Source organism: Tabrizicola sp. YIM 78059 (genome assembly GCF_004959785.1).
Classification (GTDB): domain Bacteria; phylum Pseudomonadota; class Alphaproteobacteria; order Rhodobacterales; family Rhodobacteraceae; genus Tabrizicola; species Tabrizicola caldifontis.
This window is the reverse complement of the sequence record NZ_SJZH01000008.1, coordinates 110,988-159,998: the sequence shown is the minus strand read 5'-3', so window position 1 is coordinate 159,998 and position 49,011 is coordinate 110,988. Positions and strand designations below refer to the sequence as shown.

Genomic DNA, 49,011 nt, shown 5'->3' with positions numbered 1-49,011 from the left:
CAAGAGTTGGAGCCTCCGGAAAACCCGGCGCAGTTCAGACAGTCTCGTGAGGGCACCGTAAGCAAGAACTTATTTCTGCGATCTGATCGTCCCACGTGGTGAACGGGTTCTGGCAGGCAGCCCGAAAATTTCTATTCTATCCCACCGTGGAAGTGTCCTAGACAGGGCACCAGTCTTACATGTCGCGGCCGGGCTCGCAGTCATCATGAAAACGTCGATCGTCGTGCCGTGCCGGAACGAGGCCAGCAACATCGTGCCGCTGATCGACGGGATCGTCGAAAGCATGCAGGGCATCGGCCCTTTCGAGATCATCGTGGTTGACGATGCCTCCGATGACGGGATGGCCCTGCTGCTCGACAAGGCGCTGCCGGAACGGCCGATGCTGCGCGTTCTGCGGCACGACCGGCAAGGGGGGCAGTCGGCGGCGATTCATTCGGGGGTTGTCGCTGCGCGTGGCCGGCTGATCTGTACGCTGGACGGCGACGGGCAGAACCCGCCGGAAGAGCTGCCCCGTCTGATCGCCCCGTTCCTGGACGCTGGTTCGGAAGGCCTGGGGTTGGTCGCGGGCCAGCGCGTCGGGCGCAAGGACGGATTCGGTCGCCGCCTGGCCTCACGCCTTGCAAATGGGCTGCGGTCGCGTGTCCTGCGGGATGGTACACGCGATACCGGCTGCGGGCTGAAATGCTTTCGGCGCGAGGCATTCCTTGCGCTGCCCTATTTCGATCACATGCACCGCTATCTGCCGGCGCTGTTCGCCCGCGACGGCTGGCAGATCGTGCACGTGGATGTGGGGCACCGCGCACGCCTGGGCGGGCGGTCGCACTATTCGAACCTTCAGCGTGCCGTCGTAGGCATCTTTGACCTGATGGGCGTCGCCTGGCTGATACGCCGGCGCAAGAAGGCCAGGGCCATTGAAATCGGGCGGATCCAGACACCTGAAGCGGAGCGGCAGACATGACGTGGCTGATGGCAACCCTTCACGTCAACAGCGGGACCGAGCTTGCCTGGGTGATCTTCGGTCTGTGCGCCCAGCTGATGTTCACTGCCCGCTTTCTGGTGCAGTGGATTGCGTCGGAGAGGGCACGATCCTCGGTAATGCCGGTGGCTTTCTGGTATTTCTCGCTGACCGGCGGTGTGATGCTGCTGGCCTACGCCATCTATCGCAAGGATCCGGTCTTCGTGCTGGGGCAGACGCTTGGCGTGGTGATCTATTCCCGCAATCTCTGGCTGATCCATGCAAACCGGAAGGCATGACGCTTTCCCTCGCGAATGCGGGCGGCGGTTGGCGGCTCTGGCCGTCCTGACGGCAGGCCTTGCAATCGCATTCCGGCTTTGGCCGTGGCCAGATCTGCTGATCTCGGCGCTTTTTCACGACCCGGCGAAAGGTTTCGCGTTTGCCGGGCGGGTGGTCTGGGATGGTGTGCTTCTGGCCAACAAGGCGGCCTCTGTCACCCTGGTAGCCGTTGGGCTGGTGATGGTACCGGTCGGTCTCTGGCGGCGCAGGGCCGAAGGCAGTTCAGCCGCGCGCTACTGGGGCATGGTCCTCCTGCTTTACCTGATCGGACCCGGCCTTCTGGTGAACGGCTTGCTCAAGCATGTCTTCGGGCGCGCGCGCCCCGAGCAGATCGTGGACTTCGGCGGGCAAGCCCCATTCACCGCGGCCTGGGAAATCTCGGGCTACTGTCGGTCGGCCTGTTCCTTTGTCTCGGCCGAAATGGCGGCCGGAACCGCGCTGACGACGGCACTGGCGATCGGTGCGCTCTGGTTCGACGGTAGGCCTGCCGCCGGCCGCTTCAGGGGGCTGGCGCTTCTGTCGCTGGGACTTCTGCTGCTGACGGCGGTGCAGCGCATCGGCAGCGGGCGGCACTTTTTGTCGGATCTGGTATTCGCCGCGCTTCTGATGACGATGCTCGCCTTCGGTCTGGCTTGTCTGCTCTGGCCGCGCACGGCAAGATCATGCACGGTCCAGCCAAGGTTGAACGCACCATGACGCCTCGCAATTCCGGCCTGCGCGGCCGACGCAATCTGTCCAGCCGCGCCGTCGGAGGGCTGGCGTTGACGCTGGCTGTCGCCTTCGCCGTCGCCTTGCCGCTGATGCGTCCCGTTCTGCCGGTGGATGAGACGCGCTATCTTTCGGTCGCCTGGGAGATGCACCGGGACGGATCCTACATCGTCCCGCATCTGAACGGCGAGATCTATGCCCACAAGCCGCCGCTGCTGTTCTGGCTGATCAATCTGGTCTGGTCCCTGACCGGCGTCAGCGAGGTTGCGGCGCGGCTGGTCGCTCCTGCCTTCGGCGTAGTCTCGGTGGCGCTGACCTGGAGGCTGGGGGACCGCCTGTTCCCTGAAAGGCCCGAACTCGGCGCGATGGCGGCCCTGATCCTGGCCTCGACCGGGCTCTTTGCGCTCTACGGGTCGCTGACGATGTTCGACACCATGCTGACCACGGCCACACTGCTGGGGGTTCTGGCGCTGCTGTCGATGGATACGGGCGGAGGCCGCCTTGCCACGCTGGGCCTTGCTGCGGCGCTTGCCTTCGGCGTGCTGGCGAAAGGCCCGGTCATCCTGGTCCACCTCATGCCGCTAGCCCTGACACGCCCGCTGTGGACGATGGCAGAGGATCCGGGGCCTCCGGCATCCTGGTATGCGCGCGTGGCTGCAGCCATCGGCGCAGCGGCGGTGATCCTTGCGGTGTGGCTGGTACCCGCGCTTTGGCTTGGCGGGCCGGAGTACAGGGCCGAGGTGCTCTGGCGGCAGAGCGCGGGGCGGATGGTAAATGCGTTCGATCATGCACGGCCGGTCTGGTTCTTTGTCGCGGTCCTTCCGATCGTGCTCTGGCCCTGGGCGTGGCGACCATCCGCCCTGCGCGGATTGGCATCCGCAACGTTGCGCAGCGACCGGCGCGCGCGCTTTCTCGCGATCTGGGGCCTGTCCACGCTGGTCTTGTTCTCGCTGATTTCGGGCAAGCAGGTGCATTACCTGCTGCCAGTGCTGCCTGCGGCGGCACTGGCGCTGGCCGCCGCGCCGCCGCCGCGACACGCATGGACGGCGGTTGTCGCGTGCCTGGCCGTCATAGCCCCGGTTCTGGCCTGGGCGGCACTGCTTGCGACCGGCCGGGCAAGGATTGACGGCGTGGCGGTCGAGTCGCTGGGATTGGACACAGTGGCTCTGGCTGCCGCCATCGCGGGGGCCGGCCTGTTGGCCATCGCTTTCGCGGGACGCCATCTGCCTGCCCTGGCCTGGGTGCTTGTCGCCCCGGTGGCGCTGATAGTGGCACATGTCGGGCTGCGCCCCGCGCTCTTCGAGCATTTCGATACCGGACGGTTTGCGGCCGAACTCGGGCGGGCACCGGCGGCCGGTGTGGCGATCCACGGCTATCCCTATCAGGGAGAATTCGGTTTCACGGCGCGCCTGACGTCTGCTGTAGAAGTGCTATCCACCGATGAAGTGGACCCCTGGGTTGCCAGCCACCCTGGTGGCCTCATCCTGACCACCGGCGAGCGATCCTTCCCGGTTCCAGCGATCGGCGAGGCCTGGCTGGCTGGCAAACGGCTCCTCCTGTACCGCCTGCCCTGAACAGTAAGACATCTGCAGCTGATCGCGCGATCAAGCTACCTAAGCCAGCCCCAGGAGCTGGAGCAGATGTTGCTTGCCGCCCGCGAGTTCGACGTGGCTGGGCGGAACGAGCGTAACCGGGCCTTGGGGCGCGCGGGCGCGGAGCGCGTGCCGGCCCATGAGCGGGTGACCTTGCGGAGGGCGGGCAGGTCACCTGTAGCCCAAGTTCTGGGCAAAACGGATCACTTGCTGGTTTTCGAGGGCGAAGATGCACGATGGGCCTTGACCGCAGATCCGGCTGGCATATCGTCGCAGGCGAACATCGTCATGACGACACTAGGCACTCGGGCCTCGCGCGCAGACCGTCCTTGCGGCTGCGACGGGGCCTTTCGGCTTTTCGGGGGGTCGGTTGAAGCGGCGGATCGAACTGGGGCTTCTTTTCTCGCGCTCCGGCAGCTACTCGCTGATCGCGGAAGCCTGCCGATCCGGCGCGCTGGGCGCGATCGCCAAGATCAACGCGGATCCCGCACTGGATGTCAGCTTCGTGCCGGTCGAGCGCGACCCGGCAGGCAATATCGATGCCTACGGCCCGCTTTGCGAAGAGATCCTGCGGGACACCGGGGCGCGGCATGTGGTGGGCTGCATCACCAGCTGGAGCCGCAAGGAAGTGATCCCGACGGTCGAGAAGTTCGGTGGCACGCTATGGTATGCGGTGCCATACGAGGGGTTCGAGGCCTCTGATCATGTGGTCTACACCCATGCCTGCCCAAACCAGCACCTGCTGCCCCTGCTCGACTGGGTGATGCCTGCGCATGGGCGTCGGGCATGGCTGGCGGGGTCGAACTACATCTGGGGCTGGGAGATGAACCGCCTTGCGCGTGAACGCGTGACCGCGGCGGGCGGCGAGGTTCTGGGCGAACGCTATCTGCCCATCGGCTCGCGCGAGGTCGGACGGATGATCGACGAGCTGCGCTATGCCCGCCCCGACTTCATCCTGAACTCGCTGATCGGACCGTCGTCCTACGAATTCATGGCGGCCTACCGGGCGCTCGGGCAGGAGGATCCGGCCTTCCGTCCCGACCGCTGCCCGGTTCTGTCCTGCAACATGACCGAATGTGAACTGCCGGCGCTGGGGCCGGCGGCCGAGGGCCTAGTCGCGGCGGGCCCCTATTTCCGCGGGGTGCCGGGTTGGCCGGGCGAAGGCAACTTCGGTTCCTCCCACGAGGCCGCGGCCTATTCCGCGGTGATGGAGCTGGCGCGTCTCCTGAACGGGCGGCCGGGGGCCGAAAACTGGCCCTTGTCCCGGCTTCTGGCAGGCGAGCGGAGCCGCGGGATCGTCGATCCCGATACGCATCACACCGTTCTGCCGGTGATCATCGCACGGGTCGAGGGCGGCGCCTTCCGCGTGCTGAAAAGGATGGAGGCCGTGCCGGGCGATCCCTACCTGACGCGCAGCCGGCAGGCGCCGGTGGCGCCGGTCCTGAAGGTGGTGTCATGAAGCGCCGGCCGATCCGCATCCCCAACCTTGGCGGCGCGCAGGCGATCATCCTGCACCGCCCCCATGCCACGGTGCAGGCCCTGGCGCGGCAGCTGACAGCGATCGGGTTGCAGGTCACGCAGTCCTGGCCGGACCTCGGCCCCGAGGCGCTGGCGGCGGATTACATCTTCTTCGACGCCGACATGGGCCATGACGGCATGTTCCCCTGGGAGCCGGGCCAGCCGCCGATCCCGATGATCGCGCTGATCGGCTCCGAGGCGCCGGGCCGGATCGAGTGGTCGCTGAAGGCGGGCGCGCATGCGCAGCTTCTGAAGCCCGTGGGCGACAGCGGGGCCTATTCGGCGCTGCTTATCGCGCGGGATGCCTTCGATGCGCAGAAGGCCCTGTCGGCCGAAATCGCCGACCTCCGGCGGCGGCTGGAGGACCGGCAGACGGTTGTTCGGGCCGTGACGCTTCTGGCCGCGCGGGGCAAGTCCGACGCCGAAGCCTATGCGCAACTGCGGCAGATGGCGATGGCCTGGCGGATCAGCTTCGAGGACGCGGCGGCGCGGATCGTCGCGGCGCAAGGGGGGCCGGATGACCGATCTGAGCGCGGCTGAACCGGTTCCCCAGGGCGCCCTTGCCCGGCTGATGCGGCGCAAGCTGGCGGTTCTGGGGCTGGTCATCATCGCCGTCGTGGTCGCGGGCGCGGTCCTTGCACCCTGGATCGCCCCCTTCGACCCCAACGACCAGATGTTCGACGGCCTGACCCTGGAGGGCGCGCCGATGCCGCCGGGTGGCAAGTTCCTGATGGGCACCGACCTTCTGGGCCGCGACCTTTTCAGCCGGCTGCTTTACGGCGCACAGACCTCGCTGGTGATCGGCGTGGTGGCCAACGGGCTGGCTCTGGTGATCGGGACGCTGGTCGGGATCACCGCCGGTTTCTTCCGCGGCTGGATCGGAGGCATCCTGATGCGCTTCACCGACCTGATGATGGCCTTCCCGGCGCTTCTTCTGGCGATCTGCCTGGCTGCGATCTTCCAGCCTTCGCTCTGGATCGTGGCGATGGTCATCGCGCTGGTGAACTGGGTGCAGACCGCACGGGTGATCTATACCGAGACCTCGTCGCTGGCCACGCGCGACTTCATCGCGGCCGAGCGGACGCTGGGGGCCAGCACCAGCCGCATCCTCTTCCGCCACATCCTGCCGCACCTTCTGCCCACGATCATCGTCTGGGGCACGCTGGGGATCTCGACCACCGTCCTTCTGGAGGCGACCCTGTCATTCCTCGGCATCGGTGTGCAGCCGCCGACCCCCAGCTGGGGCAACATCATCTTCGAGAACCAGACCTACTTCCAGTCCGCGCCCTGGCTGGTGTTCATCCCCGGTGCCGCAATCATTCTTCTGGCACTGGCCTTCAATCTGGTGGGCGACGCGCTGCGCGACGTGCTGGACCCCACGCAACGGGGACGCGACTGATGGCCGCCTATCTGATCCGCCGTCTGATCCAGGCTGCCCTGATCCTGCTTGGCGTAAGTTTCGTAACCTTCCTTCTGCTGTATGTCCTGCCCGCCGACCCGGTGCGCCAGATCGCCGGACGTTCGGCCACGGCAGAAACGGTCGAAAACATCCGCCAGCAGCTTGGCCTCGACAAGCCCTTTTTCGTGCAATACGCCCGCTACCTCGGCGCGCTGCTTCAGGGAGACATGGGGCGCAGCTATCTGCAGAAGACGGAAGTCGCCGAGCTGATCCTGTCACGTCTGCCGGCGACGCTGCTTCTGATGCTGGGAGCCATCATCTGCGAGCTGATACTGGGCTTGACAATGGGCATCGTTGCCGCGCTATGGCGCGGCAGGGCGCTGGACCAGACGCTCATGGTGACTTCTTTCGTCACCGTCTCGGCCCCGCAGTTCGTGGTCAGCCTGCTCTTGCTTTATGTGTTTGCGGTCAAGCTGGGCTGGTTCCCGATCGGTGGCTACGGCACCTTCGCCCATCTGGTGCTGCCGGCAGTGACCCTGGGGATACTGGGGTCGGGCTGGTACAGCCGCATGATGCGGTCCTCGATGATCGACGTCTTGCGCGCCGACTACATTCGCACGGCGCGTGCCAAGGGACTGACGCGGGCGCGGATTGTCCTGCGCCATGCCTTGCCGAACGCGATCCTGCCGGTGATCGCGATGATCGGCATCGACATCGGCATATTCATGGGCGGGATCGTGGTGGTGGAGTCGGTTTTCGGCTGGCCCGGCATCGGGCAACTGGCCTGGCAGGCGATCCAGCGCGTGGACATCCCGATCATCATGGGCGTCACGCTGGTCTCGGCCTGCGCGATTGTGCTGGGCAACCTGCTGGCCGACCTGATCGCCCCCCTGATCGACCCCCGGATCAAACTTCGCTGAAACCCCAACAGGAGAGAGAGAGACAATGAAAAGACTGCTCGCCTCGACCGCCGTGATGCTGGCGCTTGTGCTGCCCGCGGCCGCCCAGGACTATATCCCCGATCCGGCCGCCAAGCCCGGCGGAACCATCACCATCACCTACAAGGACGATGTGGCGACGCTCGATCCCGCCATCGGCTACGACTGGCAGAACTGGTCGATGATCAAGTCGCTGTTCGACGGGCTGATGGATTATGTCCCCGGCACGACCGAGCTGCGCCCGGGTCTGGCGGAAAGCTACGAGATTTCCGAGGACGGCCTGACCTACACCTTCAAGCTGCGCGCCGGGGTCAAGTTCCACAACGGGCGCGAGATGACGGCCGAGGACGTGAAATACTCGCTGGACCGCGTGACCAACCCCGAAACCCAATCCCCGGGCGCGGGCTTCTTCGGCGCCATCGCCGGGTTCGAGAACGCCGGGCCGGGCGGGCTGTCGGGGGTCGAGGTCGTGGACCCGCTGACCGTGAAGATCACGCTGTCGCGGCCGGATGCGACCTTTCTGCACGTCATGGCGCTGAACTTCGCCAGTGTGGTGCCGAAAGAAGCAGTTGAGGAAGCCGGCGCTGATTTCGGCAAGAAACCGGTCGGCACAGGGGCTTTCAAGCTGGCGGAATGGACGCTGGGCCAGCGGCTGGTGTTCGAGAAGAACGCCGACTACTGGCGCCCGGGTGTGCCCTTCCTCGACTCCATCGTGTTCGAGGTCGGGCAAGAGCCTGTCGTGGCGCTTCTGCGGTTGCAGAAGGGCGAGGTTGACGTGCCCGGCGATGGCATCCCGCCCGCGAAGTTCACCGAGGTGATGGGCGACCCGGCCCAGGCCGCGCGGGTGGTCGTCGGCGGACAGCTGCACACCGGCTACATCACCCTGAACGTGACGACCCCGCCCCTCGACAAGCTCGAGGTGCGCAAGGCCATCAACATGGCAATCAACAAGGAGCGGATCACCCAGATCATCAACGGCCGCGCGATCCCCGCGACCCAGCCGCTGCCGCCCTCGATGCCCGGTTATACCGAAGGCTATGCGGGCTATCCCTACGACCCCGAGGGCGCCAAGGCGTTGCTGGCCGAAGCAGGGCTGGCCGACGGCTTCGAGACCGAGCTTTACGTCATGAACACCGACCCGAACCCGCGGATCGCGCAAGCCATCCAGCAGGACCTCGCGGCCATCGGGATCAAGGCCAACATCCAGAACCTCGCCCAGGCCAACGTGATCGAGGCCGGCGGCGCGGGCACCGCGCCGATGATCTGGTCGGGCGGCATGGCCTGGATCGCCGACTTCCCCGACCCGTCGAACTTCTACGGGCCGATCCTCGGCTGCGCGGGCGCCGGCGAGGGCGGCTGGAACTGGTCCAAGTTCTGCGACCCCGCCCTTGATGCGAAGGCGGTCGAGGCCGACAGCATGTTCGACCCGGCCAAGTCGGCGGACCGGCTGAAGCTCTGGTCCGACGTCTACATGGGCGTGATGGAACAAGCCCCATGGGTCCCGGTCTTCAACGAGGAACGCTACACGATGAAATCGGAACGGATGGGCGGCGAGGACGCGCTCTACGTTGATCCGGTCTCGATCCCGGTCAACTACGACTACGTGTGGGTCAAGCAGTAATGTGCAAGGCCTGCGACTACACGATCCACGGCGCGCAGCACCATTTCGGCTGGGACAATTCCCTGCCGCCGGCGCTGCGCGTCGCGCCGGGATCGACCATCGAGTTCCACTGCCATGATTCCTCGGCGGGCCAGCTTGGCCCGTCGTCCACCCTGCAAAGCGTGATCGACCTCGACTTCGGCAAGATCAACCCGGTCTCGGGGCCGATCCATGTTGACGGGGCGAAACCGGGCGACGTGCTGAAGGTGACGCTGGAGGGCTTCGCCCCGAAGGTGTTCGACGGCAAGGGCTTCGGCTGGACGGCGAACATCCCCGGCTTCGGGCTTCTGGCCGACCAGTTCACCGACCCTGCGCTGTGCCTGTGGTCCTATGACCCGGCCAGCATGGAACCGGCGATGTGGGGCAAATCCGCGCGTGTGCCGTTGAAGCCGTTCAGCGGCACCATCGGCTGCGCGCCTGCCGAGGCCGGGTTGCACTCGGTCGTCCCGCCCCGGCGGGTGGGCGGCAACCTCGACATCCGCGACCTGACGGCGGGCGTCACGCTCTACCTGCCGGTCGAGGTCGAGGGGGCGCTGTTCAGCGTCGGCGATACCCATGCCGCGCAGGGCGATGGCGAGGTCTGCGGCACGGCGATCGAAAGCCCGATGAACGTGGTTCTGACGCTGGACCTGGTGAAGGACCAGCCGCTGAAGTTCCCGCGCTTCACCACGCCGGGGCCGGTGACGCGACATCTGGACGCCAAGGGCTACGAGGCGACGACGGGCGTCGGGCCGGACCTGATGACGGCGGCCCGCGACGCGGTGTCGGGGATGATCGACCTTCTGACCCGGCAACAGGGCATCTCGGCGGTGGACGCCTACATGCTCTGTTCCGTCTGCGGCGACCTGCGCATCTCGGAAATTGTGGACATGCCGAACTGGGTCGTCAGCTTCTACTTCCCCCGGGTCGTCTTCGAATGACCCTTGCGGAAGCCATGCCACCGACCGGGGCGGCCACCGCCCCGGACATCGTGCTGCGGGTCGAGGGGCTGTGCGTCTCTGCCCGCACCGAAGCGGGGTTGAAACCCTTGGTGCAGGACCTGTCCTTCGACCTGAGGAAGGGCGAGACGCTGGCCATCGCCGGGGAAAGCGGATCGGGCAAGTCGATCACGTCGCTCGCCATCATGGGCCTTCTGCCGCAACCCGCCGTCCGCGTAACCGGCGGCAGCATCCGCTTTGGCGGGCAGGACCTGACGCGTCTGTCCGAGCCCGCCCTGCGCGCCGTGCGCGGCGACCGGATCGCGATGATCTTCCAGGAACCGATGACGTCGCTTAACCCGGTGATGACCGTGGGGGCGCAGCTGGCCGAGGCGATCCGCGCGCATGAGGTGGTCAGCCGGGCCGAGGCCGCCAGACGCGCGGTCGCCGCCTTGCGGGCGGTGCGCCTGTCCGAGCCCGAGCGGCGGATGCAGCAGTATCCGCACGAACTTTCCGGCGGCATGCGCCAGCGGGTGATGATCGCGATGGCGCTGGCCCTGCGTCCCGAGGTGCTGATCGCGGACGAGCCGACCACGGCGCTGGACGTGACCGTGCAACGCGAGGTGCTGGACCTCCTCCGCGACCTCCAGCGCGATCTGGGCACGGCGATCATCCTCATCACCCATGACATGGGCGTGGTGGCGGAAATGGCCGACCGGGTGATCGTGATGCGGCAGGGGCGACAGGTAGAGACCGCCGCCACAGCCGATCTTTTCGTGCGTCCACAGGCGGACTATACCCGCGCGCTGCTAGCCGCCGTGCCGCGGATGGGGCAGGGGGCGCCACGTCCGCCCGTGACCTCGGAACCGATCGCGCGGCTCAGCGATGTCGTCGTCCGTTATCCGCTGCGTGGCGGGCTGCTGGGACGGGTGACGCAGAACGTGCATGCCGTCGAACATGTCAGCTTCGACATCCGCAAGGGCGAGACCTTTGCGCTGGTCGGCGAGTCCGGCTGCGGCAAGTCCACCATCGCGAAGGCTCTGGTCGGCCTGACCCCGCATCAGGGTCGGATCGAGATTGCCGGCCAGGTGATGGAGGGGCTGGACAAGGCAGGTCTGAAGGCCATGCGGCGGCGGGTGCAGATGGTGTTCCAGGACCCGATGGCCGCGCTGAACCCGCGGATGCGGGTGGGCGAGCTGATCGCCGAGCCGCTGTTGATCCACGGCATCGGCGACGCGGCGCAGCGGCGCGATCGGGCCGCCGACCTGATGACCCGCGTCGGGCTGGAGACAGCCCAGCTTGACCGCTACCCGCACGAATTTTCCGGCGGCCAGCGCCAGCGCATCTGCATCGCCCGCGCTCTGGCGTTGCAACCGGACCTCATCATCGCGGACGAAAGCGTCAGCGCGCTCGATGTTTCTGTGCAGGCGCGCGTGCTGGAACTGCTCAAGGCTTTGCAGGCCGATTTCGGCATCTCCTACCTGTTCATCAGCCACGACATGGCTGTGGTCGACAACATCTCGGACCGGGTGGCAGTGATGTATCTGGGCCAGATCGTCGAGATGGGGACGCATCACCAGGTATTCGGCAATCCCCAGCATCCCTATACCCGCCGCCTGATCGACGCGGTGCCGGTTCCTGATCCTGCGCACCGGCGCAAGCCGAGTCCGCGCCTTTCCGCCGAAACCCCAAGCCCGCTGCACCTTCCAGGCCGTGAACCGCCGCGCGTCGTCCTGAAGGACATCGGCGGGGGGCATCTGGTCGGCGATCTGGCACAGGCTGAGGACAGGAACACGATTGCGCGCCTTTAATGACGCCTTTCTACACTGTTGCACCGATCGGCTGACCGAAAATCCGCGCATCGCTGGTTGATGCCGGCTTCGGCACCAATTCCGGCTGTTCCACGCCTCCGCTGCGTGCTGGTTCGGCTCCGTGACAGTTCGTGCTTTCGCATGTTGCGAGGGTGGGGTACCGGCCCTTTGCCGCCGAAAAGGGCGGGGAAGCGATGACCGTGGGGCAGGGGGCCTGGGCGGCCTTCGGGCTATTGCGGCTGGTATCCCGCAATCAGCTGGCGCAGTCCGACCATTGCACCTGCAGCGATTGCGGCCAAGGTCACCGGACCCGACCACGCCAAGGTGGCAAAGCCGGTCACGCCCTGACCGACAGAGCAGCCCATCGCAACGACCCCGCCGATACCCATCAGGGCCGCGCCTCCCACCTGGCGGCCAAGTTCGCGCGGGTCTTCGCAGGCTTCCCAGCGAAAAAGGCCACGCAGCATCGAGCCGATCAGCGATCCTGCCATCACGCCCACGACCGAGCCGACCGAGAAGTTGATCCCCCCCGCGGTCGAAGTCATCAGGAAGATCAGCGTCCGGCCTACGGGCGCGGTGTAGGACGGACCCTCGACTGCCACCTCGCCCAGGCTTTCGGCGGCCAGCCACGAGGTTGCAATGAAGCACCAGGCTACCGCCAGCCCTGCGGCGACGCCCCAGGCAATCTGGCGCGGGGACTGGCGCAGTCCGGTATGCGAAAGTCCCCAGATCAGGAATGCGCCGGCGATTGCCACGATCACGACAGCGGGTGGAAGCCCCAGCTGGCCGAGATCATGGATGATCCCCTGCGGTTCCGTTGCATCCGGTTGGGGAAACAGCATTACCCGCAGCGGCGCAAGCGGGCCGGACAGGGCAACGAAGCCGAAGATACCCATCACCACCACCACGACCAGCGACCGCAGGTCGCCGCCGCCGAACCTGACCAGGGCGCCGAAGCCGCAGTTGCCCGCCAGCGCCATGCCATAGCCGAACACCAGCCCGCCGATGATGGAGCCGACCGCATTCCACTCGATGGCGTGATAGAAGGTGGCCTGAAGATCGACGAGACCCGCCATCGCGCCGAACTGCGTCGTCAGGATGGCGACGGCCAGCACCACCCCCCACAGCCGCAGACGGGTCTGGTCGCGGCCATAGACGGCCGATTCCAGCGCCCCGAGGGTGCAGAAATCGCCTAGCCGCGCGGCAAGGCCCAGCACGATCCCGCCGACAAGCCCGACAAGCGCCGCCAGCAATCCGATCGGGACCAAATCCAGCATCCGTGCCTCCCTCTGCCTCTCAGTCGCGTCCTGGTCCGAACAGTCGAGCGAGGACTTCAAGCACCTCGGCAACCCTTGGGTCGAGGAGCGAATAGAAGATCGCCTGCCCTTCGCGCCGGGCGCTGACCAGACCTTCCAGTCGCAGTCGTGCCAGTTGTTGACTGACGATAGCCTGACGCGCGGACAGAAGGTTTTCAAGTTCGGTGACGCTTTTCGGCCCGGTGCGCAGATGGCACAGGATCGTGAGCCGCCCGTCATGCCCCATGGCCTTCAGCAGCGTCGCGGCCTTTTCGGCGCGGTCGATCAGCCCGGTGAGGTCGGGGACCACCGGGGCGGAAGCGGCGAGGTCCGAAGCCGCGTCCACCTGCCATCTGCCCGGTTGAAGATCGTCATCCGCCACAGCGTCTGCCCTGGTGCCTTTCCCGACCCGTTCATGCGCGCTGCCTGGCCAAACGGCAACCCGTCTTGCGCGCCACAACCGCAATTCCCTGGGCAGCGCGGCATCCCTGCCTCAGTCGGCCGCGGACCCTGCGATCAACCCGGCCAGAAGCGGCCAGAAGAAGTCTGCACCCGGATAGCCTTCGATGCGTCCCGCCTCGATACCGTCCTCGACCAGGACGAAGGTCGGCGTGAAGACCGGCGGCGCAACCAGCGAAAGGCCATCCGGCAGGGGTTCGCGCAGTTGCAGGCGCATGAGCGGTGCTGCCTTGCCCTCGTCCGTCAGCGGATATTGGGGCGCGATCTCTGCATTCCATTGCGCGCAATAGATGCAGCCCGCCTGCTCGAACATCAGAAGCTGAAGTTCGCCCGCCGAGGCCGCGCCCGCCGAGACCGCGAGAAGGGCAGATGCCAGAAGGGCGGGGACAGCCACGTTGACAGCCTCATAGAAACATAGAACTATTGTAATCTACGTTTGCCTCTCCGGCAAGGCAGCACTTCCCCGGGAGGAGGGGCGATGCTCGACATATCATTCGGTGGCGCGGCGCTTGCGGGGCTTCTGTCCTTCCTGTCGCCCTGCATCCTGCCGATGGTGCCCTTCTACCTGTCCTACATGGCAGGTCTTTCGGTGAAGGAACTGCGCGACGGCGGAACGGTGGCGCCCGGCGCACGGGTGCGGCTTGTGGTGCAGGCATTGGCCTTTGCCATAGGGGTCACGACGATCTTTGTCCTGCTCGGGCTGGGCGCGACTGCACTGGGCCGCAGCTTCGCCCAATGGAAGGAGCCCCTGTCTTATGTTGCCGCTGCAGTGCTGATCCTGTTCGGCCTCCACTTTCTGGGCATCTTCCGTATCGGCTTTCTCTATCGTGAGGCGCGGGTCGAATCGACCGCCAATCCGCGCACGCTGGCTGGCTCGTATGTGATGGGCCTGGCCTTCGGCTTCGGCTGGACGCCCTGCGTCGGCCCGGCGCTTGCTGCGATCCTGATGGTCGCCAGCGGCATGGGCGACCTGTGGCGAGGGGGCGCGCTGCTGCTGGTCTATGGCCTGTCGATGACGCTGCCCTTCGTGCTGGCCGCTTTCTTCGCCGGGCCGTTCCTGGCATGGGTTGCCCGGCACCGTGCCCTGATGGGGCATGTCGAAAAGGTGATGGGCATCATGTTGATCATCTTCGGCATCCTGATCGCCACCAACACCGTGAACCTGATCGCCGACTGGATGATCCGGCATTTCGACTGGTCCGCGACCCTGATCTGAAAGGAGCCACCATGCTGCGCCGTCTTGCCCTTGCCGCAGGCCTTGCCCTGTCCAGCCCGGCACTTGCCGTCGAACTGGGGGATGACGGGCTGCACAAGCCCACCTGGCTGCGCGAGACCTTCAAGGATCTGCGCGAGGATCTGGCCGAGGCCAACGCCGAGGGCAAGCGGCTGATGCTGATCTACGAGCAGCGCGGCTGCATCTACTGCACTGAAATGCACGAGAAGGTGTTTACCGACTCCGCGATCGAGAAGCTGATCCGCGACCACTATTTCGTCGTGCAGCTGAACCTGTTCGGCGACGTCGAGGTGACCGATTTCGACGGCACGACGCTTTCGGAAAAGCAGATGGCGTTGCGCTGGGGGGTGATGTTCACGCCGACCCTGATCTTCCTGCCTGAGGAAGTGCCCCAAGGCGTGTCGGCGCCGGATGCCGCCGTGGCGATGATGCCGGGATCCTTCGGGAAGGGAATGACCGAAGCGTTGCTGATCTGGGTGCGCGACCATGGTTACGATTCGGGCGAGAACTTCCAGAAATTCGTTGCGGAACGCATGGCTACGGGGAACTGATCATTCCGGGGAAACCTGAAAACATAGGCATATAGGTTTCCTGCTATATTTCGCTTGCCCGAATCCTGATCTCCCAGCATAGTGGTATACGGAGGAATACTGGGAGGATGAGGATGAAACGCCAGCTCTGTCTGGTGGCGGCGGTCACGCTGTCGCATGCAACACCAGCCTTGCCCGAGGTCGCGCCGACCGAGGTCGTCTTCGTCGATGGCCGGATCGAAACGTCCCTGTCCGGCACGCCCGGCGACCCGGCGAACGGCATCAAGGTGATGACCACGAACGCGCTTGGCAACTGCGTGGCCTGCCACACGATCTCGGCTCTGCCGGACGTGCAGTTCCCGGGCAATATCGCTCCGCCGCTTGACGGCGTGGCCGACCGCTGGAGCGAAGCCGAACTGCGCGGGATCGTCGCAAACGCCAAGATGACCTTCGAGGGCAGCTTCATGCCTGCATTCTACAAGACCGAAGGCTTCATCCGCCCCGGCAACGGCTATACCGGCAAAGCACCCGAGGGTGACCTTCCGCCGATCCTGACGGCCCAGCAGATCGAGGATGTGGTGGCCTTCCTTCTCACTCTCAAGGAATGACGGGCGCGACGCCCCAGACAGACAGGAGAAACCCCGTGACACTCAACAGACGCAAGGCACTTTCCCTTGGCCTCGGCGGCATCGCCTTTGCCTCCATCCCAGGCCTTTCTGCCGCAGCGACCATTGAAGAGCTGACGAACGCCTTCACCGGTGGTGTTGCGCCCGGAACGGGCGGCATCACCCTGACCACCCCCGAGATCGCCGAGAACGGCAATACGGTTCCGGTGTCGGTCGATGCGCCTGGCGCGGTGGCGATCATGCTGCTGGCCTCGGGCAACCCCGAGCCTGCCGTTGCCACCTTCACCTTCGGCCCGGCCGCCGGCCGGCAGTTCGCCGCAACCCGGATCCGCCTGGCAAAGACCCAGGACGTCATCGCAATGGCCAAGATGGCGGATGGTTCCGTCGTGCAGACCCAGGCCACCGTGAAAGTCACAATCGGCGGCTGCGGCGGCTGAAGTCAGAGACAGGAGAATACCATGGTCGAAGAAGTCAAACCCCGGGTCAAGACCCCCAAGACCGCCGCCGTCGGCGAGGTCGTGACGATCAAGGCCCTGATCTCGCACAGCATGGAGTCCGGGCAGCGCAAGGGCCCGGACGGCAACCTGATCCCGCGCAAGATCATCAACCGTTTCACCTGCGACCTGAACGGGGTGAACGTGATCGATGTCGCCATCGAGCCGGCAGTGTCCACCAACCCTTATTTCGAATTCGATGCCAGGGTTGATGCGGCGGGCGAATTCAAGTTCACCTGGTACGATGATGACGGCTCGGTCTACGAGGACGTGAAGCCGATAGAGATCGGCTAGCGGTCGGGCAATAGGGAGGAGAAAGCCATGCACCGCAAAGCCATGCTGTTCGCGGCCTTCGGGCTTGCCTTCGCCGGCGCCGCTTCGGCCGATCCGGTCGAGGACACGCTGGTGATCGATACCGAGGATGGCCCCATCGAGATGGTGACCAAAGCCCCGGCGCCCGACCATCTGAAGGACGTGATGGACTGGGTATATTCCGGCTGGCACTACCGCGAGGACGAGACGCGCGATCTGGAACGCGATGATTTCGACAATCCGGGAATGGTTTATGTCGATCGGGGGCTTGACCTGTGGAATTCGGCGATCGGCAAGAACGGCGAAAGCTGCGCCGGCTGCCACCAGGGGCCCGAGTCGATGGCAGGCCTGCGCGCCGTCACCCCGCGGGTCGATGAAAAGACCGGCGTGCTGATGACGGTCGAAAACTACATCGACAAGTGTGTGACCGAACGCATGGGTCTGGAGTCCTGGAACTGGACGGGCAGCGAGATGAAGGACATGTTGGCGCTGATCTCGATGCAGTCGCGCGGCATGCCGGTGAATGTCGCCATCGACGGCCCCGCAGCCCCCTACTGGGAAAAGGGAAAGGAGATCTACTACACCCGTTTCGGGCAGCTGGAGATGTCCTGTGCGAACTGCCATGAGGACAATCAGGGTCGCTACATTCGCGCCGACCACCTGAGCCAGGGCCAGATCAACGGCTTCCCGGTCTACCGGCTGAAGGACGCGGGCATCCTGTCGGCGCAGCAGCGCTTTGTCGGTTGCGTGCGCGACACGAGGGCCGAAACCTTCAAGCCCAACTCGGACGAGTTCAAGGCACTCGAACTGTATGTCGCGTCGCGCGGCAACGGTCTTTCGGTCGAAGGCGTCTCGGTGCGCCACTAGACCCGGGGCGTGCGGCCGCCAACCTCCCTGGCGGCCGCCGCCTGGAAACGAACCGACGACCGGGACGACCAGGCCCCCGCGCACTTGCGGGTTCCGTTCTGGTATCCCTGACGACAAGGAGAACGGGATGATCACCCGGCGCGAATTCCTGCAAGCTTCGCTTGCCGCCTCGGCCGCCTACGGGGCATCGGGCTTTGGCAACTGGTCGCGGCTGGCCGCCCAGCAGGCGCTTAGCCAGGACCAGCTTCTGCAGTTTGACGATTTCGGCAACCTGACGCTGATCCACATCACCGACATCCACGCCCAGCTCAAGCCGGTCTGGTTCCGCGAGCCGGAATGGAACATCGGCGTGGGCGAGGCCAAGGGCCAGCCGCCGCATGTGGTGGGCAAGGCCTTCCTCGACATGTTCGGCATCCTGCCCGGCAGTCCCGAGGCCTATGCGCTCACTTACGAGGACTTCGCCGCGCTCGGCCGCGCCTATGGCCGGATGGGCGGCATGGACCGGGTGGCGACCGTGGTCAAGGCGATCCGCGCCGCGCGGCCCGACAGCCTGCTTCTGGATGGCGGCGACACCTGGCACGGTTCGATGACCAGCTACCTGACCAAGGGGCAGGATGTGGTCAACGTGATGAACGCGCTGGGCGTCGAGGCGATGACCAGCCACTGGGAATGGACCTTCGGCACCGCCCGGGTGCAGGAGATCGTGGAAAGCCTGCCCTTCCCCTTCCTCGGTGCGAACATCTTCGATGCCGAATGGGACGAACCCGCCTTCGAGCCCTACCGGATCTTCGACAAGGCGGGCCTGCGCGTCGCGGTGATCGGCCAGGCCTTCCCCTACATGCCGATTGCCAACCCGCGCTGGATGTTCCCCGAATACAGCTTCGGCATCCGCGAGGAGCGCATGCAGCAGGTAGTGGACGAGGTCCGCGCCGAGGGCGTGGATCTGGTCGTGGTGCTGTCGCACAACGGCTTCGACGTTGACAAGAAGATGGCGTCCCGCGTCCAGGGCATCGACGTGATCCTGACCGGCCACACCCACGACGCGATCCCCGAACCCGTGCTGGTGGGCCAGACGATCCTGATCGCCTCCGGCAGCCACGGCAAGTTCGTCTCCCGCGTCGATCTGGACGTGCGGGACGGCAAGATGATGGGCTTCCGCCACAAGCTGATCCCGATCTTCTCGGATGTCATCACCCCCGACCCGGAGATGGCCGCCCTGATCGAGACCGAGCGCGCGCCCTTCAAGGCCGATCTGGAAGAGGTCGTCGGCCAGACCGAAAGCCTGCTTTATCGGCGCGGCAATTTCCAGGGCACCTGGGACGACCTGATCTGCAACGCCGTCCGGGCCGAGCGCGACGTGCAGATCGCGCTGTCGCCCGGCGTGCGCTGGGGCGCCTCGCTTCTCCCGGGCGATGCGATCACCCGCGAGGACATCCACAACGTCACCAGCATGACCTACGGCCAGGTCTACCGGACCGAGATGACGGGCGAGATGCTCAAGACCGTGCTCGAGGACGTGGCCGACAACATCTTCAACCCCGATCCCTACTACCAGCAGGGCGGCGACATGGTGCGTGTGGGCGGCATGGGCTTTGCCTGCGACGTGTCGAAACCCATCGGCAGCCGGATCAGCGACATGGTGCTGCTGGACACGGGCGAGGCCATCGACCCCGCCAAGTCCTACACCGTGGGCGGCTGGGCCAGCGTCAACGAAGGCACCGAAGGGCCGCAGATCTGGGACGTGGTGGAAGCGCATATCCGCAAGCTTGGCACCGTCCGGCTTGAACCCAACCCATCGGTCACCGTGACCGGAATCTGAACAGGAGCGTTCGCCAGATGACCGACGAACCCGTAACCAGCCGCCGCGCCTTTCTGGCCGGCACCGCCGCCGCCGGGGCGGGGCTTGTGGCGACCGCCGCCACCGCCCAGACCGCACCCGACCCGCTGATCACCGAGGTCCAGCCATGGGCCTCGGCCTTCGGCGATCCGGTGGACGCCACGCCCTATGGCATGCCGATCCACTTCGAAAGCCATGTGGTGCGGCGCAACGTGGAATGGCTGACCGAAAGCCCGGTCAGCTCGATCAACTTCACGCCGATCCATGCGCTGGAAGGCACGATCACGCCGCAGGGCTGCGCCTTCGAGCGGCACCATTCCGGCGCGATCGAGCTGTCGAAGCAGGACTACCGGCTGATGATCAACGGGCTGGTCGATCGTGAACTGGTGTTCACCTACGACGACCTGATGCGCTTCCCGCGCCACATCGCCATCGCCTTCTGCGAATGCGCGGCGAACGGCGGCATGGAATGGGGGGGCGCGCAGCTTGAAGGCTGCCAGTTCACCCAGGGCATGATCCACAACATGGAATACACCGGGGTGATGCTGCGCGACCTTCTTGCCGAGGCGGGCGTCAAGCCCGAGGGCAAGTGGGTCTATGTCGAAGGCGCCGACGCCTCGTCCAACGGCCGCTCGATCCCGATGGAAAAGGCGCTGGACGACGTGATGGTCGCCTTCTTCGCCAATGGCGAGGCGCTGCGCAAGGAACACGGCTATCCCGTCCGGCTGGTGGTGCCCGGCTGGGAAGGCAACATGTGGGTCAAGTGGCTGCGCCGGATCGGGGTCTATGACCAGGCGGTGGAAAGCCGCGAGGAGACCTCGAAATACACCGACCTGATGCCGGACGGCCGGGCGCGGAAATGGACCTGGGTGATGGATGCGAAATCGGTCATCACCTCGCCCTCGCCGCAGGCGCCGATCCGGCATGGCAAGGGGCCGCTGGTCATCACCGGGCTGGCCTGGTCGGGGCATGGCAAGATCGCACGGGTCGATGTCTCGGTGGACGGCGGCAATACCTGGGTGCCGGCCCGCATCTCGGGCGAGGTGCGGCCCAAGGCACTGACGCGCTTCCACTACGACATGAACTGGGACGGGCAGGAGATGTTCATCATGTCCCGCGCCATCGACGAGACGGGCTATGTCCAGCCCACCAAGCAGGCCCTGCGCGAGATCCGCGGCCTGAACAATGTCTATCACAACAATGGCATCCAGGTCTGGTGGGTGCGCGCCGACGGAGAGGTCGAGAATGTCGAAATCGCCTGAATTCCCGACGATCCTTCTGGTCACCGGCTGGGCCACGGCAGCGACAGTTGCCGCCTTCGTATTCGCCTCGACCGGCCCCAAGGTGCAAGAGGCCGCCCCGGCCCCAGCACCAGCCGTGACAGCAACCCCCGCACCTGAACCGGCAGCAGCGCCCGCCGCAGAACCGGCGCCGACCCAGGTGGCCGAGGCCGCTCCCCCCTCACCGGTGGAGGCCGCGGAACCGGCCCCCGCAGTTGTGACCCCGGCCCTGGCCACCCCGCTTGGTCTTGGCCGTCCGGCCCTTCCCGAAGAGATTGAGGCATGGGATGTGGCCGTTCTGCCTGATGGCACTGGTCTGCCTGTGGGGTCGGGCGATGTGGAAACGGGCGACGCGATCTTCGGTGAACACTGTGCCGCCTGCCACGGCGACTTTGCCGAAGGGCTGGACGCCTGGCCGGTGCTGGCCGGCGGTGCGGGCAGCCTCAGGGATCCGCGTCCTGTCAAGACGATCGGCAGCTACTGGCCTTATCTGTCCACCGTCTTCGATTACGTCCACCGCTCGATGCCTTTCGGCAACGCACAGACGCTTTCGGTTGACGACACCTACGCGATCACGGCGTTCCTTCTCTACTCGAACGGCATCGTCGAGGATGACTTCGTGCTGTCGAACGAGAACTTCACCTCGATCGTGATGCCCAATGCCGAGGGCTTCTATGTGGACGATCGGGCAACCACGGAATACCCGCTGTTCTCGACCGAACCTTGCATGGAAAACTGCCGCGAAAGCGCGCCCCAGGTCACCAAGCGCGCTGTGGAACTGAACGTGACGCCGACAGATCCGGACGGCAAGCCTGCCGGAACCCTGCCGGTGATCACCGTGGCTTCGACCGGCGAGGCCGCCGCACCGGCCGCCGAGGCGACAGCAGGGATGACGGAGGCTCCGGTCGAGACGGCCGAGGCGGCGGCGACCGAGGTCGAGGCAGAGCCCGCGCCGGCTGGCGCCGACCCGGCCCTGATTGCCGCAGGAGAGACGGTGTTCAAGAAATGCGCCGCCTGCCACAAGGTTGGCGAGGGCGCAAAGAACGGGGTCGGTCCGGCGCTGAACGGTATCGTCGGTGCCGGAATGGGGCAGGTCGAAGGGTTCAAGTATTCCGACGGGCTGGCCTCGATGGGCGCGGAAGGCAGAGTGTGGGATGCCGAAGCACTGCACGCCTTCCTGGAAGACCCCAGGGGCTTTGTGAAGGGCACCAAGATGTCCTTCGCCGGTCTGAAGAAGGCCGAGGAGCGTGACGCCGTCATCGCGTATCTGGCCACGTTCGAGTAGCCATGAACTGCCGTCTTGCCCTTGTCGCCCTGTGTCTCGTCCTCGGCCCCGTGCCGGGGACAGCCGAGCAGATCGGCGATGCCGAACAGGGGGCCACGATCTTCGCCAGTCAGTGCAAGGCATGCCATCAGATCGGCGAAGGCGCGAAGAACCGGGTCGGGCCGCAGCTCAACCGGATCTTCGGCCGCCGCGCTGGCAGTGTGCCGGAGTTCAACTATTCCAAATCCATGGAGCGGATGGGTTCTGACGGGCTGACCTGGACGCTGACCACGCTGGACGCCTATATCGCCAATCCCAAGGCGCTGGTTTCCGGCACGAGGATGAACTATCGCGGCCTGCCCGACCCGGCGGAGCGCTCTGCCTTGCTGGCTTTCCTGCGCGAGTGGTCCGACCGGCCGCAGGACATTCCGGAATCGGAACCGACGGCCCTGAAGACCGATCCTGACCTTTCGCCCGAGATACTGGCCATCAAGGGCGACCCCGACTACGGCGAATATCTCGCGTCGGAATGCCAGACCTGCCACCAGGCCGACGGGTCCGACCAGGGCATCCCGTCGATCACCGGCTGGCCAGCCGAGGATTTCGTGGTCGCCATGCATGCCTACAAGCAGAAACTGCGCCCGCATCCCGTCATGCAGATGATGGCGGGCCGCCTGAACGAAGAGGAGATCGCGGCGCTTGCCGCCTATTTCGCGACACTCGAATGAAAATGAAGAAGCACGGGAAAGCCGGGCCGGGACGACGCAACCCACTAGGAGGAACCCAATGCTGAACAGACGCCACTTCATCGGAACCGGTATTGTCGCCGGCACCCTTCTTACTGCCCCAAGCGTCTGGGGCCAGGCCAAGCCCAAGGTTGTGGTGATCGGCGGCGGCGCCGGGGGGGCGACGGCTGCGCGCTATCTGGCGAAGGATAGCGGCGGCGCGATCGAGGTGACGCTGGTCGAGGCCAATCCGATCTACACCACCTGCTTCTTCTCCAACCTCTATCTCGGCGGCTTCCGCGACTTCGAAAGCCTGCAGCACAACTACGACAAGCTGGCCGTGGGGGGCGTGACAGTCATCAACGATACGGCGACCGGCGTCGATGCGGCTGCCAGGACAGTGACGTTGGCCGGCGGGCAGGTGTTGCCCTATGACCGGCTGGTGCTGTCGCCCGGGATCGACTTCCGCGATGGGTCGGTGCCTGGCTGGTCGCTGGAGCAGCACGCCGAGATCATGCCGCACGCCTACAAGGCCGGCCCGCAGACCCAGCTTCTGAAAAAGATGGTCGAAGAGATGCCGGAAGGCGGTGTCTTCGCCATGATCGCGCCGCCGAATCCCTACCGTTGCCCGCCCGGTCCCTACGAACGGATCAGCATGGTCGCCCATGTGCTGAAACAGAAGAACCCGACGGCCAAGATCTTGGTCGCAGACCCGAAGGACAAGTTCTCGAAACAGGCGCTGTTCGAGGAAGGTTGGCAGAAGCACTATCCCGGAATGGTCGAATGGATCGGGTCGGAATTCGGCGGCGGCAATGTCGAGGTGCGGCCCGAGGCGATGGAAGTGGTCATCGACGGCGAGGTGACGAAGGTCGCCTGCTGCAACGTGATTCCGGGCCAGATGGCCGGCAAGATCGCTGCCATTGCCGGGGTGACCGATGACAAGGGCTGGGCGCCTGTCGATCCCTTCAGCATGAAATCGAAGGCCGACCCGAACATCTGGGTTCTGGGCGATGCCTCTGCCCAGGGCGACATGCCGAAATCGGGTTTCTCGGCCAACAGCCAGGCCAAGGTGGCGGCGATGATGATTCGGGGCGAGCTGACCGGATCGAAGACCTTCCCCGCCCGATATTCCAATACCTGCTGGTCGCTTCTGGATACCGACGATGGGGTGAAGATCGGCGCGTCCTACGAGCCGACCGAAGAGAAGATTGCCAGCGTCGAAAGCTTCGTCTCGCAAACCGGCGAGGATGCGGCACTGCGCAAGGCGACATACGAGGAATCGCTCGGCTGGTATGCCGGGATCACGGCCGACATGTTCGGCTGACCTTTCCTCCCGACCTGCGGGCCCTCCGTTCGGGGGGCCTGCTCTTTGCAAGGATCTGCCCATGCTGACACGCCGCCACCTGCTGACTGCCACCGCCGCCGCACTGGCCGCACCGTTCGCCCCGCGCCGGGTCTGGGCGGCCAGCACGCTAGAGCTGGGGGATCTGCGGATCGACACCCTGTCCGACGGCAACCTGGTGCTGCCCGGCGACTTCATCCTGGGCGGCATGCCGCAAGAAGAGATGCAGGCCATCGTCAGCAAATACGGCCTGCCGACCGACCAGCTTACCCCGCCCTGCAACGTGACACTGCTGCGTGACGGGACGAACACGGTGCTGTTCGACGTGGGATCGGGGCCCGACTTCCAGCCCTCTGCCGGCAAGCTGATGGAGGCGTTCGATGTTTTGGGTCTGGGCGTCGAGGACATCACCCATGTCCTGCTCACCCATGGTCACCCGGATCATCTCTGGGGCCTTCTGGACGAATTCGATGAACCCGTGTTCCCGAATGCCGAATACATGATCGGTCAGGCAGAATTCGATTATTGGATGGATCCTGAAACCGTGACCACCATCGGCGAGGCGCGGGCGACCTTTGCCGTTGGCGCATCGCGCCGGCTGGGCGCGATTGCCGAGACGGTCCGGCTGTTGTCCGACGGGGAAGAACCGCTTCCGGGCATCGCCGCGCGACTGACCCCCGGACATACACCTGGCCATATGGCCTATGAGATCGCCGGCTCGACCCCGGTCATGGTGCTGGGCGACTGCATCGGCAACCACCACGTCGCCTTCGAGCGGCCGGACTGGGCCAGCGGTTCGGACCAGGACGGCGCGCGTGCCGCCGCGACGCGGGTCGGGCTGCTCGATCGGCTGGCGGCAGAGGGCCACGCGATCATCGGCTACCACCTGCCCGAGGGCGGCATCGGCCGTGTCGAGCGGGCGGAAAAAGGCTATCGTTACATCGCCGGGGTCTGATCCCGGCCCGTGCAGAGAGGTGCCGCCATGACCAGACTTGCCGCAACTGTCCTTACCCTTGCCCTTGGCGCGCAGGCCGCGCTGGCGCAGCAGGCGACGACCTATCCCTTCGACGGCAGTTTCGAGGATGCCACCTTTGCCGTGGAATCGGCCATCGTGGACCGGGGACTGGTGATCGACTATCGCAGCCATGTGGGCCAGATGCTGAACCGCACCGGCGCCGATGTCGGCAGCGAGGTGAAGATCTACGACAATGCCGACGTGTTCCTTTTCTGCTCGGCCGTCCTTTCGCGTAGGGTGATGGAGGCAGACCCGATGAACATCGCGCATTGCCCCTATGGCATCTTCGTCACCGACCACGAGGGGCAGGTCGCCATCGGCTACCGTCATCTGCCAGAGGGGCCGATGCAGGAGGTCCAGGCCCTGCTGGACGAGATTGCCAGGGAAGCAAGCGGACAGTAGCGCCCGCGCGCTCGGTCATCGTCTGTCAGTCATTGTCTGACAGCCCGGGCGGAACCGGCCCGCCGTCGGTTCCATGCGTTGCGATCTCAGGCGATGGCCCGCCGGACGGACGGCTGATCAACCAGCCAGTCCGTCACCCCCGCCCCGATCCACATGCACAGAAGGGCCAGCCAGGCCGTTGCCACGAAGATCGACCCGCCGGTAACGCCCGCCCCGATTGCACAGCCACCGGCCAGCATGGCCCCGAACCCCATCAGGGCGGCCCCGGTCATCGACCGGCGCATCTGTCCCTCGCCCTCGAACCCCTGGAAGCGGAATTCCCCCTTCAGCGTCGCAGAGAGGAATGCCCCAAGGAAGACGCCCGGAACCAGGCCGATGTTGAAATCCAGCACAGGGTTTTCGGTCAGGAAGAACATCAGCGTATCAGCAGATGGCCCTGAGAACGTTGCCGATGTCACCGGCATCGGCTCGAAGGCCACTTGGGCCAGGCTGTAGGTCAGAACCCAGCCCAAGGCGACAGAGAAGCCTACACCCGAGGCAAAGGCCACCGCGGCGAAACCAACCTTGTTCCGGCGCACCAGAACGAAGGCCAGGGCGGCAATGGCCACCCCCAGCATAATGCCCGCAATCCTCGGCAGTCCCAAGGCGGCAAGAAGATCGACATTTGCTCCGCCGGGCGTGATCCACTGTCCCGCAAGCCAGGCGCGCATCGGCGACAGCAGGCCGTGCAGCGACATCTGGGCCACCACCGCGAAGATCAGGCCCGAGACGACGGCCCTGAGGTTTCCCGTTGCCGCCAGAACAAGCAGCCGACCGGAACATCCTCGCGCCAGCACCATGCCCGCGCCGAACATCAGCCCGCCCAGGATTGCGCCTGACCAAGACCCGGCAACAGCCATCATGCGCGCCTCGCTTGACCGGAAAAGACCCAGCAGCTCTGCCCCCTGGACCCAGATCACCGCCGTGGAAAAGGCCAGAAGCCAGACCGCGACCTTTGGGCCAAGCATTCCCCGGGAAAACTCGACCGTCGCGGCGCGCAGGCAGAATGCGGAACGCTGCGCCGCCACACCGAACACCGCCCCGGTCAAAAGGCCGAGCAAGGCTGCCAACGTGCCTTCTTCGACGTGATCCAGAAGCCAGACCAGATCCATGTCCACCTCCATCCTGTCTTCACCTAGAGCTTTCCGAAAATCGCGCCTTGATCCAGGTCATCCTGCAACCCGGTCCGGCGGTGTGGCCCATGCCTTATCATGCAGCCGCTTGCCACCGGCAGGGCCTTGCCGGAATCGTCGCTTCCTTCTTGGCGCGCGGGGCAGTGACCCCTAGATTGCCGCAAATGTGGCGAAGACTTCTTCTTGGCGGGGTGGTCCTGGCGGTTGGCGGGCCGGTGGTCGCTCATCCGCATGTCTGGATCGATACCAGGATCGAGGTGATCCTGAACGACCGGAACGAGGCGACGGGGCTGCGCATCGGCTGGACCTATGACGAACTCTATTCTCTTTCCGTCGTGGGGGACATGGGGCTCGATCCCGACTGGGACGGCAACCTCACGCCCGAAGAAACGGCGCGCCTGTCCGGCTTCGACATGAACTGGGATCCGGACTTTCCGGGCGACACCTACGCCTTGCTCGGCGAGACGCCGCTTGAACTCTCCCGACCGCAGGACTGGACGGCAGGCTACGCGGACGGAAAAATTACCACGACCCATCTGCGCACCTTTGCCGAGCCGGTCCCCCTGGGCGCGCTGCCGCTGGTCGTGCAGGCCTATGATCCGGGCTATTACGTCGCTTATGCCATCCCCTTTCCGCCCGTGGTCTCCGGCGGGCTAGGCTGCACCGCGCGAACCTTCGTTCCTGACTTGGACGAGGCGCAGCAACAGCTGCTGGCCGCGCTGTCGGAATATGCGCCCGATGTGGACCTGCAGGCAGAGTTTCCAGCCGTGGGCGCCAAGTTTGCCGAAGAAGTGCGGGTAACATGCACCGCGCCGTGATGCTTGCGGGCCTCGGGCTGGTGCTTGTCATCGGTACCTTGTGGCTGACAGGGGCACTTGCGGGGATCGAGGCCGCGCTTTCGGCGGCGCAGCGGGCGGTTCAGGATCGTCTGGCCGGGGCGATCCGGGCCTTGCGGGCCGGCGAGGCAGGGGCGCTTGCGGCCTTCTGGGCGATCTGTTTTGCCTATGGCGCCCTGCATGCGGCAGGGCCCGGGCATGGCAAGCTGGTGATCGGCGGCTATGGCGTGGCGCGCCGGGTGCCGGTCTGGCGGCTGGCGGGGCTGGCGCTTGCCTCAAGCCTTGCGCAGGCGGCGGTGGCGGTCGGGCTGGTCCATTTGCTGGTGGCAGTCCTTGGCCTGGCACGGGGCGAGGTGGACGAAACGGCCGAGCATTTGGTCACACCCATGGGCCATGCAATGATTGCGGGCCTGGGCCTTTGGCTGATGTGGCGCGGGATGCAGGGCTTGCGCGCCGCGGCCCGGAACAGACCGCACGATGATGATGTTCATCCCGGTTTCGGCGACGGACGCCACGATCATCACCACGGGTCGCACTGCGATCATGCCCACGGCCCCACGCTGGAACAGGCCCGGAAGGTCACCGGTTTCCGCGATGGCCTTGCGCTAGTTGCGGGCATAGCGATGCGGCCCTGTTCCGGTGCGCTTCTGGTGCTGATCCTGACCTGGCAACTTGGGATCCCGATGGCGGGAATTGCAGGGGCCTTCGTCATGGGGCTGGGCACGGCCTCGGTCACCGTGGGGGTGGCGCTGCTGGCTGTCTGGGCGCGCGAGGGGGTGCTGGCCGCGCTGCCGGGGCAGGGCGTGGCGCGGGTCATGCCGGTGCTGGAACTGGGGATCGGCGCGCTGATCGCCGCTGCTGCGCTGGGTCTGCTGATACAGTCTCCCTGACGCCGCGCTGCGGCGGAAACCCTACCTTGTGAACCCAGCGCGGCCCGCGTAAGCGGAAGCCATGACACCGCAGATATCCACATCCACCCACGCGAGGGAGACCCTTGCGCTGGGCCTTCCCCTTGCCGGGTCGTCCTTGGCGCAGATGGCGCTGCATGTGACCGATGTGGTGATGATGGGTTGGTACGGCGTAGTGCCTCTGGCCGCGGTGGTCTTGGGGGCGTCGAGCTTCTTCATCGTCTTCGTTCTGGGGTCGGGCTTCGCCAAGGCTGTCATGCCGATGGTTGCCTCGGCCTTGGCCCAGGGTGACGAGACCCAGGTACGACGCGACACGCGGATGGGGTTGTGGCTGTCGATCGCCTACGGACTTGCGGTCTTTCCGATATTCTGGGCAGCGGGGCCGATCCTGCTGGCGCTTGGCCAGAAGCCGGAGGTTGCAGCCATTGCCGAGGGCTACCTTTTCCTGGCAGGTTTTGGCATGGCGCCCGCACTATGCGTCACAGTTCTGCAAAGCTACCTGTCGGCGCTGGGACGGACACAGGTGGTTTTGTGGGTCACATTGGCGGCCGTGGGGCTGAACGTCGCTGTCAATTGGGCGCTGATCTTCGGAAACTGGGGATTTCCCGAACTGGGTGCGAACGGCGCGGCGGTCGCGACGCTGACCGTGCAGGCCGCTTCGCTGCTTGCCCTCGGGCTTTATGCCGGCCTCCTGCCAAGCCTGCGTAGGTTCCATCTGTTCCAGCGCTTCTGGCGGGCGGACTGGCCCGCACTGCGCCAGGTCTGGCGGCTTGGCGTGCCGATCGGTCTGACCGGGCTGGCCGAGGGCGGTCTGTTCCAGGCCTCGGCGCTGATGATGGGTTGGATCGGGGCAGTCGAACTGGCGGCCCACGGCATCGCACTGGAGGTGGCGGCCCTGACCTTCATGCTGCACGTCGGCCTTTCCAGCGCCGCCACGATCCGTGTCGCCCGCTTTGACGGCCGCGGCGACCGGGCCAACCTGCGAAGGGCGGCGCAGGTGGCGCTGCTGATCTCGCTGGCGGTGGCACTTGCCTCGGTCGCACTGTTCCTGGCCTTCCCCGAGCCGATCATCGCGCTGTTTCTGGACATGGAAAAGCCGGACAGCGCGGCGATCCTTGCCTATGGCTCGGTCCTGCTGATCGTGGCGGCGCTGTTCCAGCTGGCGGACGGCATGCAGGTGATGGCGCTGGGGCTTCTGCGCGGGATCCGGGATACGCGTGTGCCGATGGTCCTGGCCGCAGTCAGCTATTGGCTGATTGGTATCCCTTGCAGCTATGTGCTGGCCTTTCCGCTGGGCATGGGCGGGGTCGGGTTGTGGCTGGGGTTGGTCGTGGGGCTGGTCTGCGCTTCGGTCAGCCTGATGTGGCGGTTCTGGCGGCTGGTGCGCCAGGCGCCGGAGGACTAGCGCCAGAGCGGGGCAAGGCTTGCGAAGCGGCCCTGAAGCCTTGCAAGTAGCCGATGCAGCCGTCCGGGCAAGGGAATGGCACCAGCGGCCAGCCGGTCAAGCACGACCTCTGGCGGGCAGGGGCGGCGGCTGACCGGATCCCAGTAGCGGGGATAGGCGATCAGTGCGGCATGTGCCAGCGTTGCCAGGTCGGTCCTGCCGCGCCGGTCCGGCACCCGGCCGAGGTCGCGGGTCAGGCCCCAGCCGGCATAGAATGGTGTACCAAGACAGGTCACCGGCACGCCCCGGAGCAGCGCCTCGAAGCCCAGAAGCGAGGTCATGGTCCAGACTTCGTGCACCTGTGCCAGCAGCGCGATCGGGTCTGCCACGGGCAGCACCATATCGGCGAGGTTCCGAAGATCGGCTTCGGCAAGCGCCCCCGGCCGCAGACCCGCGACCACATCGGGATGCGGCTTGTAGATCAGGATGGCCCCCGGATTGGCCTGCCGCGCGGCCTTCAGCAGCCCGAGGTTCGTCCGCACCACGCCCGCGCCAAGCAGGATCGAGGCGTCGTCCTCTACCTGGCCGGGAACGAGGATGCGGTGGCCTGCGGGCAGCGGCGGCAGGGGCGGGGCGGCAAGGTTGTATTTCGAAAGCCCTTCCGCCCGCAGCCGCGCAAGCAGCCGTTCGGCCCGGTAGCGTCCGCCGGGGGGCAGCGGCGCCTTGATCAGCTCCTCAAGCCGCGAGGGCCGTGTCGGATCGTAGTAGATCCCGCGGTCGTCGGTGACCAGGCTGAGGGGTGGAACGAGGTTCGCCCCCAGCCCGCGGGATCGCAGGAACCCGTCCTCGACCCGCAGGCAGGCAGCCGTGGGACGGAAGTCGCGGGGTTCCTTGCCAGCCCAGACCAGAAGGCTGCGCCCCGTCATCTGCGCCAGCCTGTCAGCCGCCTGCGGGTCGCTGCGGAAGCGCACCGCCTTGTGGCCGCCGAAGATGGCCTGAATCCGGCCACGCTTCCACAGCCGCATCCCGGTGGCAACATGACCGCGCCGATCCTCGCGGAACGCCCGCACCTCGGCTTCCAGCTGGTCCAGCGCCTCTTCCAGAGGGCACAGCCGGTCTCGGCATGGATCATACCAGAGCGGCGCCACGATCATTGCCCCTGCAAACAGCTGTTCCGCTGTCAAACGGCGGGTGCGGCGGGGCAGGGGGGCTTCGTCCTGTGTCAGGCCCCAGCCGGCATAGAAGGGCTGGCCGAAAACCCTGGGGCGATGGCCATGAAGAATCGCCTCGAAACCCAGCTGGCTGGAAACCGTATAAACGGCGCTAGCCGCCGCCAGCAGCCGATGTGGCGACACTGGCGCGGTCAGCAGCGTCACCCGTCCGCCCGCATCGGCCGACCCGAAATGCCCCCTGCGCAGGCCGGCGGCGGTTTCTGGATGGGTGCGGATCACGATCCTTGCATCGGGGTTTTCGGTCAGGGCAGCAGTCAGCATCCGCCTGAATGTCGCTGCCGAGGCCCCGGAGTGGAGGATCGAGGCATCGCCACGCGTCTGGTCCGCCACCAGGATGAAGCCTGGATCGGGCACTGGCAGATCCGGGTCAAAATTGTTGTATTTCGACAAGCCATGATATGTTATCCGCGCTATCAGAGGCGCTGCACGATCCAGAATGTTCGAATCCTGCAAACCGTTCTGAAGGGTGTGCTCCAGCAGCGACGGGTTCCGGCTGTTGAAGTGTATGCCCAGCGGGTCGAAGATCAGGCCAAGTGGCGGCTCGCCCCTGGCCCGGCCAGGGTGGACCGAGCGCAGGAAGGCATCCTCGACCCTTACCAGCGGCAGGCCGTGACGCCGCGCCAGGATCTCGCCGCGCCATGCCGTCGGGCTGCAGCCCCAGACCAGAACCCCATCACCCGGTCGCGGCAGGCCGAAGCGCAATTCGTGCCCGGCCAGATCCAGAACCCTGTGCAGGCGCCGGTCGCGAAGAAAGGACAGGTTCTGGTGCCAGAGCCGCCGAGGAACCCCGCTCAGCAGCCCCTGCGCGCCCACGGCGGATCAGTTGCTGCGGTCGGCGGTGTTGGCAAGGTTCGTCGCCGCCCCCGTGGTTCCGGTGATCGCGCCGAGCACCTTCTGCCAGCGAACGAAGGGCGCTTCCGTCACATACAGCGTGTCGCCATCGCGGATCTGGAAATCGCGCGCCTCGAACAGACCGGTGGGTTCGGTCAGGTTCAGGACATAGACGATGCGCTGGTCGCCGATCAGGTCGTTTCGGCCCAGCACGGCCCGGGCGATGGCTTCGCTTTCGTCGCGCAGGACAAAGACGCCCTTCGGATCGGCCGCATTGGTTGAAAGGCCCCCGACCATGGCAATCGCCTCCAGCGCGGACAGCGTCTCGGATTCGAAATCGACCTTGCTCTGCCCGCCCGTCGCGCCAAGGGCGATGAAGCTGCGGCTGTCTTCCTCGACCACGATCTTGTCGCCCGGGCGCAGGGCGATGTCGTTGGCCGGATTGGCATAGAGATCCTTCAGCCATACCTTGCCGGAATGGTTCCCCCGGGTAAGCCGGATGATCGCGATGTCGGGGTCGATCGCCACGCCCCCCGACCTTGCCAGCATGGCCGCAAGGGTGCGTGTGGCGGCTTCGATCGGGTAGACACCCGGCCCGGCGGCGCGTCCCGCAACCGACACTGTGGCCCCTGCCCCCGCAGCCCGTGCGACGGTGACCTGTGGGTCCGGCGTCTGGCCTTCAAGTTGGCGCGTGATCGCCTGGCGTACGCCCTCTGGCGTCTGGCCGGCGGCTCGGATGCGCCCGGCATAGGGCAGGAAGATATAGCCCTGGCCATCTACCTGAACTTCGCTCAGCGGGGTGACGCGCTGGCCTGTGTTGCCAAGCAGGGGGTCGTCCTTCACATTCTCGAACACCGTGATGGACAGCACGTCGCCTGCGGCAATCGTATCCGACCCCATGAGACCGGCTTTGCGGAAGGCCTCGCTGAAACCGAAGGTCGGCTGCACCGCCGTCGCGCGCGAGACCTCCGGCGTCACCTCGACGACAAAGGCGTTTCCCTTCTTCTCGACCGATCCGGACAGGATCTCGCTCTTGGTCGGGCCGGAACGGGGCAGACCGCAAGATGCAACGACTGCGAACGCCGAAACCAGCCCGAGCGCCTTGATCGTTGAGGAACGGACTCGATTCACTCTGCCACCTCGCAGGATTCTTCGCTGCCTATGGCTGGAAATCTATTCAAGGCGTGATCCTCCCGCCAGATGGGCCTACGGTTTTCATCGCACAACGCGCAACTGTTGCCGGGGTGCCGCTTTTCCATGCAACAGGGCTTCGTAGGGATCGTCTTGCGCCAGCATCATGTCGACAACTTGCCGCAGCAGCGCCCGCCGGCCCCGGGCGGAATAGTAGCCGCCCACGACTTGCGACGTTTCCAGCAGAAATTGGCGATAGTCGCGGTAGGCGCGTGTGTCGGGGCGGTTCGGGGCGGCAAAGAACTCTGCCAGCGGCTGGTCGGAAACGAATTCGGGCTTGTCATAGACGGCAGCCCCGAAACTGCGCAACGGCACCCCGCGCCAAAGTGCCTGCTGCCCGGCGGTGGAATTCACCGTCACGGCGGATCGTGCGTCATTCAGCAATTCCGCCAGCTTGCCTCCACGCACGAAATGGACCCGGTCAGCGATTCCGTGCACGGCGGCAAGACGCCGGATCTCGGGCAACAGCGGTACGCGACCGTCCTCCAGCGGATGGGCCTTGAAGACCAGATGATGATGCCGGGGGGCGCCTGCCGCGAAGCCCCTGATCACCAGATCGATGAAGTCGGTCATGCTGGAAAAGGGCGAATGCGTGCGGAAGCTGGCGTCATGTTCCAGCTGCAGGATCGCGAGGTGATAGGGAAAGCCGCCGCGCCGGATACGGGCTGTCGCTATCCGTCGCTCGAGCCGGTGGAAGGGCATGAGCAGGAAGCGTTTGAGATAAAGCGCGAATTCCTGGCCGACCGTCAGGGCCCGGTGCGGGCGGAAATTGCGGTAGGCGCGGCCGCCCAGTGCGACGAAGCCATGATAGATCGCCCCCCAGAACATGTGTTGGCGCATGTCGCCCCATGTCGCGGGCATGTCGGGCAGGTCGGGATCAACGTTTGAAAGCGCGGCCCGCATCTCGGGCAGCGTCAGATCCATAAGCCGCGAATGTCCGTTCGATCCCCCGCGTTCGTAGGTGATCCAGTAGGGGCGCAGGTAGCCTTCCTCGAACACATGGACGGTCAGGCCCCGCATGCGGGCAATGCGTATCGCCTGGGCATGGACCGGTCTGGTGTCGCCATAAAGCACCAGGTCGGTGATCTGGTGACGGTCGATCAGGCGGGTGCAGGTTTCGGGCCAGGCGGTCTGATCGTCCTTGAAGGGAATGTAGCCTTTGCCAGGCCAGAACACCCTGTCACCAAAGTTGAACCCAACGCGCCAGACCTCTGCCCCTGCGGCGCGAAGGTGCTGGGAAAGGCTGTGGAACCAGGGGCCGTGCGGGCCTTGCAGCAGAAGGAAGCGGCGATTCAGGTTCACGGCGGCCCGGCGGTTAGCGCGATTGTGTCGATCCCTTTCCGCAAGAGCAGCAATCCGGCGCAAGTGCAAGGTTTCTTTGCGGCAAACGGGGCTGGACTTGGGGCATGGCGCAGGCTTAGGTCAGGCAGAAGCGAGGAGACCGGGATGTTCACGGGAATTATCACCGATGTGGGGCGGATCGTCGAGACGAAGGTGACCGGCGACCTGCGGGCGCGGATTGCGACTGGCTATGATGTCGAGGGAATCGACATCGGCGCCTCGATCGCCTGTGACGGGGTTTGCCTGACCGTCGTTGCGCTGGGGGCAGAGCCGGAGGGCTGGTTCGACGTGGAAATCTCGGCCGAAACGGTGTCGAAGACCAATCTTTCGGGCTGGGTGCCGGGCAAGCGGGTGAACCTGGAGCGGGCGCTGAAAGTCGGTGACGAGCTGGGTGGCCACATCGTGTCGGGCCATGTCGATGGGGTGGCCGAGGTGGTGGGCGTTACCCCAGAGGGCGGGTCGCTTCGTGTGCGCCTTCGCGCCCCTGCGGATCTGGCCAGGTTCATCGCGCCAAAAGGATCGGTGGCCCTGAATGGAACCTCGCTGACGGTGAACGAGGTCGAAGGGGCGGAATTCGGCGTGAACCTGATCCCGCACACGCAGGAAGTGACGACCTGGGGCGAGGTCAAGGTCGGGGATCGCGTGAACCTGGAAGTGGACACCATGGCCCGCTATGTGGCGCGCCTGCGCGAGTTCGACTGAGGCCGCCCCCGGGGCTTCGCGCCGACCGTGTCCTGTCGGACAGGCCGGTGTCGAGCTGCCTCATCAAGGGCACCCCGTTGCGACAGAGCGACAGTCCGCTACGCACGATCTGGCTTTCGGCAAACGAAAACGGCGGCCAGCCAAGGCCGCCGTTTTGCAGTGTGGTGAAACGATCAGGCCGCGCGGCCAAGAAGGACGCTGTCCACCTGCTTGGCCGCACCCGCCTCATCCACGCCGGAGACTGCGGCGACTTCGCGGGTAAGCCGTTCCAGGGCGGCCTCGTAAAGCTGACGTTCCGAATAGGACTGTTCGCGCTGGTCATCGGCGCGGTGCAGGTCACGCACGACCTCGGCGATGGACAGCAGGTCGCCCGAATTGATCTTCTGTTCGTACTCCTGCGCGCGGCGCGACCACATGGCGCGCTTGACCTTCGCCTTGCCCTTCAGCGTGTCCAGCGCCTTGGAGACCACATCGGGCGCCGACAGCGGACGCATGCCGATTTCCGCCGCCTTGTGGGTGGGGACGCGCAGCGTCATCTTGTCCTTCTCGAAGGAGATGACGAATAGTTCCAGCTGAATCCCGGCGATCTGCTGTTCCTCGATCGAGATGATCTTGCCCACGCCATGCGCAGGATAGACGACGAAATCGTTGGGACGGAATTCAGGCTTCTTCGGTTTGGTCATTCGGCACATTCCCCAGATCGGAAACCCCTTCCGCAACAAACACCGCGCACCCGGGTACCCCAGCCCTGGTGTGTGGTGTCAGTTTGTCACAAAAGTAGCCGGCCTAGGCACAGTGCTCTAAGCCGTCAGACAGGCTTCCATGCTTGTTTGTAAAGGTTTCATAACACAAATCACGCCCGATTCCAACTGTCGCGGAATCAGGCACCCGCAGGCTAACATGCTGCGATTACTGGAATATCTCTCATCTCACCGATTCGTGGTCACATGGGGCCACGAATCGGACTCCGTTCAGCCGCCGGTGCCCGGAGCTTCCGAGAAATATTTCTCTCGTTTGTTCGGTTCGCCGTCTCGTTCTTCGTGACCCGGCAGCGGATCCTTCTTGGTAACGATCACCGGCCACATCTGCGCGTATTTTCGGTTGAAGGCGACCCATTCCTCCATGTCCGGCTCTGTATCCGGGCGGATCGCGTCGGCAGGGCATTCCGGTTCGCACACGCCGCAGTCGATGCATTCGTCGGGGTGGATGACGAGCATGTTCTCGCCTTCATAGAAACAGTCTACCGGGCAGACCTCGACGCAGTCGGTGTATTTGCAGGCGATGCAGTTGTCGATGACGACATAAGTCATGGGCCGGCCTCGAAGCGGATCGTTTGCATGGCAGTTAGAGCAGGCGCACAGATCATTCAAGCCGGTCCGGCGTCAAGGTCGATATACAGTGTCTGCGCTTCGCTTGCAGGGCCGCGTCGCAGGCCAAGCGCCACGATGCGGATCACCCGGATGCGCGACCCCTGAGGGAAGGTGAGGGTATCGCCTTCGGTCACGTCGCGCCCGGGTCGGGTGACCCGGATGCCGTTCACCCGCACGGCCCCTGCCTCGATCGCCTCGGCGGCCAAGCCGCGCGACCTGAAGAAGCGCGCCTGCCAAAGCCATTTGTCCAGCCGCAGTCTTGCGCTGGCGTCCGGGGTGGGCCTGCCCGAGGGCCCGGCCAATCAGACCTTGCCCTTCAGCGCCAGCAGCGCGGCAAAGGGGTTGTCGGGGTCGATGGGCTTTTCGTTCCGCGGCGGGCGCGCCTCGAAGCTTTTCTGCCGGTCTTCGCGCGGGGGCTTGCCACCCTTGGCTTGCGGGCGGTCACCCTTGGCATGATGCTTCGGACGGTCGCCTTGCGGGCGGTCGCCCTTTGGGCGATCCCCCCGCGGACGGTCGCCTTCCCTGCGTTCGGGTCTGGGGCCGCGTTCGCTGCGCTCGGGGCGCTGGTGGCGGGGCTTCGGTGCCCAGGTGAAGGTGTAGAACACCTCCATTTCCGGCGCGGCCTCGGGTTCCGGCGCGGGTTCGGGCGCCAGGATAGAGACCTCTTCTGGGATCGGGACGCCGGCGGCGATGGCGGCTGCGGCTTCCTCGGAGATCTCGGGCTCTTTCGGTGTTTCGGCGGCCTTGACCTTCGGGCGTTCACCCCTTTCGCCCTTGTAGCCAAGTCCCGCCATGAGGTCGGCGAACTGCTCGAGGGTCATGCCGGTGATCGACAGCATGTCGGGCGTCGCCTCGAAGCCCGCGCGGCTGTCCTTCTGGCGCAGGATGTCGGCCAGGCGTTCCAGCATGTCGATGCGGATCGCGCGGCTGCCTGCCGGGTGATAGCCGGCCAGCGTGTAATGGCTTTTCGGAACCTCGGCCACGTTCGGGATGGTGACAAGGCCCGGCGGTGGCGATTCGGGGAATTCCTGCAGCCCGTTCCACAATGACCAGAGCACCAGCCGCAGCCGGGTGGGCGCGGGTTTCAAAAGCGCGGGCAGGAAGATGGTGAACTGGCCGAAGCGCACCCCGTGCTTGCGCAGGCTGGCGCGGGCCTCCTGGTCCAGCTCCTTGACCTCGGCCGCGACCTGGTCGCGGGGCAGGACGCCCATAGCCTCGGTCAGGCGGAAGGCGAAGCCGCGGGCAAGGCCGGTCAGGCCCTCGTCGCGGGACATGGCGAGCAGCGGTTCGAACTGGGCGGCAACCTTGCGGTCGATGAAATGCTGCAGGCGACGGCGGACCTTCTCAGCGACCTCGGGGCCGGCTTCTTCGTCAACGAAGGCCTCGACGGCCGGTTTCAGCGGTTCGGCGCCCTTGACCAGCTTGCCCACCGCCGTCGTGCCCCACATGAGGCCCCCCTGTTCGGTGAAGTCCAGCTCGGTATCTGGGGCATTGTAGAAGCGGTCGGCGCGCAGGTGGAATTCTGGCTTCAACGCCTGAATTGCGGCCTGCGCCAGCGTGCGCGCTGCATCCGCTGTGGCGCTTGCATCCTGCCGGAAGCGAAAACCTTCCAGACGGCCCGCGTATTCGCCTTCGACCGTCACTTCGCCCTTGTCGTTCACCTCGGCCACGAGGATCTCCTTCTGCTTCAACCGGCGAAGGAGGACACTCGTCCGCCGGTCGACAAATCGTTGGGTCAGCGCCGCATGCAGGGCATCCGACAGGCGGTCTTCTACAGCGCGGGTTTCCTCGCGCCAATGGGTTTCGTCTTCGACCCAGTTTTTCCGCTGGGTGACGTAGGTCCACGTGCGGATATGGGCCAGCCGGCGCGACAGGGTCTCGATGTCGCCTTCTGTCTTGTCGATCCGCTGGATCGCCTTGGCCAGCCAATCCGACGGAATCCGGCCACCGCCAATCCCGCGGCCGACCAGAAACTCGAATATCCGCGCAAGCAGCGTGGTGTGCTCGGCGCCGGAAGAGGAGCGGAAGTCGGGAATCCGGCAAACGTCCCACAGAAGCCGAACGCGCTTGGGCTCGGTCAGCCTGTCCTGCACCTCGGGCAGTGCCGCCAGCGCCTTCAGCGCCAGAAGATCGTCGGCATCCCGCGCGCGGGTCAGCCATTCGTTCGAGGTGGGCTCCTCCAGGCTGCGGATCAGCCGCTCGGCACTGCCGAAGTCGAGCGATTCGTTGCGCCAGTGCAGTTTCCTGACCGGGGCAAAGCGGTGGGTCTCGATCGCCTCGACCAGATCTTCGTCGAACGGCCGCGCCTCGCCGGTGACGCCGAAGGTGCCGTCCTCGGTGTGCCGACCGGCGCGGCCGGCGATCTGGGCCAGTTCCTGCGGGTAAAGCGGGCGCATCCGGCGGCCGTCGAACTTCGACGTGGCGGCAAAGGCCGCGTGCTTGATGTCGAGGTTCAGCCCCATGCCGATGGCGTCGGTGGCAACCAGATAATCCACGTCGCCGTTCTGGTACATCGCCACCTGAGCGTTGCGTGTGCGCGGGGACAGCGCCCCCATCACCACAGCGCAACCGCCCTTCTGGCGCCGGATCAGCTCTGCGATGGCATAGACGTTCTCGACGGAAAAGCCGACGATGGCCGACCGCGCGGGCATCCGGCTGATCTTCTTCGACCCCGCATAGCGCAGGGTGGACATCCGTTCGCGCTTCAGGAACGTCACGTGCGGGACGAGGCCCGCAATAGCCCCCCGCATGGTGTCTGAACCGAGGAAAAGCGTCTCGTTCAGCCCCCGCGCGCGCAGAAGCCGGTCGGTGAAGACATGGCCGCGTTCGGGGTCGGCGCAAAGCTGGATCTCGTCCACTGCGACAAAATCGGCGCCGATGTCCAATGGCATCGCCTCGGTGGTGCATACCCAGTATTGCGTGCGGTCGGGCACGATACGTTCCTCGCCCGTGACCAGCGCCACCACCGAGGGGCCGACGCGGGCGACGATGCGATCATAGACCTCGCGTGCCAGGAGTCGCAGCGGCAGGCCGATGACACCGGTGCGGTGCGCCAGCATCCGTTCAATCGCGTGATGGGTCTTCCCGGTGTTCGTCGGCCCGAGGACCGCCGTCACCCGCCGCGGGGCGTCCATGGATCAAAGCTCCTGGCCCGTCTGCTGGGCTTCCAGCCGTTTAACGCCTTCTGCCGCGCCCGCAAGATGCGGATGGATGGCCAGGGCGGCCCTGTAGGCTGCAAGCGCCCGTTCGGGTTGTCCCGTTTCTTCCAGAATGGTCGCAAGCCCCGAGAGCGCCCCGAAATGCCGGGGGTTCAGCGCAAGGGTCCGGGCGATGTCGTAGAGGGCGGGTCCGAATTCGCCGGCCTGGTAGAAGGCCGTCGCCCGCGCATTCCAGCCTTCGGCAAAGCCGGGATCATGGTCGATGATTGCGGTGAAGTGTTCGATCGCCTGGGTGGTGTCGCCCATCGCCAGCGCGTCGCGGCCGCGCTGCAGCAGAAGGTCAAGCGCCGCCGAGCCCGATTTCGACCATTCGATGCGGATTTCCTTCTCGATCCGGCCCGCTGCCGCACCGTCGGCCGATTGAAGCCGGGCGAGCAGATCGTCCAGCCTCGACATGTCCTGCGACGCTGCAAGGGTGCAGGACAGGAAAAGCGGCACAAGTGCCGCAACGATACGATTGAGAAGTCTTGCCCGGACACCCATAACGGGAAGGTAATCGATCCGCGCCAGATTGCCAGTGGCGTCGGGGTCACGAAGGAGAGACTTGCATGAGCGAAATGATCGACGCGGCGGTGAAGGCCCTTTCCGCCAGGCTTGGGGGCCGGTTTGACGGGGTGGCAAAATTCGTGATCCCTGGCGAAGGTGCCATCATGCTGGACGCCAACGGCGTGCGCGCCGGAGATGAGGAGGCCGATGTGACCCTTACGGCTGATGCAGAGGTCTTCCGTTCGATTCTCGAAGGCAGCACCAATCCGACCATGGCCTTCATGACCGGCAAGCTGAAGGTCGATGGCAGCATGGGCATGGCGATGAAGCTTGGTTCGGTGCTGGGGTGACGCCCGCACCTTTTCATGCCGCGCTGGCCGAGGGACCACCCGGGCCCTCGGTCGTCTGGCTGATGTCGGGGGCCGTGCGCATCCGTGTGGCCTGGTGGAAGGCGGGCGACAAGGGAACGGTGCTATTGCTTCCAGGAAGGACCGAATGCATCGAGAAATACGGTCGCGCTGCGGGCGATCTGGTCGCGCGGGGCTTTTCCGTCATCACGCTTGACTGGCGCGGACAGGGTCTTGCCGACCGGGCGCTGCCCGACCGTATGGTGGGCCATGTCGACGACTTTGCCGAATATCAGCAGGATCTGGATGCGATGTTCGCCCAGGCCCGGGCTGCGGCCTTGCCCGAGCCCTACTACATGCTTTCCCATTCGATGGGGGGCTGCATTGGCCTGCGCGGGCTGATTCGGGGGCTTCCGGTCAAGGCTGCCGTCTTTTCGGCGCCGATGTGGGGCATCGCCATGGCCGCCTGGCTGCGCCCCATGGCTTCGGTCGTGGCGGCGGTGGCACGGCCGCTTGGTCTGGCACATCGCTATGCTCCGACCACGGGGGGGGAGTGCTACCTGTTGCAGGTGCCCTTCGAGGGCAATGTCCTGACCACTGACCGCGAAATGTGGAACTACATGCGCCGCCAGGTTGCCGAGGTGCACGATCTGGCGCTGGGCGGGCCATCGCTTGCGTGGCTGGGGGCGGCGCTGCGGGAATGCTCTGCGCTTGCCGCGCTGCCCGCGCCGAAAACGCCGGCGATCTGCGCGCTTGGCACGGCCGAGAAGGTGGTGGACGTGGCCCCGGTGCATGTGCGGATGGCCGGATGGCCGAACGGGCAGCTGGACCTTTACCCGGGGGCAGAACACGAAATCATGATGGAAGGCCCCGCAACCCGCGCCCGGTTCTTCGATCGTGCCGCCGCTCTGTTTCAGGCGCACCGCGAATAGGGACGCGGCTGATCGCTCTTGTTGCAACGGTCTTTGCAGGGGCGCAGCAAAGAGCGATCGAAGGAATGCGACGGCGGTGCCGGGATCTACCTTGCGTCGAGCTTTCGCTCGATCTCGGCCAGCCGCGCCAGCACCTTTTCCTCGAAGGCATGGGTTTCCTCGCGCGTTTCTTCCGACGCGGCTTCCTGCATCGAATTCACGATCAGACCGACGATCAGGTTCATCACTGCGAAGGTGGTCATCAGGATGAAGGGCACGAAGAAGGCCCAGGCATGAGGATAGACCTCCATCACCGGCCGCACGATCCCCATCGACCAGGACTCCAGCGTCATGATCTGGAACAGCGAATAGGCGCTGGCGCCCAGGCTGCCGAACCAGTCGGGGAAGCTGGCGGCGAAAAGCTTGGTCGCGATCACCGCAGCGATGTAGTAGATCAGAAGGATCAGCAGGAACACCGACCCCATCCCCGGCAGTGCGCGGCCAAGGCCATTGACCACGCGCCGCAACGAAGGAACAGCCGAGACCACCCGCAAAACCCGCAGGATGCGCAGGGCCCGCAGCACGGAAAAGCCGGCCCCCGCCGGCGCCAGCGATATGCCGACGATCACGAAGTCGAAAAGGTTCCAGCCAGAGCGGAAGAACCGCAGCCCCTGGGCGTAAAGCCGCGCGGCGAGTTCCGCCACGAAGATCGCAAGGCAGGCCTGATCGAGCCGGACCAGAAGCAGGCCCGCGCGGTCCATCACGGGCGGAAATGTCTCCAGCCCCAGGACGACGGCGTTCACCAGGATCACCCCGATGAGGAAACGGGTGACGTCGGGGCGGTCTAGAAACTGTCCGACAGCTGCGCGTGTGAACATCTGGGCCTTCCGGTCTGAAGTCTTGTCGCGCCGCATATGGAGTGCCCCTCGTGCGCCGTCCAGACCCCGCCCGACAGAGTCGTGGTTCAAAACGCGTCGGGCCTGGCCTCGCGCGCCATGTGGTCCAGCACGGCGTTCACGAACTTCGGCTCCCTGCCATCGGGGAAGAAGGCCTTGGCCACATCCACATATTCGGTAATCGCCACCTTGGGCGGGGTTGCCATGTCCACCAATTCCGCCCCTGCGGCGCGGAACAGCGCGCGCAGGACCGGGTCGATGCGGTCGATCGGCCAGGTCGCCACCAGGGCGCGGTCGGTCATCTGGTCGATCTTCGCTTGCCAGTTGACCGCCGATCCGACGACGGCGCGGAAATGATCCACGTCACCTTCGGCAAATTCGCCTTCCTCGTAGGTCGCGCCGAAACGATGCGTTTCGAACTCGCGCGTCACGGCCTCGACCGTCTGGCCGGAGGCTTCCATCTGGAACAGCGCCTGCACGGCATAAAGCCGGGCTGCGGATTTCATCTGGCGCTTGTCAGTATTCATGCGCGAAAGCCGATCCCCTTGGTCTTCCCGGCCCATTTGCGCGAAAGGGCGATCAGGTGCAAGGCCGCGGCGGCAGCACCGCCGCCCTTGTTCTGGCCGAAAGGGTCGGCACGCACTTCGGCCTGGGCACGGTTTTCCACCGTCAGGATCCCGTTGCCGATGCAGGCGCCCTGCAAGCCCAGAAGGCTGAGCGCACGGCTGCTGTCATTGCAGACCGTATCGTAATGCGTGGTCTCACCCCGGATCACGCAGCCAAGCGCGACATATCCGTCGTATTCGGCCAGCCGTTCTGCCATGGCGATGGCAGAAGGGATCTCAAGCGCGCCGGGCACCTCGACCTGATCGACCTCGGCCCCGCATTTTTCGGCGATGGCGCGGGCTCCCGTGACCAGGTTGTCGGCGATGTCCTTGTAATAGGGCGCCACGACGATCAAGAGCTTCACGGGCTTGTCGAAGGCAGGAAGCGGCAGGGTGTAATGGGTTTCGGCGGTGGCCATGGGCTATTCCTTGATCGGGCGGGTGCCCGCGATGGTCAGGTCATAGCCTTCCAGCCCGATCAGCTTCGGCGCCTTGGAATTGGTAACCAGGGTGATCTTCCGCAGCCCCAGCGAGGAAAGGATCTGCGCTCCGATCCCGTACTGCCGCAGCGTCTGGGGCGAATGTTCCCCTTCTTCGACCATCTTCATCGTCGTGTCGCGCAACAGGACAACTGCGCCGCGCCCCTCGGCCGCGATGATGCGCATTGCCGCGGGCAGGTCGCTGCCCTCGCCCAGGCCCAGCACGTCCTCAAGCGGGTTCAGCGCGTGGACGCGCACCAGCACGGGGTCGGGTGTGCTCAGATCGCCCTTGCTGAGCACCACATGGTCGGCGCCCTGCAATTCGTCGGTGAAGATGCGCATCAGCCAGTCGCCGCCGTGGATCGAACTGACCGACCGGACCGAACGTTCCTTGACCAGATTGTCGTGCTTGCGGCGGTAGGCGATCAAGTCGCTGATCGTGCCGATCTTCAGCCCGTGCTTCTGGCCGAACTGGATCAGGTCCGGCAGGCGCGCCATCGTGCCGTCGTCGTTCATCACCTCGCAGATCACGCCAGAGGGGTTCAGCCCCGCGAGCCGTGCCACGTCCACTGCGGCCTCGGTATGGCCCGCGCGCACCAGAACCCCGCCATCCCGTGCACGCAACGGGAAGATGTGGCCGGGGCTGGCGATGTCGGCCGGCCCCTTGGTCGGGTCGATTGCCACGCTGACCGTGCGCGCCCGGTCGGCGGCCGAGATGCCGGTGGCAATACCTTCCACCGCCTCGATCGATATGGTGAAGGCCGAGGAATGCCGGCTGGAATTCTTGCGGTCCATCAGCTCTAGGCCCAGCTGATCGACACGTTCGGAGGTCAGAGCCAGGCAGATCAGCCCGCGGCCATGTGTGGCCATGAAATTTATCGCCGACGGCGTGCACATCTGCGCCGGGATCACCAGGTCGCCCTCGTTTTCGCGGTCCTCGTGATCGACCAGGATGAACATGCGCCCGTTGCGGGCGTCCTCAATGATGTCCTCGATCGAGGAGATGGCGTCGGAGTATCTGGACATGGGCGGTGCCTCACAAGCTGGTTCTGCCCATCTATCGTGGCCCGGGCGCAAAGGCCAGAGGGTGCCCGGCTCAGATCCGTGCAGCCAGGACGGTCAGGCAGGCGGCTTCGGCCAGTTGCTGCGCGGCGCCAAGGATGTCGCCGGTCTGGCCGCCAATACGCGCCCTGGCGGAAAGCGCGAGCCAGAGACAGACCGCAGCAGCAGCGGCCAACATCGGCAGAGCGGAAAGCCCGGCAAGGATGAAGGCAATGCCCCCGCCCATGGCCAACCCTATCAGCGCCCCGCCCCAGGAGGGGCGACCCGTCGCATGGCTGAGGCCCTGGCCACGCGCATTGGGCAACCCCGCCATGATCGCCGCCATCGGCACCCGGCTCAGCGCGCCAACAGTCACCAGCGCGGACCAATGCTGCCCGTGCAGAAGAATCGCCGTCAGGGCCGACCAGCGGGCGAGGGTCACCAGCACAACCGCCAGCACACCGTAGCTGCCGACGCGGCTGTCCTTCATGATTTCCAGCCGCCGTTCGCGTGTCCAGCCGCCGAAAAGACCGTCGGCCGTGTCGGACAGGCCGTCCTCGTGCAATCCCCCGGTCAGCATAGCAGCGAAGGCAAGGACCATCGCCGCCGTTACCCCCGGCGTTACCCCCAGCCACATTGCCGCGTCCGCCAGTGCGGCCGCCAGCGCCCCCAGAACTGCACCGACAAGCGGCCAGGCCCAGGCGGACCGCGCCCCTGTGCCCCGGTGGTCTGGAAGCGGAAGGCGGGAGAGAAGGGCGAAGGCCGACAGAAGATCGGGCAGCAGACGTGCCGGAATGTCGCGAATGCTGGACAATTGGGCCCTTCCCGGCTGGCAATCACAAGGGCCATGGGGTAGCCCCATCCGCATCCTGGATCAACTGCCGAGATGACGATGACCTTCCAGACCCTTGCCGAACTGCGTGCCCTTCTGTCCGATCTGCCGATGCCCGATCCGGCGGCCATCGCAGCGGCCGAGGCGCGGAACGGACAGTTGACCAAGCCGCCGGGGGCGCTGGGTCGACTGGAGAAGCTTGCGGTGTGGATGGCAGGCTGGCAGGGGACCGAAAAACCCCGTGCTGACCGGCCGCAGATCGCGATATTTGCCGGAAATCATGGTGTTGCCGCCAAGGGTGTTTCCGCCTTTCCGGCCGAAGTCACCGTGCAGATGGTGGCCAACTTCACCCACGGTGGTGCGGCAATCAACCAGCTGGCCAAGGCTTTCGGGGCAAGGCTGGACGTCCATGCGCTTGACCTGGACCACCCGACCGGCGATTTCACCGAAGGCCCGGCGATGACCGAGGCCGAGGTCGTCGCTGCCCTGCGCAAGGGGTTCGAGGCGGTCGATCCGCAGGCCGATCTTTTCGTTGCTGGCGAGATGGGCATCGGCAACACCACCTCTGCCGCCGCAATCGCCACGGCTCTTTACGGCGGTACTGGCTGGGCTGGTCGCGGCACCGGGGTCGATGATGCGGGCCTGCGCCGGAAGGAGGCTGCCATAGCAGCAGGGGTGGAGCGGAACCGCGCGCTTCTGGGCGATCCGCTTCAGGTGCTGCGTGCCCTGGGAGGGCGGGAAATCGCGGCGATGGCCGGGGCGATCCTGGGTGCGCGCATGGCGCGGGTGCCGGTGATCCTGGACGGATTCATCGCCTGCGCGGCCGCGGCGGTTCTGGACCGGGCCGCGCCTGGGGCGCTCGACCATTGCATCGCCGGCCATCAGAGTGCAGAGGGCGCCCATGCCCGCCTGCTGGAAAAGCTGGGAAAGGAGCCGCTGCTGGCGCTCGGTTTGCGGCTGGGCGAAGGTTCCGGCGCGGCGCTGGCGATCGGTGTGGTCAAGGGGGCGGTTGCCTGCCATTCCGGCATGGCGACCTTTGCCGAGGCGGGCGTGGCTGGGGGGGGATGAGGACGCGCACGTCGGTGACTTCGTCACTCCTCGCCCGGCGTCCGAAGGATGGCGCCGCGAGGCGGCGAGGCCGTCTGTTCAGGTCTTGGGCATCTTCAGCGAAAGAAGCTTGCCGCCTTTCTGGTAGCGCACCTCGGTTTCAGTGATCGCCATGATCGTGCCACCATCAATCTTGTCGCCCACCTTCACCTTCTTGTAGCGCCCGTTCGACTGCCGGATCAGAGCTGTGCGGCGTGAGTCGGTGCCGTATGTCCCGATCAGGTTGAGTTTCGAAAGGTTGATCGCCTTGGTGTAGGTGGCCTGCTTTGCAACATTGGCCTTGGTCGGAATCTTCGGGGCAGCGACCACGATTTCGGGTTCGTCGACCTCCTCAAGTTCTTCGGGTTTCAGGGCGGGGGCGGGGGCTGCTGCCGCTGTAACGATGACCTCGGGTTCCGGCTGCAGTTGGGGCTCGCGGACGGCAGCTGCCACTGCGGCTTCGACTGCCCGGCTCAGGTCGCGGGGGCGGTCTTGCGGGCGCTTCGAGATCGCAACGATAGACGGGTTCTCTGCCTCCATCGCGGCAGCGGCGGCAAGCCGCGCTTCGGCTTGGGCTGCCAAAGAGGCGGCCTGAGCACCAAGATCGACCTCTGCCTCAGCTTCCTCTGGGCGGGCGGCAGAGCCAGCGGCCAGCACGGCATCAGGGCGGGGCAGGGGGCGCGTGCTTGCGAAGTCGCTTGCCGATTCGGTGACAAGTGCGGCGCCGTCGTCTGTCGCCGGCACAAGCCCCTCCGGCCGCGCGCGCGGGCGGAACCCGGCCAGTGACGGGTCGGAAGGCGCCGGTTCGACCGCCGGCTCTTCGACCGTTGCGACCAGCGACGCATCGGCTGGCGAAGTCGTGTCCTGCCCTTCGGTCGCAGCCACGGGTTCCGCAGCTGCGGCGGCAGCCGCCAGGGCAGCGGCAGCCGCGGCCTCGCTGCGGGGCGGCGGCACGCGCGGCGGCTTTCCGGCGATCAGCATCACGCCGTCAGGGCTGAGAATGCCTTCGGGCGTCGGTTTCAGCAGGCCGTCCGGGCCGAACTGGTAGACGGTGCCGAAGGCGGGTGGCGGCATGGGGCGGTCGGGCGCCGCGTCTGCCGTGACCGCCGGTGCCGGAAGCGCCAGCGCATCCAGGGCCGGGGGCGGCGCGTCCATGGCGGAAAGGAAGATCTCGTCCTGGTCTTCGGCAGGGGCCTGCGCGGCCGTAAGGTCGGTCGCGACTGCCGTGGTCGGTGCGGGTTCCGGGGCCGTTGCCGGTGCGGCCGCTGGGGCCACAGTGTCCGGTTCCGGCTCTGCGGCTGCCAGCGCTGCCTGTGCAGGTGAGGGGGCGACATCGGTTGCGACGGTGTCCTCAGGCAGATCGGCACCGGGGGCATCGGTCGGTTGCCCGTCCCCTGCAATGTTCACCGGCAGGGCTTCGGTCGCCGGTCCTGCGGTTGCAGCCGTGAGATTGGTCTGAGGATCGGTGCTGGTCTGGGAGGGGGCAAGCTCTGCCGGATCCTGGAGGTCGGCGAGCATCTCTTCATCAACGCCCGGCGTTGCATCAAGGCTGGCCAGGGCCGGATCACTTTCTGGCGCGTCGTTGCGCGCGAGGTAGAAGGACGACCACGCTGCTACAAGGGCGAGGAAGATCAGAAGCAGCGCCACCAGCACCATGAACACTACGCCCGACCGGCTCTTGGGCGGAGCGGCAGTGCCGAAGGTGCCGCCCGGTCGGGCAGGCGACTTGACCGTGGTCGGGCCAGACGTGGTGGCGATGGCTGCGGCATCGGGCATGCCGGCCTTCCCTTTCGGCCTCGCCCGCGTGCCCGGGATCGTGGGCGAGGTAACAGGTGCCGAAAGCCCCTTGATGCCAGCCGGCCTGGGGATCGGTTGGCCTAGCCTTGCGCCCGGCGCTGGCGGGCGAGCGGTTCCGGTTTCGTTGCGCGTGGCGGCGCCCACCGGTGCGGCTGCGCCGCTGCCACCCGCGCGGCGACTGGCGAAAGCCACCATCGCCACCGTGGACGATGCAGGGGGGATGTCGTCTTCCACGGGTTCTGCCCGGCCCGGTGCCGGCTTCAGGCCGGCCGGCATGGGTGGGATATCGTCGGCTTCCGGGAAGGCGGAGGTATCCGTCACATGGGCAAAGGGTGCCTCTTCCATCTCGGGCTGCGAGACGGGCGCGTCCGTTGCCGGGGGGATGGTGTCAGGCGTCGCAGTGCCGGTGGGCGGTTCTTCTCGCTCCAGTTCCCGCAGCAGAGACTCGGGCAGGGCGTCGTCATCGGCGGCCTCGGCGCCCTTGTCCACAGCATCCGGTGCCGGGCCGGCCTTTTCGGAAACTGCGGCTTCGGTCGCAGGCGGGCTCGCCGGGTGCGGTGTCGGAACCTCTGGCAAGTCGGCGTTCAGCGCCTCTTCCAGGCCCGGAAGCGGTTCTTCGTCAGGGTCCGCAGCGGTGGCGGCAACGGCGGGCGTGGCGGGTGGCTCTGCCAGCGTTTCCGGCGGCGTCTGTGACGCCGGTTCGGGCTCTTCCTCCGGGGGGGAGGCATCTGCCACGGGTTCCGTTACAGGCACCTCGCGTGAGGCAGAGAGCAGGTCGCGTTGCAGAATCGTTACCGGCTCTCGATCCCGATCGACGCTTTCGCCGG

At 65.9% G+C, this 49,011-nt stretch carries 49 protein-coding genes (1 of these 49 cut by a window edge); 31 read left to right on the top strand and 18 right to left on the bottom strand.

Going from position 1 to position 49,011, the window contains the following annotated elements; genetic code table 11:
• The first annotated feature begins 205 nt into the window (after window positions 1-205).
• The 11 genes from EZM81_RS12250 to EZM81_RS12200 all read left to right on the top strand — a co-directional run bounded on the left by EZM81_RS12250 (window position 206) and on the right by EZM81_RS12200 (window position 11,837).
• Window positions 206-958 carry a glycosyltransferase family 2 protein gene (locus EZM81_RS12250; RefSeq protein WP_136645912.1) on the top strand — a complete coding sequence of 251 codons (753 nt, stop codon included), beginning with the start codon at window positions 206-208 and terminating at the stop codon, window positions 956-958.
• Window positions 955-1,254 carry a lipid-A-disaccharide synthase N-terminal domain-containing protein gene (locus EZM81_RS12245; protein ID WP_136645911.1) on the top strand — a complete coding sequence of 100 codons (300 nt, stop codon included), beginning with the start codon at window positions 955-957 and terminating at the stop codon, window positions 1,252-1,254. The genes EZM81_RS12250 and EZM81_RS12245 overlap by 4 nt, the downstream gene beginning before the upstream one ends.
• 28 nt (window positions 1,255-1,282) lie before the next feature.
• Complete coding sequence (locus tag EZM81_RS12240; protein ID WP_211195409.1) at window positions 1,283-1,990, top strand: phosphatase PAP2 family protein; 708 nt, start codon at window positions 1,283-1,285, stop codon at window positions 1,988-1,990.
• Window positions 1,957-3,576 carry a glycosyltransferase family 39 protein gene (locus EZM81_RS12235; RefSeq protein WP_136645909.1) on the top strand — a complete coding sequence of 540 codons (1,620 nt, stop codon included), beginning with the start codon at window positions 1,957-1,959 and terminating at the stop codon, window positions 3,574-3,576. Before EZM81_RS12240 ends, EZM81_RS12235 begins: the two co-directional genes overlap by 34 nt.
• Before the next feature lie 388 nt (window positions 3,577-3,964).
• Window positions 3,965-5,053, top strand: coding sequence for a transporter substrate-binding protein (locus EZM81_RS12230; protein WP_136645908.1), 1,089 nt, complete (start codon window positions 3,965-3,967; stop codon window positions 5,051-5,053).
• Complete coding sequence (locus EZM81_RS12225; RefSeq protein WP_136645907.1) at window positions 5,050-5,652, top strand: ANTAR domain-containing response regulator; 603 nt, start codon at window positions 5,050-5,052, stop codon at window positions 5,650-5,652. Before EZM81_RS12230 ends, EZM81_RS12225 begins: the two co-directional genes overlap by 4 nt.
• Window positions 5,630-6,511 (top strand): ABC transporter permease, encoded by an 882-nt coding sequence (locus EZM81_RS12220; RefSeq protein ID WP_135449888.1) that lies wholly within the window; start codon window positions 5,630-5,632, stop codon window positions 6,509-6,511. Before EZM81_RS12225 ends, EZM81_RS12220 begins: the two co-directional genes overlap by 23 nt.
• Window positions 6,511-7,431: an ABC transporter permease gene (locus EZM81_RS12215; RefSeq protein ID WP_136645906.1), complete on the top strand. Its 921-nt coding sequence runs from the start codon at window positions 6,511-6,513 to the stop codon at window positions 7,429-7,431. Before EZM81_RS12220 ends, EZM81_RS12215 begins: the two co-directional genes overlap by 1 nt.
• Window positions 7,432-7,456: 25 nt before the next feature.
• Window positions 7,457-9,070, top strand: a complete 1,614-nt coding sequence (locus EZM81_RS12210; RefSeq protein ID WP_136645905.1) for an ABC transporter substrate-binding protein — start codon at window positions 7,457-7,459, stop codon at window positions 9,068-9,070.
• A complete protein-coding gene (locus tag EZM81_RS12205; protein ID WP_136645904.1) occupies window positions 9,070-10,029 on the top strand; it encodes an acetamidase/formamidase family protein in 960 nt (319 codons plus the stop codon). The genes EZM81_RS12210 and EZM81_RS12205 overlap by 1 nt, the downstream gene beginning before the upstream one ends.
• The gene (locus EZM81_RS12200) at window positions 10,026-11,837 is read left to right on the top strand and encodes an ABC transporter ATP-binding protein (protein WP_136645903.1); all 1,812 of its coding nucleotides are present in this window, start codon (window positions 10,026-10,028) and stop codon (window positions 11,835-11,837) included. The genes EZM81_RS12205 and EZM81_RS12200 overlap by 4 nt, the downstream gene beginning before the upstream one ends.
• Window positions 11,838-12,067: 230 nt before the next feature.
• Here the strand turns inward: EZM81_RS12200 and EZM81_RS12195 are convergent, their stop codons facing one another.
• The 3 genes from EZM81_RS12195 to EZM81_RS12185 all read right to left on the bottom strand — a co-directional run bounded on the left by EZM81_RS12195 (window position 12,068) and on the right by EZM81_RS12185 (window position 13,985).
• Window positions 12,068-13,114 carry a YeeE/YedE family protein gene (locus tag EZM81_RS12195; RefSeq protein WP_169052365.1) on the bottom strand — a complete coding sequence of 349 codons (1,047 nt, stop codon included), beginning with the start codon at window positions 13,112-13,114 and terminating at the stop codon, window positions 12,068-12,070.
• A gap of 19 nt (window positions 13,115-13,133) precedes the next feature.
• Complete coding sequence (locus EZM81_RS12190) at window positions 13,134-13,442, bottom strand: ArsR/SmtB family transcription factor (RefSeq protein WP_371685747.1); 309 nt, start codon at window positions 13,440-13,442, stop codon at window positions 13,134-13,136.
• 183 nt (window positions 13,443-13,625) lie between these two features.
• A complete protein-coding gene (locus EZM81_RS12185; RefSeq protein ID WP_136645902.1) occupies window positions 13,626-13,985 on the bottom strand; it encodes a thioredoxin family protein in 360 nt (119 codons plus the stop codon).
• An 84-nt stretch (window positions 13,986-14,069) separates the two neighbouring features.
• Here EZM81_RS12185 and EZM81_RS12180 point away from each other — a divergent pair, with 84 nt between their 5' ends.
• The 13 genes from EZM81_RS12180 to EZM81_RS12120 all read left to right on the top strand — a co-directional run bounded on the left by EZM81_RS12180 (window position 14,070) and on the right by EZM81_RS12120 (window position 25,519).
• Entirely contained in the window at window positions 14,070-14,807 is a 738-nt protein-coding gene (locus EZM81_RS12180) for a cytochrome c biogenesis CcdA family protein (protein ID WP_136645901.1), read from the top strand.
• Window positions 14,808-14,818: 11 nt separating this feature from the next.
• Window positions 14,819-15,376 carry a thioredoxin family protein gene (locus EZM81_RS12175; protein ID WP_211195408.1) on the top strand — a complete coding sequence of 186 codons (558 nt, stop codon included), beginning with the start codon at window positions 14,819-14,821 and terminating at the stop codon, window positions 15,374-15,376.
• Window positions 15,377-15,489: 113 nt separating this feature from the next.
• Window positions 15,490-15,963: a sulfur oxidation c-type cytochrome SoxX gene (soxX, locus tag EZM81_RS12170; protein ID WP_136645900.1), complete on the top strand. Its 474-nt coding sequence runs from the start codon at window positions 15,490-15,492 to the stop codon at window positions 15,961-15,963.
• A gap of 35 nt (window positions 15,964-15,998) precedes the next feature.
• Entirely contained in the window at window positions 15,999-16,418 is a 420-nt protein-coding gene (gene soxY / locus EZM81_RS12165; RefSeq protein WP_248298211.1) for a thiosulfate oxidation carrier protein SoxY, read from the top strand.
• 21 nt (window positions 16,419-16,439) lie between these two features.
• Window positions 16,440-16,769 (top strand): thiosulfate oxidation carrier complex protein SoxZ, encoded by a 330-nt coding sequence (gene soxZ, locus EZM81_RS12160; protein ID WP_135449897.1) that lies wholly within the window; start codon window positions 16,440-16,442, stop codon window positions 16,767-16,769.
• Window positions 16,770-16,796: 27 nt separating this feature from the next.
• Complete coding sequence (gene soxA, locus EZM81_RS12155; protein WP_135449898.1) at window positions 16,797-17,654, top strand: sulfur oxidation c-type cytochrome SoxA; 858 nt, start codon at window positions 16,797-16,799, stop codon at window positions 17,652-17,654.
• A 127-nt stretch (window positions 17,655-17,781) separates the two neighbouring features.
• The gene (gene soxB / locus EZM81_RS12150) at window positions 17,782-19,473 is read left to right on the top strand and encodes a thiosulfohydrolase SoxB (protein ID WP_136645898.1); all 1,692 of its coding nucleotides are present in this window, start codon (window positions 17,782-17,784) and stop codon (window positions 19,471-19,473) included.
• A gap of 17 nt (window positions 19,474-19,490) precedes the next feature.
• Complete coding sequence (gene soxC, locus EZM81_RS12145) at window positions 19,491-20,753, top strand: sulfite dehydrogenase (RefSeq protein ID WP_136645897.1); 1,263 nt, start codon at window positions 19,491-19,493, stop codon at window positions 20,751-20,753.
• Entirely contained in the window at window positions 20,737-22,056 is a 1,320-nt protein-coding gene (locus EZM81_RS12140; RefSeq protein WP_136645896.1) for a c-type cytochrome, read from the top strand. Before soxC ends, EZM81_RS12140 begins: the two co-directional genes overlap by 17 nt.
• A 2-nt stretch (window positions 22,057-22,058) precedes the next feature.
• Entirely contained in the window at window positions 22,059-22,763 is a 705-nt protein-coding gene (locus tag EZM81_RS12135) for a c-type cytochrome (protein WP_136645895.1), read from the top strand.
• A 58-nt stretch (window positions 22,764-22,821) separates the two neighbouring features.
• Window positions 22,822-24,084 carry an NAD(P)/FAD-dependent oxidoreductase gene (locus EZM81_RS12130; RefSeq protein WP_136645894.1) on the top strand — a complete coding sequence of 421 codons (1,263 nt, stop codon included), beginning with the start codon at window positions 22,822-22,824 and terminating at the stop codon, window positions 24,082-24,084.
• A gap of 61 nt (window positions 24,085-24,145) precedes the next feature.
• On the top strand, window positions 24,146-25,057 hold the full coding sequence (locus EZM81_RS12125; RefSeq protein WP_135449904.1) for an MBL fold metallo-hydrolase: 912 nt from the start codon (window positions 24,146-24,148) through the stop codon (window positions 25,055-25,057).
• A gap of 27 nt (window positions 25,058-25,084) precedes the next feature.
• Window positions 25,085-25,519 carry a DUF302 domain-containing protein gene (locus EZM81_RS12120; protein ID WP_135449905.1) on the top strand — a complete coding sequence of 145 codons (435 nt, stop codon included), beginning with the start codon at window positions 25,085-25,087 and terminating at the stop codon, window positions 25,517-25,519.
• Window positions 25,520-25,605: 86 nt separating this feature from the next.
• Here EZM81_RS12120 and EZM81_RS12115 read toward each other — a convergent pair whose 3' ends face one another.
• The gene (locus EZM81_RS12115; RefSeq protein WP_136645893.1) at window positions 25,606-26,670 is read right to left on the bottom strand and encodes a YeeE/YedE family protein; all 1,065 of its coding nucleotides are present in this window, start codon (window positions 26,668-26,670) and stop codon (window positions 25,606-25,608) included.
• Window positions 26,671-26,855: 185 nt separating this feature from the next.
• On the opposite strand from EZM81_RS12115, the gene EZM81_RS12110 reads away from it, so the two are divergent.
• The 3 genes from EZM81_RS12110 to EZM81_RS12100 all read left to right on the top strand — a co-directional run bounded on the left by EZM81_RS12110 (window position 26,856) and on the right by EZM81_RS12100 (window position 29,840).
• Entirely contained in the window at window positions 26,856-27,509 is a 654-nt protein-coding gene (locus EZM81_RS12110) for a DUF1007 family protein (RefSeq protein ID WP_169052364.1), read from the top strand.
• The gene (locus tag EZM81_RS12105) at window positions 27,509-28,417 is read left to right on the top strand and encodes a nickel/cobalt transporter (protein ID WP_248298210.1); all 909 of its coding nucleotides are present in this window, start codon (window positions 27,509-27,511) and stop codon (window positions 28,415-28,417) included. Before EZM81_RS12110 ends, EZM81_RS12105 begins: the two co-directional genes overlap by 1 nt.
• A 61-nt stretch (window positions 28,418-28,478) precedes the next feature.
• A complete protein-coding gene (locus EZM81_RS12100; protein ID WP_135449909.1) occupies window positions 28,479-29,840 on the top strand; it encodes an MATE family efflux transporter in 1,362 nt (453 codons plus the stop codon).
• On the opposite strand, the gene EZM81_RS12095 is transcribed toward EZM81_RS12100, so the two are convergent.
• From EZM81_RS12095 to EZM81_RS12085, 3 genes are all read right to left on the bottom strand, one after another.
• On the bottom strand, window positions 29,837-31,864 hold the full coding sequence (locus tag EZM81_RS12095) for a capsular polysaccharide biosynthesis protein (RefSeq protein ID WP_248298209.1): 2,028 nt from the start codon (window positions 31,862-31,864) through the stop codon (window positions 29,837-29,839). The two genes, EZM81_RS12100 and EZM81_RS12095, sit on opposite strands and share 4 nt — an antisense overlap.
• 6 nt (window positions 31,865-31,870) lie before the next feature.
• On the bottom strand, window positions 31,871-33,013 hold the full coding sequence (locus EZM81_RS12090; protein ID WP_248298208.1) for a polysaccharide biosynthesis/export family protein: 1,143 nt from the start codon (window positions 33,011-33,013) through the stop codon (window positions 31,871-31,873).
• 84 nt (window positions 33,014-33,097) lie between these two features.
• On the bottom strand, window positions 33,098-34,375 hold the full coding sequence (locus EZM81_RS12085; protein ID WP_136645891.1) for a capsule biosynthesis protein: 1,278 nt from the start codon (window positions 34,373-34,375) through the stop codon (window positions 33,098-33,100).
• Between the two features lie 144 nt (window positions 34,376-34,519).
• Here EZM81_RS12085 and EZM81_RS12080 point away from each other — a divergent pair, with 144 nt between their 5' ends.
• Window positions 34,520-35,116, top strand: a complete 597-nt coding sequence (locus tag EZM81_RS12080; RefSeq protein ID WP_135449911.1) for a riboflavin synthase — start codon at window positions 34,520-34,522, stop codon at window positions 35,114-35,116.
• Window positions 35,117-35,289: 173 nt separating this feature from the next.
• Here EZM81_RS12080 and EZM81_RS12075 read toward each other — a convergent pair whose 3' ends face one another.
• The 5 genes from EZM81_RS12075 to EZM81_RS12055 all read right to left on the bottom strand — a co-directional run bounded on the left by EZM81_RS12075 (window position 35,290) and on the right by EZM81_RS12055 (window position 40,100).
• Window positions 35,290-35,799 (bottom strand): CarD family transcriptional regulator, encoded by a 510-nt coding sequence (locus EZM81_RS12075; RefSeq protein WP_135449912.1) that lies wholly within the window; start codon window positions 35,797-35,799, stop codon window positions 35,290-35,292.
• A gap of 288 nt (window positions 35,800-36,087) precedes the next feature.
• Window positions 36,088-36,426, bottom strand: a complete 339-nt coding sequence (gene fdxA, locus EZM81_RS12070) for a ferredoxin FdxA (RefSeq protein WP_135449913.1) — start codon at window positions 36,424-36,426, stop codon at window positions 36,088-36,090.
• 56 nt (window positions 36,427-36,482) lie between these two features.
• Window positions 36,483-36,788, bottom strand: coding sequence for an RNA-binding S4 domain-containing protein (locus EZM81_RS12065; RefSeq protein ID WP_135449914.1), 306 nt, complete (start codon window positions 36,786-36,788; stop codon window positions 36,483-36,485).
• The gene (locus EZM81_RS12060) at window positions 36,789-39,620 is read right to left on the bottom strand and encodes a helicase-related protein (RefSeq protein ID WP_136645890.1); all 2,832 of its coding nucleotides are present in this window, start codon (window positions 39,618-39,620) and stop codon (window positions 36,789-36,791) included.
• Between the two features lie 3 nt (window positions 39,621-39,623).
• Complete coding sequence (locus tag EZM81_RS12055) at window positions 39,624-40,100, bottom strand: tetratricopeptide repeat protein (protein WP_167850981.1); 477 nt, start codon at window positions 40,098-40,100, stop codon at window positions 39,624-39,626.
• A 152-nt stretch (window positions 40,101-40,252) separates the two neighbouring features.
• Here EZM81_RS12055 and EZM81_RS12050 point away from each other — a divergent pair, with 152 nt between their 5' ends.
• Both EZM81_RS12050 and EZM81_RS12045 read left to right on the top strand, forming a co-directional pair.
• Complete coding sequence (locus EZM81_RS12050; RefSeq protein WP_135449917.1) at window positions 40,253-40,540, top strand: SCP2 sterol-binding domain-containing protein; 288 nt, start codon at window positions 40,253-40,255, stop codon at window positions 40,538-40,540.
• Window positions 40,537-41,469: an alpha/beta fold hydrolase gene (locus EZM81_RS12045; protein ID WP_205909972.1), complete on the top strand. Its 933-nt coding sequence runs from the start codon at window positions 40,537-40,539 to the stop codon at window positions 41,467-41,469. The genes EZM81_RS12050 and EZM81_RS12045 overlap by 4 nt, the downstream gene beginning before the upstream one ends.
• An 86-nt stretch (window positions 41,470-41,555) precedes the next feature.
• Here the strand turns inward: EZM81_RS12045 and EZM81_RS12040 are convergent, their stop codons facing one another.
• The 5 genes from EZM81_RS12040 to cobS all read right to left on the bottom strand — a co-directional run bounded on the left by EZM81_RS12040 (window position 41,556) and on the right by cobS (window position 45,274).
• Entirely contained in the window at window positions 41,556-42,326 is a 771-nt protein-coding gene (locus EZM81_RS12040; protein ID WP_136645888.1) for an ion transporter, read from the bottom strand.
• A gap of 86 nt (window positions 42,327-42,412) precedes the next feature.
• Window positions 42,413-42,850 (bottom strand): transcription antitermination factor NusB, encoded by a 438-nt coding sequence (gene nusB, locus EZM81_RS12035; RefSeq protein WP_135450027.1) that lies wholly within the window; start codon window positions 42,848-42,850, stop codon window positions 42,413-42,415.
• Window positions 42,851-42,867: 17 nt separating this feature from the next.
• Window positions 42,868-43,368 carry a 6,7-dimethyl-8-ribityllumazine synthase gene (locus tag EZM81_RS12030; RefSeq protein WP_135449919.1) on the bottom strand — a complete coding sequence of 167 codons (501 nt, stop codon included), beginning with the start codon at window positions 43,366-43,368 and terminating at the stop codon, window positions 42,868-42,870.
• Window positions 43,369-43,371: 3 nt separating this feature from the next.
• Window positions 43,372-44,454, bottom strand: a complete 1,083-nt coding sequence (ribB, locus tag EZM81_RS12025) for a 3,4-dihydroxy-2-butanone-4-phosphate synthase (RefSeq protein WP_135449920.1) — start codon at window positions 44,452-44,454, stop codon at window positions 43,372-43,374.
• Window positions 44,455-44,524: 70 nt separating this feature from the next.
• Window positions 44,525-45,274 (bottom strand): adenosylcobinamide-GDP ribazoletransferase, encoded by a 750-nt coding sequence (gene cobS / locus EZM81_RS12020; protein ID WP_136645916.1) that lies wholly within the window; start codon window positions 45,272-45,274, stop codon window positions 44,525-44,527.
• Between the two features lie 81 nt (window positions 45,275-45,355).
• On the opposite strand from cobS, the gene cobT reads away from it, so the two are divergent.
• Window positions 45,356-46,369, top strand: a complete 1,014-nt coding sequence (gene cobT / locus EZM81_RS12015; RefSeq protein WP_136645887.1) for a nicotinate-nucleotide--dimethylbenzimidazole phosphoribosyltransferase — start codon at window positions 45,356-45,358, stop codon at window positions 46,367-46,369.
• A 78-nt stretch (window positions 46,370-46,447) separates the two neighbouring features.
• Here the strand turns inward: cobT and EZM81_RS12010 are convergent, their stop codons facing one another.
• A protein-coding gene (locus EZM81_RS12010; protein WP_136645886.1) for a hypothetical protein crosses the window boundary here: on the bottom strand, window positions 46,448-49,011 show its 3' portion. Its footprint extends 496 nt past the window's final position; only the last 2,564 of its 3,060 coding nucleotides appear in the window; its start codon lies beyond the right edge, outside the window — the gene reads right to left on this strand; it ends in the stop codon at window positions 46,448-46,450.

Coding starts and splice junctions, on each gene's coding strand:
- EZM81_RS12220 (WP_135449888.1), top strand. CDS start 5,630: ATGACCGATCTGAGCGCGGCTGAACCGGTTCCCCAGGGCGCCCTTGCC.
- EZM81_RS12205 (WP_136645904.1), top strand. CDS start 9,070: ATGTGCAAGGCCTGCGACTACACGATCCACGGCGCGCAGCACCATTTC.
- EZM81_RS12080 (WP_135449911.1), top strand. CDS start 34,520: ATGTTCACGGGAATTATCACCGATGTGGGGCGGATCGTCGAGACGAAG.
- EZM81_RS12140 (WP_136645896.1), top strand. CDS start 20,737: ATGTCGAAATCGCCTGAATTCCCGACGATCCTTCTGGTCACCGGCTGG.
- EZM81_RS12075 (WP_135449912.1), bottom strand. CDS start 35,799: ATGACCAAACCGAAGAAGCCTGAATTCCGTCCCAACGATTTCGTCGTC.
- soxA (WP_135449898.1), top strand. CDS start 16,797: ATGCACCGCAAAGCCATGCTGTTCGCGGCCTTCGGGCTTGCCTTCGCC.
- EZM81_RS12050 (WP_135449917.1), top strand. CDS start 40,253: ATGAGCGAAATGATCGACGCGGCGGTGAAGGCCCTTTCCGCCAGGCTT.
- EZM81_RS12105 (WP_248298210.1), top strand. CDS start 27,509: ATGCTTGCGGGCCTCGGGCTGGTGCTTGTCATCGGTACCTTGTGGCTG.
- EZM81_RS12130 (WP_136645894.1), top strand. CDS start 22,822: ATGCTGAACAGACGCCACTTCATCGGAACCGGTATTGTCGCCGGCACC.
- EZM81_RS12195 (WP_169052365.1), bottom strand. CDS start 13,114: ATGCTGGATTTGGTCCCGATCGGATTGCTGGCGGCGCTTGTCGGGCTT.
- EZM81_RS12180 (WP_136645901.1), top strand. CDS start 14,070: ATGCTCGACATATCATTCGGTGGCGCGGCGCTTGCGGGGCTTCTGTCC.
- soxB (WP_136645898.1), top strand. CDS start 17,782: ATGATCACCCGGCGCGAATTCCTGCAAGCTTCGCTTGCCGCCTCGGCC.
- EZM81_RS12135 (WP_136645895.1), top strand. CDS start 22,059: ATGAACTGCCGTCTTGCCCTTGTCGCCCTGTGTCTCGTCCTCGGCCCC.
- EZM81_RS12120 (WP_135449905.1), top strand. CDS start 25,085: ATGACCAGACTTGCCGCAACTGTCCTTACCCTTGCCCTTGGCGCGCAG.
- EZM81_RS12210 (WP_136645905.1), top strand. CDS start 7,457: ATGAAAAGACTGCTCGCCTCGACCGCCGTGATGCTGGCGCTTGTGCTG.
- EZM81_RS12115 (WP_136645893.1), bottom strand. CDS start 26,670: ATGGATCTGGTCTGGCTTCTGGATCACGTCGAAGAAGGCACGTTGGCA.
- soxC (WP_136645897.1), top strand. CDS start 19,491: ATGACCGACGAACCCGTAACCAGCCGCCGCGCCTTTCTGGCCGGCACC.
- EZM81_RS12110 (WP_169052364.1), top strand. CDS start 26,856: ATGTGGCGAAGACTTCTTCTTGGCGGGGTGGTCCTGGCGGTTGGCGGG.
- nusB (WP_135450027.1), bottom strand. CDS start 42,850: ATGAAATCCGCAGCCCGGCTTTATGCCGTGCAGGCGCTGTTCCAGATG.
- EZM81_RS12245 (WP_136645911.1), top strand. CDS start 955: ATGACGTGGCTGATGGCAACCCTTCACGTCAACAGCGGGACCGAGCTT.
- EZM81_RS12200 (WP_136645903.1), top strand. CDS start 10,026: ATGACCCTTGCGGAAGCCATGCCACCGACCGGGGCGGCCACCGCCCCG.
- EZM81_RS12250 (WP_136645912.1), top strand. CDS start 206: ATGAAAACGTCGATCGTCGTGCCGTGCCGGAACGAGGCCAGCAACATC.
- EZM81_RS12060 (WP_136645890.1), bottom strand. CDS start 39,620: ATGGACGCCCCGCGGCGGGTGACGGCGGTCCTCGGGCCGACGAACACC.
- EZM81_RS12055 (WP_167850981.1), bottom strand. CDS start 40,100: ATGTCGAGGCTGGACGATCTGCTCGCCCGGCTTCAATCGGCCGACGGT.
- ribB (WP_135449920.1), bottom strand. CDS start 44,454: ATGTCCAGATACTCCGACGCCATCTCCTCGATCGAGGACATCATTGAG.
- EZM81_RS12215 (WP_136645906.1), top strand. CDS start 6,511: ATGGCCGCCTATCTGATCCGCCGTCTGATCCAGGCTGCCCTGATCCTG.
- EZM81_RS12235 (WP_136645909.1), top strand. CDS start 1,957: ATGCACGGTCCAGCCAAGGTTGAACGCACCATGACGCCTCGCAATTCC.
- EZM81_RS12100 (WP_135449909.1), top strand. CDS start 28,479: ATGACACCGCAGATATCCACATCCACCCACGCGAGGGAGACCCTTGCG.
- cobT (WP_136645887.1), top strand. CDS start 45,356: ATGACGATGACCTTCCAGACCCTTGCCGAACTGCGTGCCCTTCTGTCC.
- EZM81_RS12225 (WP_136645907.1), top strand. CDS start 5,050: ATGAAGCGCCGGCCGATCCGCATCCCCAACCTTGGCGGCGCGCAGGCG.
- EZM81_RS12030 (WP_135449919.1), bottom strand. CDS start 43,368: ATGGCCACCGCCGAAACCCATTACACCCTGCCGCTTCCTGCCTTCGAC.
- fdxA (WP_135449913.1), bottom strand. CDS start 36,426: ATGACTTATGTCGTCATCGACAACTGCATCGCCTGCAAATACACCGAC.
- EZM81_RS12175 (WP_211195408.1), top strand. CDS start 14,819: ATGCTGCGCCGTCTTGCCCTTGCCGCAGGCCTTGCCCTGTCCAGCCCG.
- soxZ (WP_135449897.1), top strand. CDS start 16,440: ATGGTCGAAGAAGTCAAACCCCGGGTCAAGACCCCCAAGACCGCCGCC.
- EZM81_RS12040 (WP_136645888.1), bottom strand. CDS start 42,326: ATGTTCACACGCGCAGCTGTCGGACAGTTTCTAGACCGCCCCGACGTC.
- EZM81_RS12125 (WP_135449904.1), top strand. CDS start 24,146: ATGCTGACACGCCGCCACCTGCTGACTGCCACCGCCGCCGCACTGGCC.
- soxX (WP_136645900.1), top strand. CDS start 15,490: ATGAAACGCCAGCTCTGTCTGGTGGCGGCGGTCACGCTGTCGCATGCA.